Genomic DNA, 56963 nt, shown 5'->3' on the forward strand with positions numbered 1-56963 from the left:
CACGGTGCGGATGCCCAGCGGGTTGATGATCTTGCCAAAGTTGGTCAGGCGACGGGCGTAGCCCTTGTCGTGGGTCAGGTATTCGAAGAAGTCCTGGCCGTGGCCCTGGGTGAAGTCGGTACCGATACCGATGGCGTCTTCACCGACGATGTTCATGGTGTACTCGATGGCTTCGGCGTAGTCGTCGATGGTCGAGTCGATGCCTTTGGCCAGGAACGGCGCGAACATGGTCACGCCAACGAAGCCGCCGTGGTCGGCGATGAATTTCAGTTCTTCGTCCGACTTGTTGCGCGGGTGCTCTTTCAGGCCCGACGGCAGGCAGTGTGAGTAGCACACCGGTTTTTTCGATTCGAGGATGACTTCTTCGGAGGTTTTGGAGCCGACGTGGGACAGGTCGCACATGATGCCGACGCGGTTCATTTCCGCCACGATCTCGCGGCCGAAGCCCGACAGGCCGCCGTCACGCTCGTAGCAGCCGGTGCCCACCAGGTTCTGGGTGTTGTAGCACATCTGCACGATGCCCACGCCCAGCTGCTTGAACACGTCCACGTAGGCAATCTGGTCTTCGAACGCATGGGCGTTCTGGAAGCCGAAGAGGATGCCGGTCTTGCCCAGTTCCTTGGCCTTGCGGATGTCGGCGGTGGTGCGCACCGGCATTACCAGGTCGCTATTGTCGCGAATCAGCTTCTGGCTGGCGGCGATCTGGTCGACGGTTGCCTTGAAGCCTTCCCAGACCGACACCGTGCAGTTGGCCGCAGTCAGCCCGCCTTTGCGCATGTCCTCGAACAGCTCGCGGTTCCATTTGGCAATGATCAGGCCGTCGATGACGATGCTGTCGGCGTGAAGTTCGGCTGGGCTCATCAGGCTGTCCCCTTTTATTGAATAGTTGGCGCCAAACCTTGTGCCGGCGCTTTGGGGCCAGCATATGCCTGTGCCCAAAGGCGCCCCGATGCAAAAACGACAGGGGGTTTGCCGAAAGCGTCAATGCGCGACAACACGCCCTCTGGCACGCCGCCTGGCGATGAGAGACAGTCTCGATAACGACCTTTCTGGCTGCTTTATGAACATTTCGTCAGGGAGCTACCGCCTGGCCCTCGGCTGAGCGAGAATCCCTGCGATTCGTCAGCCTGTTGAGGAGAAAAGGGATGAAATCATTGGCATGGCTGGTACTGCTGGCTGTCGTATCCGGCGCCCAGGCCGGCGAGGAGGAAAGCACCCCGTGCGACAACGTCGAGACCGACCAGCAGACCTACGCGTGTGCGGCTTTCAACAAGCAAACTGCCGAGCGTGAGCTGAAAGCGGCGTATGACGACCTGATCCAGCGTATCCGCGATCAATATGCCGATGAAGGCGACCAGGCCACCGCGCTGGTCGGTCGTATGGATGCGGCCGAGAAGCTGTGGACGCAACTGCGCGATGCCGATTGCAAGGTCGAGACCTATGCCGAGAAGCCGGGGAGCAAAGCGTTCCAGGCGGCGTGGGATACCTGCGTGGCGCAGCGCAGTGATGACCGCTCGGAGTATTTGCAGTCGATTGGCCAGCAGTAATACAGGACCGGCCTCTTCGCGGGCACGCCCGCTCCCACAGGATTACCACAGGCCTGAGGAATGTGGGGTACCTGTGGGAGCGGGCGTGCCCGCGAAGAGGCCGGCGCAGGCAAATCTCACACCGCCCTGGCCAACCTGTCCTCCCGCGGGCAACGCTGGTACCGTGCCCGATAGCACCGGGTAAAGTACGAAGCCGACTCAAACCCACAAGCCACCCCCACCTCCAGCACACTCATGTCGGTCTGGCGCAACAACTGCCGCGCCTTGTCTAGCCGCAGCCGCAAATAGAACCCACTGGGCGTGTCGTCCAGGTGCAAACGAAACAGCCGCTCCAACTGACGCCGGGTTACCTGCACCGCTTCGGCCAGCACCTGAGTATTGAGCGGCTGCTCGGTGTTGCGCTCCATTTCGCCAATCACCTTCACCAGTTTCTTGTTGCTGATGCCATAGCGGCTGGCGATCTGCATGCGCTGGTGGTCCTGTCGCTGACGGATACGCCCAAGCACGAACTGCTCCGACACTTGCACCGCAAGCTCGCTGCCATGGGCTTGTGCAATCAGGTCGAGCATCAGGTCGATCGATGCCGTGCCACCAGCACAGGTGATGCGCCGCCGGTCGATTTCGAACAACTCCTGGGTCGCCTGCAGGCTCGGGTAGTTTTCCTTGAACGCCTCCAGCGCCTCCCAGTGCACAGTGGCGCGGTGGCCGTCGAGCAAGCCGGCCTCGGCCAGCACCACCGCGCCGGTATCGATGCCGCCCAGAATTACCCCGTCATGGTCCAGCCGTCGTAGCGCCTGCTGCAACGCCGGCCCATAACAGGCTAGCGGGTCGAAGCCGGCTACGATCAGCAGGATGCCGCCCGGTTCAGCCGCCGCCAGCGCCGCATCGGCGTTCACCGACATGCCATTGCTGGCCTGCACCGCGCCGCCGTCCAGGCTCAGCACCTGCCAGCGGTACGACGGGCCTTTGAAGCGGTTGGCCACCCGCAGGGGCTCCAGGGCACTGATGAATCCTATGGCCGAAAAGCCGGGCAACAACAGGAAATGGATGATTTGCGGCATTGCATGCTCCACGGCAAAGGTGGTCGCCTCCGTGCAAGTGTTGGTCGCCAGGGTGCGATTTTTCACCCTGCCAGCAGCGTAGCGTGTTCACACGGCCCAGAGAGGTCGGAACCCATAACAATATGCACTGCCGATGGAGAGCCACCATGCACAGCTTGATCCGCCGCAGCCTGTTGACCCTTGCCCTGAGTAGCATCGCCACTTCCCCGCTTTTCGCCGCAGAGCCTGCGGCCTGCAAAAACGTCCGCCTGGGCGTGGTCAACTGGACCGACGTCATCGCCACCAGCGCCATGGCCCAGGTGCTGCTCGATGGCCTGGGCTATCAGACCAAACAGACCAGCGCCTCGCAGCAGATCATCTTCGCCGGCATCCGCGACAAACGCCTGGACATGTTCCTGGGTTACTGGAACCCGATCATGACCCAGACCATTACCCCGTTCGTCGATGCCAACCAGGTCAAAGTGCTGGACAAGCCAAGCCTGGAAGATGCCCGCGCCACCCTGGCCGTGCCGAAATACCTTTACGACAAGGGTTTGAAGACCTTCGCCGACATCCACAAGTTCGAGAAAGAGCTGGGCGGCAAGATCTACGGTATCGAACCGGGCTCCGGCGCCAACACCCAGATCAAGGCGATGATCACCAAGAACCAGTTCGACCTGGGCAAGTTCCAACTGGTCGAGTCCAGCGAGGCCGGCATGCTGGCCGCCGTCGACCGCGCCGTGCGGCGCAAGGAGGCGGTGGTGTTCTTCGGCTGGGCGCCGCACCCGATGAACGTGAACATCGACATGGCCTACCTGGGTGACAGCCAGGATGCGCTCGGCCCTGACGAAGGCCGTGCGACGGTATGGACGGTGACTGCGCCGGACTACGCCGAACGCTGCCCCAACGCCCACCGCCTGCTGGCCAACCTGAACTTCAGCGCCGAGGACGAGAGCCGCATGATGCAGCCGCTGCTCGACCACAAGGATGCGCTGGAGTCGGCCCGCCAGTGGCTGAAAGACCACCCCGAGGACAAGGCCCGCTGGCTTGAAGGTGTGACCACCTTCGATGGCAAGCCGGCTGCGGACAACCTCAAGCTTACCGCCAACTGATCCGGCCCTATCGCGAGCAAGCTCGCTCCTACAGGTTTGACGCATGCCAGGGGCCATCAGGTCCCCTGTAGGAGCGAGCTTGCTCGCGATAAGGCCCCGAAGACCACACAAGGAATACGCCATGAACCACGACGTCATCATCACCTGCGCCCTCACCGGCGCCGGCGACACCGCCTCGAAAAGCCACCTGGTCCCGGTCACCCCCAAGCAGATCGCCGAATCCGCCGTCGAAGCCGCCAAGGCCGGCGCCACCGTGGTCCACTGCCACGTCCGCGATCCGCAAACCGGCCGTTTCAGCCGCGACGTGGCGCTGTACCGCGAAGTCATGGAACGCATCCGCGAAGCCGATGTGGACATCATCGTCAACCTCACCGCCGGCATGGGCGGCGACCTGGAAATCGGCCCGGGCGAAACGCCATTGGAGTTCGGCCCAGGCACCGACCTGATCGGCCCGCTGGAGCGCCTGGCCCACGTCGAAGCCCTGCTACCAGAAATCTGCACCCTCGACTGCGGCACACTCAACTTCGGTGACGGTAATTCGATCTACGTTTCAACCCCCGCACAACTGCGCGCCGGGGCCAAGCGCATCACCGAACTGGGAGTGAAGGCCGAGCTGGAAATCTTCGACACCGGCCACCTGTGGTTCGCCAAGCAGATGATGAAGGAAGGCCTGCTCGAAGACCCGCTGTTCCAGCTTTGCCTGGGCATCCCGTGGGGCGCACCGGCCGACACCACCACCATGAAAGCCATGGTCGACAACCTGCCAGCCAACGTCACCTGGGCTGGCTTCGGCATCGGCCGTATGCAAATGCCAATGGCAGCACAAGCGGTGCTGTTGGGCGGCAACGTGCGGGTCGGCCTGGAAGACAACCTGTACCTGGACCGCGGCGTGTTGGCCAGCAACGGCCAACTGGTGGAACGCGCTGCCGAGATCATCACCCGCATGGGTGGCCGTGTACTCAGCCCGGCAGAAGGCCGGGAAAAAATGAACCTCAAGCGCCGCTGATTTCTTCAGGAGACTGATATGCCCTTCATCACCGAGATCAAGACCTTCGCCGCCCTGGGTAGCGGCGTGATCGGCAGTGGCTGGGTCGCCCGCGCCCTCGCCCATGGCCTGGACGTGGTCGCCTGGGACCCGGCCCCCGGCGCCGAACAGGCCCTGCGCAAACGTATCGCCAATGCCTGGCCGGCGCTTGAAAAAGCTGGCCTGGCACCTGGCGCATCACCAGACCGCCTTAAGTTCGTCAGCACCATCGACGAGTGCGTGCGCGACGCCGACTTCATCCAGGAAAGCGCACCAGAGCGGTTGGACCTCAAGCTCGACCTGCACGCGAAGATAAGCGCTGCGGCCAAGCCTGACGCCATCATCGGCTCAAGCACTTCGGGCTTGTTGCCCAGCGAGTTCTACGAATCGTCCACTCACCCTGAGCGCTGCGTGGTCGGTCACCCGTTCAACCCGGTTTACTTGCTACCTCTGGTAGAAATCGTCGGCGGCAACCGCACTTCGCCTGAAGCCATCGAAGCGGCAAGAACCATCTACACCGCCCTCGGCATGCGCCCGCTGCATGTGCGCAAGGAAGTGCCGGGGTTCATCGCCGACCGCCTGCTCGAAGCACTGTGGCGCGAGGCGCTGCACCTGGTCAACGATGGTGTGGCGACGACCGGCGAGATCGACGATGCGATCCGCTTCGGCGCCGGCCTGCGCTGGTCGTTCATGGGCACGTTCCTCACCTACACCCTGGCCGGTGGCGATGCCGGCATGCGCCACTTCATGTCGCAGTTCGGCCCGGCGCTGAAGCTGCCCTGGACCTACCTGCCGGCACCGGAGCTGACCGACAAGCTGATCGACGATGTGGTCGACGGCACATCCGAACAACTGGGCGAACGCAGCATCGCCGCGCTGGAGCGCTATCGTGATGACACGCTGCTGGCCGTGCTGGAAGCGGTGAAAACCAGCAAGGCCAAACACGGCATGGCTTTCGGCGACTGAGGACCACGCAATGCCCGCATTGATCACTTACCGCACCCCAGTCCAGGAGGACTGGGTCGACTACAACGGGCATCTGCGCGATGCCTTCTATCTGCTGATCTTCAGCTACGCCACCGATGCGCTGATGGAGCGCATCGGCCTGGATGCCGACAGCCGAGGGCAAAGTGGCAATTCGCTGTTCACCCTGGAAGCGCACATCAATTACCTGCATGAAGTGAAGCTGGGCACCGAGGTGTGGGTGCAGACGCAGATCATCGGTTTCGATCGCAAGCGCCTGCATGTCTACCACAGCCTGCACCGGGCCGGGTTCGACCAGGTGCTGGCGGCCAGTGAGCAGATGCTGCTGCATGTGGACCTGGCGGGGCCAAAGGCGGCGCCGTTCAGTGAGCAGAGTGCCGGGTTATTGCAAGGGTTGCTGGAACAGCAGCAGGATCTGCCACCGGCCGAGTTCGTGGGCCGGGTGATATCGCTGCCTGCAGCACGGTAAGAAAAAAATGGCCCCGGAAAGCCGTGAGCATCCGGGGCCAAGCGCGAGCAACATCCACTGTGCATGAGTGAGGGTGACCAAACCCTCGGTTGCTGTAGATGGCTTGAGTGTGCGCAGTTCCCGCCAAGTGGATTTAGCCGTAAACGACCTGTTCTTAGCCAAAGCAGCCATGCCGGCATTCTGTTGTTGCGGGTATGTCGCGGCCGTCACAGAATCGGTCGTAAATCACAGCAGCACTCTCTTAGCGATAAAAGGGACAACAGCCATGATGCATGCGGATTTGATTGATCAGGACGACCTGGCAGGCCACCTGCGCGCGCGGGGTTTCGATATTCCCGCAGGGGCGAGTGCCGAGCAGGCCTGCGAGGCGGTGGTGCGTGGGCTGACCGAGCCCAACGCACGGGCACTGAAGGGGATGGTGGAGCAGATGTATACCGGCAGTGCGACGATTTTGCCGGCGGTGCGCCAGGCCATCGACAAGCAACTGTTGCCGGCATTGGCGCAGTTCAACAAGCGCGCCTGACTGGTTTTCCTGCACCGGCCTCTTCGCGGGCAAGCCCGCTCCCACAGGGTACTGCACCCGTTTCGGATGCAGTGCAGTACTTGTGGGAGCGGGCTTGCCCGCGAAGAGGCCGGTGCTGTTTCAGAGCCTTACACTGGCAAACGTCGATTCGTTGCGTGCCTGGCTCAGCGCCGCCATCGGCCCGCTGTGCGGCGACAGGGTCATGGCCTGCGGGATCGGCATCATCGCCACTTGCTGTGCCGTGTTGGAGCCCACACGCTCGTCACGCGGCGGAATGCCGAAGTATTCGCGGTAGCACTTGGAGAAGTGCGGGGTCGACACGAAACCACACACCGACGCCACTTCGATGATCGACATCGGCGTCTGCTTGAGCAGTTGCCGCGCGCGGATCAGCCGCAGCTTCAGGTAGTAACGCGACGGCGAGCAGTGCAGGTACTTCTGGAACAACCGCTCGAGCTGGCGTCGCGACACCGACACGTACACCGCCAGTTCGTCCAGGTCGATCGGCTCTTCGAGGTTGGCCTCCATCAGCGCGACGATTTCCTGCAGCTTCGGCTGGTTGGTGCCGAGCATGTGCTTGAGCGGTACACGCTGGTGATCCTGCTCGTTGCGAATACGCTCGTAGACGAACATTTCGGAGATCGCCGCCGACAGCTCGCGACCATGATCGCGGCTGATCAGGTGCAGCATCATGTCCAGCGGCGCGGTGCCACCGGAACTGGTGAAGCGGTTACGGTCGAGGGTGAACAGGCGGGTGCTCATGTTCACCCGTGGGAAGGCCTCCTGCATCGCGGCCAGGCATTCCCAGTGCACGCTGCAATCGAAGCCGTCGAGCAGGCCGGCGCAGGCCAGCGCCCAGCTGCCGGTACACACCGCGCCCAGCCTGCGCGACTGGCGGGCCTGGGCCTGCAGCCAGGTGACGTGTTCCCGCGTGACCGAACGCTGGATACCAACCCCACCGCAGACAATCACGGTATCGATGGGCGGTGCATTGTTGATTGCAGCATCCGGGGTGATCTGCAGGCCATCACTGGCCCACACCTGGCCACCATCGACCGTCAGCGTATGCCAACGATACAGCTCGCGACCGGAAAGCTGGTTGGCCATGCGCAGCGGTTCGACGGCCGATGCCAGGGAAATGAGGGTGAAGTTGTCCAAAAGAAGAAACCCGATGGACTGGGGTGCTGTGCGGTTCTGGGTTGGGTTCCCGGAGGTGTACGACGTCATCGCGATTTCTCCTCACACAAATGCAGGGTGTGCCTCAGGCGGGCACTGATTTCTTGTTATTGCCCTGGTTCATGTGCCAGGGCTTGGTGCCAATCTCAACGCAAACGCCGTGCCTGAAATTGAACGGCTATCCAAAAAAACCTGAAAACGACGCCTTTGTTCGGCAAATCAGGTGCTTTGATCGAGTTGGCCTGGTGTTCGCAAACGGGCGTGCTAGGCGCCATGCGTGTAACGGCTGAGCAATTTGGTGACACGCGCAGTGTAGGTTGCCCAGAAACGACACTCTTGAGTGTCACCGACAACGCTAGTGCTGATAACGACACCCGACGATCGGTAGGCGTCGTTTGCACCATAAAGAAGCATGGGGTGATTGTGCTGCACCTGCATCAACCTCAAGGGCCTCTTCGCGGGCACGCCCGCTCCCACAGGAACGAATTGCACGGTTCCTGTGGGAGCGGGCGTGCCCGCGAAGAGGCCCTTGAGATCAGGTCAAGCCATCAACATTCGATGGCGCTGACCGCCAGGCCACCGCGCGAGGTCTCTTTGTACTTGTCGTGCATGTCGGCCCCGGTATCGCGCATGGTACGGATGACCTGGTCGAGGGAAATGAAGTGCTCACCGTCACCGCGCAAGGCCATCTGCACCGCGTTGATGGCTTTTACCGCGGCAATCGCGTTGCGCTCGATGCACGGCACCTGCACCAACCCGCCAACCGGGTCGCAGGTCAGGCCGAGGTTGTGTTCCAGGGCAATTTCCGCCGCGTTTTCCACCTGTGGCGGGGTGGCCCCGAGCACTTCAGCAAGGCCCGCCGCGGCCATGGCGCAGGCCGAGCCGACTTCGCCCTGGCAACCCACTTCGGCACCGGAAATCGACGCATTCTTCTTGCACAGGATGCCCACCGCGGCAGCACCGAGGAAGAAGTCGACCACACTGGACTCGTCCACTGCATCGCTGAAACGCATGTAGTAGTGCAGCACCGCCGGGATGATGCCGGCCGCGCCATTGGTGGGCGCGGTGACCATGCGCCCGCCGGCGGCGTTTTCTTCGTTGACCGCCAGGGCGAACAAGTTGACCCATTCCATGGCGCTCATGGTCGAGCCGATCACGTTGGGCTTGCCGATTTCCTGCAGGCTGCGGTGCAGCTTGGCGGCGCGGCGGCGCACGTTCAGGCCGCCAGGCAGAGTGCCTTCGTATTTGAGGCCGTTGTTGACGCATTCCTGCATGGCTTGCCAGAGCTTGTGCAAGCCGGCGCGGATCTCTTCCTCGCTGCGCCAGACCTTCTCGTTGGCCATCATCAATTGCGACACGCTGAGGTCGTTTTGCTTGCACAAGCGCAGCAGCTCGGCGGCGCTGTTGAAGTCGTACGGCAGCTCCGTCTGATCGGCATCCAGCACACCACTGGCGGCCTGGGCGGCATCGACCACGAACCCACCTCCCACCGAATAGTAGGTGTCGCGGTGCAGTTCGCCCTGCTCGCCTTCGGCAATCAGGGTCATGGCATTGGGGTGGTACGGCAGGTTCTCGTCCAGCAGCAGCATGTCGCGGGCCCAGACGAACTCGATGGGCAGGCGGCTATCGAGCAACAGGGTGTCTGTTTCACGCAGGTCAGCGATGCGCGGCACGATCTGGGTCGGGTCAATGGCGTCAGGCCATTCGCCCATCAGGCCCATGATGGTGGCGTTGTCGGTACCGTGGCCGATGCCGGTGGCCGACAGCGAACCATACAGGCGCACTTCGATGCGTATCACACGCTCCAGCTCGCCGCGTTCGCGCAGGCCCTGGACGAACAGGGCGCCAGCACGCATGGGGCCGACGGTGTGGGAGCTGGAGGGCCCGACACCGATTTTGAACAGGTCGAACACGCTGATGGCCATTGTCGAATCACCTCTTGCTGGGCTTGTCTCTGCGCGCCATGCGCAGGGCGGGGCAGCTGCTAGGCTGAAACAGCGGGCCGCCTTGAATGCCAGCATCATCGGGCTTTTACCGCCCCCCTCGCCGTCTGCAACCGACGTACTTTTGTCCAGCAGCGCCGCGCTGTTCGTTGCCTTCTCCACGCCGTTTTCCGGCGGCCTGGTGACGCAAAAATGCGGCCGAAGGGGTGGAAAAATCCATAAGCGACATCGCCCGTACTGGATACGACCCGTTCCGTACTGGATACGACCCTACCAGTAGGCGATTGCCCGGCGCTGGAGGATTATCGAAAGCGACTCGTAAAGCACGGCCACGCATCCTGCCCTCTGCAGGCCTGGTCGACCGGACCTTCAGAAAGCCCGGCGACCCACGCGAACCCGAAGACAAAATCACAGGAGTCCATCCATGAAAGGTTCACCCTCGCTGTTGCTGGTTGCGTTGCTGTCCACGCCATTGCTGGCCCAGGCCGCAGAACCCGAGCAGTGTCAGACGGTACGTTTCTCCGATGTCGGCTGGACCGACATCACAGTCACGACCGCGACCACCAGCGTTGTGCTCGAAGCCCTGGGTTACAAGACCCACACCACCATGATCTCGGTACCGGTGACCTACAAGTCGCTGGCCACCGGCAAGGACCTGGACGTGTTTCTCGGCAACTGGATGCCGACCATGGAGAACGACATCAAGCAGTACCGCGACGCCGGCACGGTAGAAACCGTGCGCGCCAACCTGGAGAACGCCAAGTACACCCTGGCCGTGCCCCAGGCGCTGTATGACAAGGGCCTGAAGGATTTCAGCGACATTCCCAAGTTCAAGAAAGAACTCGACAGCAAGATCTACGGCATCGAGCCCGGCAACGATGGCAACCGCACCATCCAGAGCATGATCGACAAGAACGCCTTCGGCCTGAAGGACGCCGGTTTCAAGATCGTGCAATCGAGCGAGGCCGGCATGCTGTCGCAGGTCGACCGCGCGCAGAAACGCGGCGAGGCGCTGGTGTTCCTGGGCTGGGAACCGCACCCGATGAACACCCGCTTCAAGATGCAGTACCTCACCGGTGGGGACGAGTTCTTCGGCCCCGACTTCGGCAAGGCCACCGTGCTGACCAACACCCGCAAGGGCTACGTGCAGGAATGCAGCAACGTCGGTCAGCTGTTGAAGAACCTGTCGTTCGAGCTCAAGGATGAAAGCACCATGATGGGCTATGTCCTGGACGACAAGATGAAGCCCGAAGCCGCCGCCAAGAAATGGATCAAGGACAACCCAGGCAAACTGGATGCCTGGCTGGCCGGCGTGACCACCGTGGACGGCAAACCTGGCCTGGAGGCGGCCAAGGCCAAGCTCACGCAATAACGAACCACGCAATAGCGCTACCTCGGGGCAGGACCGTGCCTGCCCCGGGTTGATTTCAATCTATGCAGGTGGAAGCTCGCTATCATGCTTATCGATCAGAAAATACCCCTGGGCCAGTACATCGCGTCGTTCGTCGAATGGCTGACCCAGAACGGCGCGAATTACTTCGACGCCATCGCGCAAGGCCTGGAGTTCATGATCCATGGCGTCACCAGTGCCCTGACCTGGTTCAACCCTTTCGTGCTCATCGCCCTGTTCGCCGCCCTGGCGCACCTGATCCAGCGCAAGTGGGCGCTGACCGTGTTCGTCGCCCTGTCGTTCCTGCTGATCCTCAACCTGGGCTACTGGCAGGAAACCATGGAAACCCTGGCGCAGGTCACCTTCGCCACGGTGGTGTGCGTGGTGATCGGCGTGCCACTGGGCATCCTCGCCGCGCACAAGCCGATGTTCTATACCGCCATGCGCCCGGTGCTCGACCTGATGCAGACGGTGCCCACCTTCGTCTACCTGATCCCTACCCTGACCCTGTTCGGCCTGGGCGTGGTGCCGGGGCTGATCTCCACCGTGGTGTTCGCCATCGCCGCGCCCATCCGCCTGACCTACCTGGGCATCTGCGACGTGCCGCAAGAGTTGATGGACGCCGGCAAGGCCTTCGGCTGCTCGCGTCGCCAGCTGCTTACCCGTATCGAACTGCCGCATGCGATGCCCAGCATCGCCGCCGGCGTCACCCAGTGCATCATGCTGTCGCTGTCGATGGTGGTGATTGCCGCCTTGGTCGGCGCTGACGGCCTGGGTAAACCTGTGGTCAACGCACTGAACACCGCCGATATCTCCCTGGGCTTCGAAGCGGGCCTGGCGATCGTGCTGCTGGCGATCATGCTCGACCGTATCTGCAAGCAACCGGAACTGCCGGTAAGGGGTGAGGCATGAGCATCATTCGTTTCGAAGACGTCGACGTCATTTTCTCCAACAAGCCGCGCGAAGCGCTGTCGTTGCTGGACCAGGGCCAGACCCGCGAGCAGATCCTCAAGCAGACAGGCCTGGTGGTTGGCGTGGAAAAGGCCAACCTGGACATCAACAAAGGCGAGATCTGCGTGCTGATGGGTTTGTCCGGCTCGGGCAAGTCGAGCCTGCTGCGCTGCATCAACGGCCTGAACACCGTCAGCCGCGGCAAGCTGTTCGTCGAGCACGAAGGCAAGCACATCGACATTGCCCACTGCACCCCGGCCGAGCTGAAGATGATGCGCACCAAGCGCATTGCCATGGTGTTCCAGAAGTTCGCCCTGATGCCCTGGCTGACGGTGCGCGAGAACATCAGCTTTGGCCTGGAAATGCAGGGTCGCCCGGAGAAGGAACGGCGCAAGCTGGTGGACGAGAAGCTTGAACTGGTGGGCCTGACCCAATGGCGCAACAAGAAGCCGGACGAGCTGTCTGGCGGCATGCAGCAGCGCGTGGGCCTGGCCCGGGCGCTGGCGATGGATGCCGATATCCTGCTGATGGACGAACCGTTTTCGGCGCTCGACCCGCTGATCCGCCAGGGCTTGCAGGATGAGCTGCTGGGCTTGCAGGCCAAGCTGAGCAAAACCATCGTGTTCGTCAGCCACGACCTGGACGAGGCGCTGAAGCTGGGTAGCCGCATTGCGATCATGAAGGACGGGCGGATCATTCAGTACAGCAAGCCGGAGGAAATCGTGCTCAACCCGGCCGACGAGTACGTGCGTACCTTCGTCGCTCACACCAACCCGCTGAACGTGCTGTGCGGCCGCAGCCTGATGCGCAGCCTGGACAACTGCAAGCGGGTCAATGGCTCGGTGTGCCTGGACCCAGGCATCGATTCGTGGCTGGACCTGGGCGAAGGTGGCGCGCTCAAGCGTGCACGCCAGGGCCAGAACGGGCTGGACATGCAGAACTGGGCACCGGGGCAGGACGTGGAGCTGCTGGAACGCAGGCCGACTGTGGTGCACGCCGATATCGGCATGCGCGAGGCGCTGCAGATTCGTTATCAGACCGGTAACAAGCTGGTGTTGCAGGATAACGACAGGGTGGTGGGGATTCTTGGGGATACCGAGCTTTATCACGCGTTGCTCGGCAAGAACCACGGGTGAAGGCAGGGCCCGCTTTGCGGGCCATTAGCAGCACAAGGCTGCTCCTACAGGGATACGCATTCCCCTGTAGGAGCAGCCTTGTGCTGCGAATGGAGGGCAAAGCCCTCCCATCACTCCATCAGCGAACGACGATCCCGCGCGAAGCCATGTAGGCCTTGGCCTCCGGCACCGTGTACTCGCCAAAGTGGAAGATACTGGCCGCCAGCACCGCGCTGGCATGCCCTTCCAGAATGCCGTCAGCCAGGTGCTGCAGGTTGCCCACACCACCGGAGGCAATCACCGGAATGCCCAGCGCATCGCTGATGGCACGGGTAACGCCCAGGTCGAAGCCGTTCTTCATGCCGTCCTGGTCCATGCTGGTCAGCAGGATCTCGCCAGCCCCCAGGCCTTCCATCTTCTTCGCCCACTCAACCGCATCCAGCCCGGTCGGCTTGCGCCCACCGTGGGTGAAGATCTCCCAGCGCGGCGTTTCACCCGGCCCGGACACCTTCTTCGCATCGATGGCGACAACGATGCACTGCGAACCGAAACGGTCCGCCGCCTCGCCGACGAACTCCGGGTTGAACACCGCTGCCGTGTTGATCGACACCTTGTCGGCACCGGCATTGAGCAGGTTGCGGATGTCCTGCACGGTACGCACGCCACCCCCCACGGTCAGCGGGATGAACACCTGGCTGGCCATGCGCTCGACGGTATGCAGCGTGGTGTCGCGGCCATCGACGCTGGCGGTGATGTCGAGGAAGGTGATTTCGTCGGCACCCTGCTCGTCGTAGCGACGGGCGATTTCCACCGGGTCACCGGCGTCACGGATGTTCTCGAACTTGACGCCCTTGACCACCCGGCCGTTGTCCACGTCCAGGCAAGGGATGATGCGCTTGGCCAGTGCCATGGTTCAGTCCTCAGCCTTGGTAGTTGTCGCAGAAGGCCTGAGCCTCGGCGACATCGAGGGTGCCTTCGTAGATGGCACGGCCGGTGATGGCGCCGATGATGCCCGGGGCCTTGGCGTCCAACAGGGCCTTGATGTCGCCCAGGTTGTGGATGCCGCCCGAAGCGATCACCGGGATGCGGGTGGCTTCGGCCAGTGCCTTGGTGAACGGCACGTTGCAGCCCTGCATCATGCCGTCCTTGGCGATGTCGGTGTAGACGATCGAAGACACGCCATCGGCCTCGAAACGCTTGGCCAGGTCAATGACCTGCACCGCGCTGACTTCGGCCCAGCCATCGGTGGCGACGAAGCCATCCTTGGCGTCCAGGCCAACGATGACCTTGCCCGGGAAGGCCTTGCACGCTTCAGCCACGAACTCAGGCTCTTTGACCGCCTTGGTACCGATGATCACGTAGCTGACGCCAGCCTTGACGTAGTGCTCGATGGTTTCCAGCGAACGGATGCCGCCGCCGATCTGGATCGGCAGGGTCGGGTAGCGCTTGGCGATGGCGGTGACCACTTCACCGTTGACTGGCTGGCCTTCGAAAGCACCGTTTAGGTCGACCAGGTGCAGGCGGCGGCAGCCACCCTCGACCCACTTGGCGGCCATGCTCACCGGGTCGTCGGAAAATACCGTGGAGTCTTCCATGCGGCCCTGGCGCAGGCGCACGCAGGCACCGTCCTTCAGATCGATAGCGGGGATAATCAGCATCTTGGGAACCTGTCTGTTCTTAGGGTTTCAGGGCTTTTCGAGCGCCCACAGATCGCTTTCGATGCTCTCGAACCGCTCCTTGAGGTGCAGCTGAACATCGGCAATCGCCCTGTTGTAGTAAAGGGGTGCAATTTCTTTGCTGAACAGCTCGAGGACCTCGGCCACCTCGAACGACCCCAACTGCAGCTCGAAACGGTCTTCGAGGAAGCGCTTGAGCGTGTCGAGCGCGTCGCGCTCCTGCTCGGGGGCCAGGGTAAGGACCGGGGCCTTGGTCTTCGACCTGCTCATTTACCAGCGCCCGTCCCAGGCGACGAAGTTCTGCAGCAGTTGCAGGCCATGGGTATGGCTCTTCTCCGGGTGGAACTGCACGGCAAAGCGCGAACCATCAGCCAGCGCGGCGGCGAAGTCGACGCCATAGTGGCCGCGACCGACCACTTGGCCCGGCTTGCCGGCATTGATGTAGTAGCTGTGCACGAAGTAGAAACGCGCACGGTCAGGGATGTCGTGCCACAGCGGGTGGTCGATGGTCTGGCCGACTTCGTTCCAGCCCATGTGCGGCACCTTCAGGTGCTCGCCGTCTTCTTTCAGGTCTTTGCCGAAGAAACGCACCTGGCCGGGGAACAGGCCGATGCAGTCGACACCGTCGTTTTCTTCGCTGTGCTCCAGCAGTGCCTGCATGCCGACGCAGATACCGAGGAAAGGACGGTCCTGGCTGACTTCACGCACCAGGCTATCGAAGCCCAGGCGGCGGATTTCGGCCATGCAATCGCGGATCGCGCCCACACCGGGGAACACCACGCGGTCGGCTTCACGAATGACTGCAGCGTCGCTGGTGACCAGCACCTTGCCAGCGCCAACATACTCAAGCGCCTTGGCCACCGAGTGCAGGTTGCCCATGCCATAGTCGATTACGGCTACCGTCTGCATTTACAGGCACCCTTTGGTAGATGGCATCTGCCCGGCCATGCGCTCGTCGAGGGTGATGGCCATGCGCAGGGCGCGGCCGAAAGCCTTGAACACGGTTTCGATCTGGTGGTGGGTGTTGTGGCCACGCAGGTTGTCGATGTGCAGGGTGACCAGGGCGTGGTTGACGAAGCCTTGGAAGAACTCCTGGAACAGGTCGACATCGAAGCCACCGACGCTGGCGCGGGTGTAGGGCACGTGCATCTGCAGGCCTGGGCGACCGGAGAAGTCGATGACCACGCGCGACAGCGCTTCGTCCAGCGGCACGTAGGCGTGGCCGTAGCGGAAGATGCCCTTCTTGTCACCGATGGCCTGGGCGAATGCCATGCCCAGGGTGATACCGACGTCTTCGACGGTATGGTGATCGTCGATATGCGTGTCACCCTTGCACTCGATATCCAGATCGATCAGCCCATGGCGGGCGATCTGGTCCAGCATGTGTTCAAGGAAAGGCACGCCGATATCGAATCGGGCCTTGCCACTGCCATCGAGGTTGATCGAGCACTTGACCTGGGTTTCCAGGGTATTGCGCTCGACGGAAGCCTTACGTTCGACCATCACCAGCTCCGCAAAATCATTGGGCGAAAAGGGCTCCATTATAGGCCCAGAACGCGCCAGCTTGAAACGCGGATGACATATGGCAAAGCGAGGAATTACGCGGGCTGGATGCCGCTACAGGTCTATACAACCGGGTAATTGGGGCTGCCTTGCAGCCCCAACGGCGTGGATCAGTGGAACAGCACCGCCGTCTTCTGCAAGGTTACCCACACCCCCCAGGCCAACGGCACCACCACCACGGCCCAGGCCAACAGCACCAGCGGCAGGCTGCCCGGGGCCGCTTTCCATTCCAGCGAACGCGCTCCGTCGGCGCCCTTGTCATGGCTCAGCGCCCGCTCGGCCGCCAGTTCGGCATCCGTCATGAAGTGCTTGTCGGCCACAGGGCGCACCAGCATGTTGCAGATGAACCCCAGCACCAGCAGGCCGGCGAGGATGTACAAGGTCATGTCGTAGGCCGCTGCCCGCTCCACCCCCGCAGCCAACTGAGACTCGCGCAGGTAGGTGATCAACACCGGCCCCAATACCCCCGCTGCCGCCCAGGCGGTCAGCAGGCGGCCATGGATGGCACCCACCATCTGCGTGCCGAACAGGTCGGCCAGGTACGCCGGCACGGTCGCGAAACCGCCGCCGTACATGGACAGGATGATGCAGAACGCGGCCACGAACAGTGCCACGTTACCCAGGTGCCCCATGTTCGGCACCAGGCTGTACAAGCCAACGCCCAAGGCGAAGAAAGCGAAGTAGGTGTTCTTGCGGCCGATGTAGTCGGAGAACGACGCCCAGAAGAACCGCCCGCCGATGTTGAACAGGCTCAGCAGGCCGGTGAAGCCCGCGGCGATCGCGGCAATCTGCGCCAACTGCGCAGTGTTCAGCTGGCTGAAGGTCAGTTCGTTGCCCAGCAGCTTGCCGGCGAACACTTCCTGCAGCAGCGGCGAGGCCATGCCGAGAATGCCGATGCCGGCCGACACGTTCAGGCACAGTACCAGCCAGATCAGCACGAACTGTGGGGTTTTCCAGGCCACACTGACATGCACGTGGCGGTCGGTGACCATGGCGTTAGCGGCTTTCTTCACCGGGGCAGTCCAGCCTTCAGGCTTCCAGCCAGTCGGCGGCACACGATACGCCAGGGCGCCAGCGGTCATGAACACGAAGTAGATCGCCGCCATGGCGACGAAGCTTTGCCACACCCCAACTTCGTGCTCATTGCCAAAATGCCCCATCAGCGCGGCGGCCAACGGTGCACCCACCATGGCCCCGCCACCGAAGCCCATGATCGCCATGCCGGTGGCCATGCCGCGTTTATCCGGGAACCACTTGATCAGGGTCGACACTGGCGAGATATAGCCCAGCCCCAGGCCGATACCGCCAATCACCCCGGAGCCCAGCCACATCAGCCACAGCTGGTGGGTTTTCACGCCGATTGCCGAAAGCAGCATGCCGCCGCACCAGCACAGGGCCGAAACCAGGCCGGCCTTGCGCGGGCCGGCGTGCTCCAGCCAGCCGCCCAGCACCGCCGCCGAGCAGCCGAGGAAGACGAAGAACAGGGTGTAGATCCAGCTCAGCATCGAGATCGGCCAGTCGCATTCGGCGCTGAACATCCGGGCCATGAAGCTCATGTCTGCGGCACAGGCGACGGGGGCGGTGATGCCGAGGGCTTGCGACAATGGCAGCCAGAACACCGAGAAGCCATAGGCCATGCCGATGCACAGGTGAATGGCCAGGGCGGCTGGCGGCACCAACCAGCGGTTGAAGCCCGGGCGGGCGATAATGCGCTCCTTCGACAGGAAGCCTGGCGCACCGGCCGAGGTGCCCGTCGCGACGGTACTGGTCATGGATCTGATCCTTGTTATAGGGAGGGGGCTCGCAAAGCGGCGCAAGGTTAGCAGAGCCAAATGGCGTGAAAGCAATCTGATATCGTTATTTTTTGCCGGGTAGAAAGGGTCCTGTGGCGCCCCCTTCGGGGCCCCGCCCGCCCCCACAGGCTTGTGCAGAACCTGTGGGAGCGGGCGTGCCCGCGAAGAGGCCGCCACAGGCGAACATCTACCCGCCAAAAGCCGTACCCTCTGCTGAAAACCTAGGATATGCCCTGTATCTCTGGTCGAATACGCAGGGACAACCACCACGGCGTTATACTCTGCCGCCTGAATTTCACTAACGGACTACAAGGACTCGCCCATGAAAGCGTTCGGCAAAATCCTGGGACTTGGGCTTCTCGGGTTGCTGCTGATCATCGTGGCGCTGGGCTTCGCCCTGACCCACCTGTTTGATCCCAACGACTACAAAGACGAGATTCGCCAGTTGGCACGCGACAAGGCTCACGTCGAACTGACCCTCAACGGCGACATCGGCTGGAGCCTGTTCCCGTGGCTGGGCCTGGAGCTGCACGAAGCCAGCATCGCCACCTTGGCCAAACCCAAGGAACCGTTCGCCGACCTGCAAATGCTCGGCCTTTCGGTCCGTGTGCTGCCGCTGCTGCGCCGCGAAGTGCAAATGAGCGACGTTCGCGTCGAAGGCCTGAACCTGACCCTGGCGCGTGACGAACAGGGCCATGGCAACTGGGAAGACATCGGCAAGCCGCTACCCGCGCAAAACGGCGCGACCGCCGCTGCGCCAGCGCAGCCAACCGCCGAGCAGAAGCCTGCGCCAGCCGACAACAACGACCGCGCCGTCAAGCTGGACATCGACAGCCTGACCGTGAACAACGCCCGCGTGCAGTACACCGATGCCAAGACCGGCCAAAGCTACAGCGCCGAAAGCATCCAGCTGAGCACCGGCCCGGTCCATGAAGGCGCCAATATCCCGCTCAAGGCTAGTGCCTTCATCAGCGCCAGCCAACCGAGCATCAAGGCCCGCACCGAGCTGGCCGGCGAACTGCGCTTCGACCGCATGCTCAAGCGCTACAACTTCGAAGACATGCGCCTGTCGGGCGAAACCTCGGGTGAGCCTACCGCTGGCAAGACCGTGACCTTCGCCGCCCAAGGCCAGTTGCTGGTCGACCTGGCGGCCAATGTCGCCTCGTGGAACGGCTTGAAAGTCTCGGCCAACCAACTGCGCGCCCTCGGTGAACTGAACCTGCGCGACCTGGACAAGGCACCACAGCTGAGCGGCGGCCTGTCCATCGCCCAGTTCAACCTGCGCACCTTCCTCGACAGCATCGGCCGCCCGCTACCGGCCACCAACGACCCGGCCGCCTTCGCCAAGCTGGAGCTGGTCACGCGCCTGCAGGGCACGCCCAACAGCCTGGCCCTGGAAGACCTGGCGGTGAAGCTGGACGACAGCACCTTCAGTGGCCGCGTGGCCGTCGAAGACTTCGCCAAGCAAGCCCTGCGCCTGCAGCTCAAAGGCGACACCTTCGACGCCGACCGTTACCTGCCCGCCAAGAGCGAAGAAGCCAAGGGTGCCACCGCTGCGCGCCAGGCCGAGGTCAAGCAACAGGAGGCCAGCGCCGTGGCCGGTGCCGGCACCACGCCGCTGCCTAATGCCCCGACGCAGGTGGCCTGGAGCGACGACAAACTGCTGCCGGTAGACCGCCTGCGCGCCCTCGACCTGCAGGCCGACGTGGCCTTCGGCTCACTGACCCTGGACAAGCTGCCGATCGAAGACGCCCAGCTCAAGGCCATTGGCCAGGGCGGCCTGCTGACCCTGCAAACCCTGCGCGGCGAGCTGTACAACGGCACCTTCGAAGCCAAGGGCACGGTCGATGTGCGCCCTGCCGTGCCACAACTGGGTGTGAATACCAACATCCAACGGGTGCCGGTGGAGCACTTCATCAAGACCGAAGGCAAGGAGCAGACGCCACCGGTCAAGGGCCTGCTGACCCTGACCAGTGATCTGACCGCCACCGGTAACAGCCAGAAGGCACTGGTCGACACGCTGAACGGCAGCGCAAACTTCACCATCAACGACGGTGTGCTGGTCAATGCCAACCTTGAACAGCAGCTGTGCCAGGCCATCGCCACGCTCAATCGCAAAACCTTGAGCGGCGAACCACGCGGCAAGGACACCCCGTTCCAGGAGCTGCGCGGCAGCCTGGTGGTACGCAATGGCGTCGCCAGCAACCCAGACCTCAAGGCCCGCATTCCAGGCCTGACCGTCAACGGCCATGGTGACCTCGACCTGCGCGTGCTGGGCATGGACTACAACGTGGGCGTGATCGTCGAAGGCGACCAGCGCGCCATGCCGGACCCGGCCTGCCAGGTCAACGAACGCTATGTGGGCGTTGAAGTGCCGCTGCGCTGCCGTGGCCCGCTGGAGCTCGGCGCCAAGGCCTGCCGCCTGGACCAGAACGGCCTGGGCAAGGTAGCGGCCAAGCTGGCCGGCAACCGCCTGCAAGACAAGATCGATGAAAAGCTCGATGAAAAACTTGGAGACAAAGTGAGCCCGGAAGTGAAAGACGCGCTCAAGGGGCTGTTCAAGCGATGAGCCCCGAGCAGTTCTCAAGCGCTGTGCTGGATTGGTATGACGAGCACGGCCGGCACGACCTGCCCTGGCAACAGGGTATCACCCCGTACCGGGTGTGGGTGTCGGAAATCATGTTGCAGCAGACCCAGGTCAGCACCGTGCTCAACTACTTCGACCGCTTCATGCAGGCCCTGCCGACCGTGCAGGCCCTGGCCGAGGCGCCGGAGGACGAAGTGCTGCACCTGTGGACGGGCCTGGGCTACTACACCCGCGCACGCAACCTGCAAAAGGCCGCGAAAATCGTCGTCGAGCAACATGGCGGCGAATTCCCGCGCAGTGTCGAGCAGCTTACCGAACTGCCCGGCATCGGCCGCTCCACGGCCGGCGCCATCGCCAGCATCAGCATGGGCATCCGCGCGCCGATCCTCGACGGCAACGTCAAGCGCGTCCTGGCCCGCTACAGCGCCCAGGCGGGTTACCCCGGCGAGCCCAAGGTGGCCAACCAGCTGTGGGCCACAGCCGAGCGCTTCACCCCACAATTGCGCGCCAACCACTACACCCAGGCAATGATGGACATGGGCGCCACGCTGTGCACGCGCAGCAAGCCCAGTTGCCTGATCTGCCCGCTGCAGCGCGGCTGCGAAGCGCACCTGCACGGCGAAGAAACCCGCTACCCCGAGCCCAAGCCGCGCAAAGCGCTGCCGCAACGGCGCACGCTGATGCCACTGCTGACCAACCCCGAAGGCGCCATCCTGCTTTATCGCCGCCCGTCCAGCGGGCTGTGGGGTGGCTTGTGGAGCCTGCCGGAGCTGGAAGACATAGCCCAGCTCGACGACCTGGCCTACCAGCACGGCCTGCGCCTGGCTGGCAGCCGCGCCATGGACGGCCTGACCCACACCTTCAGCCACTTCCAGCTGGCGATCGAGCCTTGGCTGGTGCGCGTCGACCCGGTCGGCGAGCACGTGGCCGAGGCCGACTGGCTCTGGTATAACCTCGCCACCCCGCCGCGCCTGGGCCTCGCCGCCCCGGTGAAAAAGCTGCTTGAACGCGCGGCCGACGAACTGATTGCAGGAGACGCCCGATGACCCGCACCGTGATGTGCCGCAAGTACCAAGAAGAACTTCCAGGCCTGGAACGCCCGCCCTACCCAGGTGCCAAGGGCCAGGACATCTTCGAACACATCTCGCAGAAAGCCTGGGCCGACTGGCAGAAGCACCAGACCATGCTGATCAACGAAAAACGCCTGAACATGATGAACGCCGAGGACCGCAAATTCCTCCAGGCCGAGATGGACAAGTTTTTCGCCGGCGAAGAATACGCCCAGGCCGAAGGCTACGTTCCACCGGCCGAATGACCCCAAAAATCGTAAGCGACGGAATTAATTTAAAATTTTTTCAAAAAGTCGTTGACGAGCGGTCCGGAAATCTATTTAATTCACCTCGTCGCCCAGATAGCTCAGTCGGTAGAGCAGAGGATTGAAAATCCTCGTGTCGGCGGTTCGACTCCGTCTCTGGGCACCACCTTCAAGCTTCTGGTGGTTGCAAAGTTACCCGAAGCGACAACAAGAAACCCGCCTAGTGCGGGTTTTTTGTTGCCTGTTATTTTTGTTGAAGGCCAACCTCCCAGTTAGCCTGGCTGGATTAGAAGTTGGCCATGGCGCTGCAATAATCAGCTTTGCGCCTGGCCACATCCTCAGTTTTATCCAGGCGCTTGAGCGTACCGCCACACGTGCTAAAGCCGTGCACCACCAGTTCGTAGTCAGCGCCTTTCTCCGGCACGAACGAGAACATGCCCAGGCAGTTCTGAACGCTGTTATAGCCCGCTGGGCGACCATTATCGAGAAAGTGCAAGGTGAACGGCTTGCCGGCAGGTACCCGCACTTCACTGACAGCGTCGCCAGGCTGGGCAGCCGCACCGGCAGGCATGCCCAGGGTCTCACCGTTGCGGTCGGCAAAACCTTTGGTTGGCACAGCAATCACCCCAGCACCAGGGCTGTACCAGTCCACACAGTCCTTTTCCGGTACGGCACGCACCATGCCGTCGGCGATCACCCGCAGGCGTGCGGTGTCGCCAGTACTGGGTGAACCGTAAGGTGTATTGAAGGATTTGACTGCGGCGATGTTGCCACAGCCGGCCAGAGCGGCGGCCAGCAGGCCGAGCAAGAGGGGTGCTTTCATCCGTGAATGTCCTGTGTGCGAAGGCCGAATGTCCGGCAGCCTGACTCAGACCCGCCAATGCCGCTTGGGTTTCACTGCCATCTGCGATTCAATACGCACTTTTCCAGCGCCACCCAAGGACTCCAGCCCCATGGCCACCCCTACCAAGCAACAGAAACGCGCCAAGCGCGCCGCCAGCAAGGCCAAGCAGAACCGCATGGTACGCAGCGGCCAGGCGGTCAAGGCCAGTGCCGGTGACAGCGCCAGTGTCGAGCAGGTGTACAACAAGGCCATGGAATCGGGCAGCTACGACGCCATGTTCAAGAAAATGAAGGAAGCCCAGGAAGGCGGCCTGGTGCCGATGATCTCGGTATTCCTGGTGGACCCATTGCTGGCCCTGGTGCTTAAGGGGCACAAGGAAGAGCACGCCACCGACTACATCGTGCTGGTGTTCAACGCCTACCGCAAATGGCTGGACGGCGCTGACGAAGAAGCCACCATGGCCTGGCTGGAGAGCGATGAGTTCCAGGAGGCCTATATCGCCGCTTCCGAACTGGTGGCCAAGCAGCAGCAACAGCAGAAGCAGTTTGGCTGATCGAGCCATGTAACCTGTCCCGGCCTCTTCGCGGGCACGCCCGCTCCCACAGGCTTGCCACAAGCCCGACAGCGGTGCCGTCCCAGTAGGAGCAGCCTTGTGCTGCGAAGAGGCCCGAACAGGCAACAAAAAAGGGCCCGCCCCCCCCAGGGGCCGCCCCCTTTTCATTTCAGCCAGCGCGGATCAGTTATCCAGCGCTACCCTTCCAGCAGCTTCACGCTTGCGGTGCACCAGCAAGCCAGCCGCCACCACACCAATGCTCAGCAGCGCAGTCGCGATGATTTCGGCGCGGTGATCTTCACGCAGCGCCATTACCACCAGAATGGCAACGATGAAGGCAATGGTCGCCCAGGTCAGGCCCGGGAACAGCCACATCTTGAAGGTGATTTTCTCGCCGCGGGCCTCACGCTGAGCACGCATGCGCAGCTGCGACACGGCAATCACCAGGTACACCAGCAGCGCAATGGCACCCGAACTGGCCAGCAGGAACTCGAACACCTGGGCCGGGGCCACGAAGTTGGCGAACACGCAAAGGAACGCCGCTGCCGTGGACAGCAAAACCGCCACATGCGGGGTAGCCGCCTTGGTGGTGCGCTGAGCGATGGCCGGGGCGTCGCCACGCTTGCTCAGCGAGAACAGCATGCGCGAAGAGGTGTACAGCGCCGAGTTCAGGCAGCTGGTCACCGCGATCAGGACGACGATGTCGACGATCAGCTTGGCATTCGGCACGCCGATACGGCTCAGCACGGTCTGGTAGGAGCCGGTTTCGGCCAGCGCTGGATCGTTCCACGGCACCAGGGCCACGACCAGGAAGATCGACACCAGGTAGAACAGGCAGATGCGCCAGATCACCGAGTTGGTGGCACGGCTGATCTGTTTGCCCGGGTCCTTCGACTCGGCAGCGGCGATGGTGACGATTTCAGTGCCCATGAACGAGAACATGGTGGTCAGCATCGCGGCCAGCACGGCGCCCAGACCGTTAGGCATGAAGCCTTGGGTATCGAACAGGTGGCTGGCACCGCTCACCTGGCTGTTTGGCACAAAGCCGAACAAGGCAGCACAGCCCACGGCGATGAAGCCGATGATCGCCAACACCTTGAGCAGGGCGAACCAGAACTCGAACTCACCGTAGTTCTTCACGCTGCACAGGTTGGTCAGGGTGAGTGCCAGGGTAATGATGAGGGAGAAGGCCCACAGGTCGACCGCCGGGAACCAGGCATGCAGGATGGCGGCGGCGGCGTTGGCCTCCAGCGGAATCACCAGCACCCAGAACCACCAGTACAGCCAGCCAATGGTGAAGCCGGCCCAGCGCCCGATAGCGCGGTCGGCATACGTAGAGAATGAACCGGTGTCAGGCGAGGCGACCGCCATTTCACCCAGCATGCGCATCACCAGCACAACCAGCGTACCGGCGGCGGCATAAGCCAGCAGCACGGCCGGGCCGGCAGCTGCGATGGCGTGGCCGGAGCCTACGAACAGGCCGGCACCGATGACGCCAGCAATGGACAGCATGGTGACATGCCGTTGTTTGAGCCCCTGAGCGAGGTCATTGGAATTGTTACCGCTCATTGAAACTACCTTTGTAAGGAGTGGACCACTCCGACTGCGGGTACGGAGCGCGCCCGGGGTTGACCTAGGCGTCGCTGCAATCGGCGGTTTCCTACTGGCAATAAGCGCGCCATGTGCTGAATGCATTCGTCAGAAAATTCTGCAGGCCTTTTAGGACAAGGTTTGGAGGGCTTTCGGCCATACCTTGACCGAAAGGGCGCCAAATCATCGGATTACTGAAATACCCACTTACAAACGCAGCAAAGGTGCTCCCCGGTAACACCTGTGCACCACCGCAAAGCAATAAAGTGCAACCCGCAGGTACAACCCCCAGGCTCACTGCTACCTTCCTGGGTAAACCCGCACCTGGCTGGATCGTATGGCCTGTAGGAGCGGGTTTACCCGCGAATGGGGCAAAACCGCTTCCATGAGCTGGCCAAAGCTGGCACCATCGCGCCTTTTTTCATCAAGGCTCTGGTGCTGGGCGACACCTTCGCGGACATCTGCGCGACGTTACGCTGTAGCGATGCGACAAACTGCCCCACCATTGCCCACAGTCCCCGGCGACCCTGTTGGCCGTCATAATGCCGCTATGCTAGCTTGGCGCACGCCAGGAAGGCCGCCAATAGCTGGGAACGCACCCGAACACATGAGGACCGCACATGGCTCAGGCCACGCCCGCGCTGGAAATCCGCAATCTGCACAAACGCTACGGCGAGCAGGAAATTCTCAAGGGCATTTCGCTGACCGCACGCGACGGTGACGTGATCTCCATCCTGGGGTCGTCCGGCTCCGGCAAGTCCACCCTGCTGCGCTGCATCAACCTGCTCGAAAACCCGCACCAGGGCGAAATCCTGGTCGCTGGCGAAGCCCTCAAGCTCAAGGCCGCCAAGAATGGCGACCTGATCGCAGCCGACAACCGCCAGATCAACCGCCTGCGCAGCGAAATCGGCTTTGTCTTCCAGAACTTCAACCTGTGGCCGCACATGTCGATCCTCGACAACATCATCGAGGCGCCACGCCGCGTACTCGGCCAAAGCAAGGCCGAGGCCATCGAAGCCGCCGAAGCGCTGCTGAACAAGGTCGGCATCTACGACAAACGCCACAGCTACCCCGCCCAGCTTTCCGGTGGCCAGCAACAGCGCGCCGCCATTGCCCGTACCCTGGCCATGAAGCCCAAGGTCATCCTGTTCGACGAGCCAACTTCGGCGCTCGACCCGGAAATGGTCCAGGAAGTGCTTAACGTTATCCGCGCATTGGCCGAAGAAGGCCGTACCATGCTGCTGGTAACGCACGAGATGAGCTTTGCCCGGCATGTGTCCAGTGAAGTCGTCTTCCTGCACCAGGGCCTGGTCGAAGAGCAGGGATCGCCGCAACAGGTCTTCGAAAACCCGACCTCGGCGCGTTGCAAGCAATTCATGTCCAGCCACCGCTAACGGAGCAATACATGCACACTTACAAGAAGTTCCTCCTGGCAGCTGCTGCCACGCTGGTGATGTCGGCAAACGCCATGGCCGCAGAAAAACTGCGCATGGGCATCGAAGCCGCCTACCCACCGTTCAACAACAAGGATGCCAGCGGTAACGTGGTTGGTTTCGACAAAGACATCGGCGACGCCCTGTGCGCCAAGATGAAAGTCGAGTGCTCGGTCGTCACCTCCGACTGGGACGGCATCATCCCGGCCCTGAACGCCAAGAAATTCGACTTCCTGGTGTCTTCGCTGTCGATCACCGACGAGCGCAAGCAGGCTGTCGACTTCACCGACCCCTACTACTCCAACAAGCTGCAGTTCATCGCGCCGAAAAACGTCGACTTCAAGACCGACAAGGCTTACCTCAAAGGCAAGACCATCGGCACCCAGCGCGCCACCCTGGCCGGTACCTGGCTGGAAGACAACTACGGCGGCGACCTGGACATCAAGCTGTACGACACCCAGGAAAACGCCTACCTGGACCTGGTGTCCGGCCGTATTGATGGCATCCTGGCCGACAAGTACGTGCAGTACGAGTGGCTGAAGAGCAAAGACGGCTCCAACTTCGAGTTCAAAGGCGAGCCCGTGGTCGACAGCGACAAGATCGGCATTGCAGTGCGCAAAGGCGACCCGCTGCGCGAGAAGCTGAACGCCGCCCTGGCAGAAATCAAAGCCGACGGCACGTACAAGAAGATCAACGACAAGTACTTCCCGTTCAGCATCGAATGACCCGCCCTGACCGGCGCGCCCTCGTGGCGCGCCAGTCCCTAAAATGACCTGCCCATGAATATCGACCTGCACGGATTCGGTCCGGCCATGATGGCCGGCACCCTGATGACCGTAAAACTGGCGCTTTGCGCCTTGCTGCTGGGGCTGGTGCTGGGCCTGCTCGGCGCCCTGGCCAAAACCTCCTCGATCAAGCCGCTGCAGTGGCTTGGCGGCTTCTACTCGACCCTGGTTCGCGGCGTGCCCGAACTGCTGTGGGTTCTGCTTATCTATTTCGGCACCGTCGGGTTGATGAACGCCCTCGGCGAGGCCCTGAACATGCCGGGCCTGGAACTGAGTGCCTTCGCGGCGGGCGTAATCGCCCTCGGCCTGTGCTTCGGCGCCTACGCCACCGAAGTGTTCCGTGGCGCCATCCTGGCGATTCCCAAGGGCCACCGCGAAGCCGGCATGGCGCTGGGCCTGTCCAAGGGCCGCATCCTGTCGCGGATCATCTTGCCGCAGATGTGGCGCATCGCCCTGCCTGGCCTTGGCAACCTGTTCATGATCCTGATGAAGGACACCGCGCTGGTGTCGGTGATCGGCCTGGAAGAAATCATGCGTCACGCACAGATCGGCGTGACCGTGACCAAAGAGCCGTTCACCTTCTACATGGTGGCGGCCTGCATCTACCTGAGCCTGACCATCATCGCCATGACCGGCATGCACTTCATGGAAAAACGCGCCGCTCGCGGCTTTGCGAGGGCTGCATAATGAACTGGGAAGTCATCATCAAATGGCTGCCACGCCTGGCCCAGGGCGCGACCCTGACCCTGGAGCTGGTGGCCATCGCCGTGGTTGCCGGGTTGATCCTGGCCATCCCGCTGGGCATCGCCCGCTCCTCGCGCCATTGGTACGTGCGCGCCTTGCCGTTCAGCTACATCTTCTTCTTCCGCGGCACACCGCTGCTGGTGCAGCTGTTCCTGGTCTACTACGGCCTGGCGCAGTTCGATGCCGTGCGCGCCAGCTCGCTGTGGCCGTACCTGCGCGACCCGTTCTGGTGCACGGTGCTGACCATGACCCTGCACACCGCCGCGTACATCGCCGAGATCCTGCGCGGCGCGCTGCAGGCGATCCCCAAGGGTGAGATCGAGGCGGCACGGGCGCTGGGCATGTCGCGGGGCAAGGCGCTGTTCTACATCATGCTGCCACGCGCTGCGCGCATCGGCCTGCCGGCGTACAGCAACGAAGTGATCCTGATGCTCAAGGCCAGTGCCCTGGCCAGTACCGTAACCCTGCTGGAGCTGACCGGCATGGCCCGAACCATCATTGCGCGGACCTACCTGCCGGTGGAGATCTTCTTCGCGGCCGGGGTGTTCTACCTGGTGATCTCGTTCTTGCTGGTGCAGGGTTTCAAGCTGCTGGAGCGCTGGTTGCGGGTAGATGCCTGCCAAGGGCGCTGAGACCTCCTAGCCTTCTTCGCGGGCACGCCCGCTCCCACAAGTACTGCACAATACTTACCCTGTGCACTATAACTGTGGGAGCGGGCGTGCCCGCGAAGAGGCCCTGAAAACCACCACACACCTCCCATGCCCAACCACCTCCACAGCCACCACCTAAGCACCCGCTTCCAGGCCCTCGACCAGTTCCTGATCGAGCACCAGCCACTGTGGAAACCCCGCCCATTCACTACCCTGCAGCTGGACTGGGAAACCACCCACCCCGAGCTGGCCGGCCATCTGCGCCAATGCTCCCTGGTAGACGCCGAAGCCGATAGCGCCACTGACCGCTTGCCCGCCCCATTCCCGCAACTGGCCGAACAAGCCCGCCAACTCGCCGCCCTCGGTAGCCTTCCGCAGACCGATCTGCCCCCCGCTGCCCACCGGCTGGACGTGGCCGTCCCCGGTCGTAAATGGCAGCAGATCGAGGCCTTCGCCAGCCACCTGGCCTTCCACCAGCAACCCCGTCACTGGCTGGACTGGTGCTCCGGCAAAGGCCATCTCGGCCGCCGCCTGTTGCAACCCGGCCAGCAGCTGACCTGCCTGGAATACGACGCCGAGCTGGTCGCCGCCGGCCAGGCCCTGAGCGCGCACCATCATTTGCCAGCGCAGCATGTGCATCAGGATGTGATGGCCAACGACAGCGCCCGCCATCTGGCTGACGACAAAAGCGTGGTCGCCCTGCACGCCTGTGGCGACCTGCATGTACGCCTGATGCAACTGGCCAGCCAGCATGGGTGCCGGCAACTGGCCGTGGCCCCCTGCTGCTATAACCGCATCGCTGCGCAGCAATACCAGGCGTTATCCACAGCCGCGCAAGCGTCCAACCTGCAGCTGTCGTTGGACGACCTGGGCCTGCCGTTGAGCGAAACCGTCACCGCCGGCGCCCGCGTGCGGCGTCAGCGCGACACCTCGATGGCCCGGCGCCTGGGCTTCGACCTGCTGCAACGCCAGCAGCGCCAGAGCGACGCCTATCTGCCAACCCCATCGCTGCCGGTAGCCTGGCTGGAAAAGCCCTTTGAGCAGTACTGCCGCGACCTGGCCGAGCTCAAGGAACTGCCCTTGAACGGCAACCCGGATTGGGCCGCACTGGAAGCCGCCGGCTGGCAACGCCTGGCTGAGGTACGCAACCTGGAGCGCGTGCGCAACCTGTTCCGCCGGCCATTGGAGCTGTGGCTGGTGCTCGATCGCGCGCTGTTTCTCGAAGAACAAGGCTACGACGTGCGCCTGGGTCTGTTCTGCGATTACCCGCTAACCCCGCGCAACCTGCTCATCCTCGCGGAACGCGACCGTTAGCCGCTGCACAACCTGTGGATAAGTCTGTGAACAAGCTTGTGATTACCTGTTGGATCCAAGCGCTATTTCAAGCGTTCGGCTTATTCCGCCTTACGCGTCAAGCCCAGTAAAAACAGGCGTTTGCGCAAAGACCAGCGGTGTATGGACCCGGCATGCCTTTCGCGCAAGTCGCCAATGCCACTTGTGCATAAACATTTCTTGTGGTTGGCATAAGAGCCCGCACACGATCCCTGTAGGAGCAGCCTTGTGCTGCGAATGGGCTGCATCGCAGCCCCCGGCCATCTCACATTTTCAATGGGATTTATTCTTGGCGATCTCGATATCGTTCATCAGCGCCTTGGCCATATCGCACAGGTAATCAGCGGCCCCCAGGAATTTGTGGTCATCCTCCATATCCCCCTCGCGCACCAGGTGCTTGATGTAGCCCATCAGAATCGAGACATGCTCATAGGCAGCATCGACCGGGACGCCGGGCTCTACGCGTAGCAGGTTGAGGGATGGGTTACCGGCTGCGAGAAAGGTTTCTACGCCTGCGGTGGTGATTGGCTTTTGGCTGTTGCCAGACGGATCTGCATCAATCGTTTTCAAGTTTCAAACTCCTACGTTCAAAGGAGTTGCCATGTTCATTCTTTCTCACGGAATAAAGGCGGCAACCGTGCACGAGGTGAGAAACCGGGTGAACATAGGAAGCCCGGCCAGACCAAGGTCTGCCCGCGCACGGTCGCCATTACGCAGTCGATACGTTCAAAATCGGGTTCTCACACCCGGTCGCCAGAGCGACCCGGAAACGGTATCCGTGAGGCACTTCCCCGACAACAGCGATACTTCGGCGGCGCGCGTAGGATACTTCCGAAGCATCCGAGCCCTGAAGCTTTAGCCCCCTGGTTCAGAACTTTCATACAGCTGCTGGCCTCTTCGCGGGCTCGCCCGCTCCCACATTTACTGCACCGTTTTCAAGACCGTCGCCAATCCTGTGGGAGCGGGCAAGCCCGCGAAGAGGCCCTGACCAACAACACAAGGCTAATGCCCAACCGCCGTAACGGTGTATTATCCGCCCCCAAATCATTAAAAAGTGACGTCGCGCGCTGCCCGCCAGCCTCGTGACCTTCTGGCGTTGCGCCAGAACCGACAATGGACCAACGGACTTGACCATCGTGACCCGAGCCACCTCCCTCGCCCTGTTGACCTTCGCCCTGGCCCTGACCGGCTGCGCCAGCGGCACCGCGCCCCACTCCAACAGCAACCTGGGCTGGAACCACCCCGGCATGCAGTTGGGCGGCGACAACGGCCTGCCCCTGCGCACCGAAAGCCCATGCCGCAAGCGCGGCTGCGACAATGACAAGCTGTTCTTCAACCCAGGCAAAAGCGAGCCAAGCGTCAATACCATCCACCGCGGCTGGTAGGAAAAATCTCCTTTTGGGCCGGTAACTTAGGTCTTTTGCGAACAATCGCAACGAAGTGGTTTACAGGCGCCAAACGATCGCTATAATGACGCCCCATTGCCGGTATAGCTCAGATGGTAGAGCAACTGACTTGTAATCAGTAGGTCCCGGGTTCGATTCCTGGTGCCGGCACCATTCAAGGTTCCATAGAAAGCTTTCAAAATCTCTGGAACCCCCGAAAAACCCGCCTTCTGGCGGGTTTTTTCGTTTTGGCGTTCCGTCGGATTCCGAGGGTAGCCAGCGCTAATAAGGGTAGTTTTAAGGATAGAGGTCCGTTTCGATATCGGAGACTACCCTTATGGCCCGCACCACTGCCCCGCTTACAGACACCGCCTGTCGCACGGCAAAGCCCAGAGAGCGCGAGTACAAGCTCTTCGACGGCGACGGTCTCTACCTCCTTGTGCAACCCAACGGCCGCAAAGGCTGGCGACTCAGGTACGTGAAACCCGATGGCCGCGAAGGCCTGACCGCCCTCGGCAGCTATCCGGTGGTCGGGCTTGGCGACGCACGCCGCAAGCGCTTCGAGATCAAGCAGCAGCTCGCCAACGGCATAGATCCCATCCAGTACAAGCAACAAGCCAAGACCCAGGCCGTGATCAACGGCCGGACCTTCGAAAGCGTTGCGCTCGACTGGCATGCGAGCATGGTGCCGAAGTGGGCGCCCGGCCACGCCAAGACTGTACTTAGCCGGTTGAAGACTCACGTATTCCCTTTGATCGGTCCCAGAGCAATCGTTGAGTTAGACACCCACGACCTCATGCAGCCACTAGAAGCCGTGACGAAGCGCGGCACCATCGACGTGGCGCTCAGGATCAAGAACTACCTGCAAAGCATCATGCGTGAAGCCAAACGGCTGCGGCTGATTACGGCGAACCCGGCTCACGACCTCGATGGCTCGATCAAGACTCCACGGGTGACTCACCGACCCGCACTACCCCTATCGCGACTCCCAGAGCTACTGGCATGCATCGAGGACTACAGAGGTCGCCCGCTCACGCGCCTCACGGTGATGCTGTCGTTGCATGTATTCGTACGCTCCAGTGAACTGCGCTTCGCCCGTTGGAATGAGTTCGACCTCAAGCGCGGCATCTGGGAGATCCCCGACACCCGCCCGGCGCTGGACGGAGTGCCCTTCTCCACAAGGGGTACGAAGATGGCCGGAGACATCCACGTTGTACCCTTATCGCCACAGGCTGTGGCCTTGCTTGAGCAGATCCACGCGATCACCGGCAAGTTCGATCTGGTGTTCGCGGGGGATGCCAAGCCGTGGAAACCGATGTCCGAGAACACGGTGAATGCCGCGCTAAGGACGATGGGCTATGACACCAAGGTGGATATCTGCGGCCACGGGTTCCGAGCCATGGCGTGCAGTGCACTGGTCGAGTCCGGGCTGTGGTCAGAGATAGCGATCGAGCGCCAGATGAGCCACAAGGAACGCAACAACGTGCGCGCCGCCTATACCCACAAGGCCGAGTTCCTTGAAGAGCGCCGGATGATCATGACCTGGTGGAGCCGGTTTCTGGAGGCGAACCGCGAGGACCATGTGACGCCGCATGAATTTGCCAAGCAGACGGGCGAGAACGTCACGCGCCTTCGCAGTGCCAAGAGGACCGAGTAACCCGCCGCACCACCACCTCAACTAGCTGTGAAGTTACCCACAGCACCGCATGAAGCTCCTCCGCGCGGGTCCTTTCAAACGGGGCTGCAAAGCCGCCCCGTTTGAAAGGACCATACCTAAGAAAAAAAACCGCTGGCACAGCGTACGTCTGTGGAAAACCACAGATGTCCACCGGGGGATAGTTTTATCCACAGGCGCTAAATCCCTGAAATCGCTTTGCTTGACGAACATTGTCCACAGGCGTAGACCGGGAGTTGCAAGCGCTGTCGATGACAGCACCCTAGGTGACCCGAACCCTAAAGGTCACGCCGCTCCCGCGGTGGTTCTCCCCAAAGGCGATTCGCATCCGGCAGCTCGCCCGGTCACTACCCATGTGATGGATGCTCTTACACATAAAGCGCTCGTGCGCCAGATGCTCCGTACCTCGCTGCCCTGCAGCAACCTATCCGCTTGGCCGAATACTGCGCCAACCTGTGCCCGTCTCTTTTCTTGAAAAGAGACGGGCACTTCTACCACTGCTGCAGCCCTGATCGCACATGGCTTTGCGGCATTCCCCCTCGTGACAATCGGCGTGACAAACGCTGATGTCACCAGCAACAGCGCTGTAGATGATGGTGCCGCAGACCAAGGAATGGACTGCACCTGACTGACAGTCAGGTATGCCCCGGTCATCGCATTGCTGCTTGCACATGGCTCAGGATCTTCAGGCGCTGGTCTCGTCAGCCAGTGCTGCCTCCACCCGCCCACCGGTAACGGTGTTCAGGAGGCCAGATCATGAGATGCCCTTGCTCCCGGACGTAAGGAGCCGCCAGTCCCGCGTTAGAGGACACCCCCACAGGTCGCAGGGGCCTTGATCCCTGATAACACTCAACATTCTTGGCGGGATGACGTGGGGCGAGGATCGGAGAACGGTAGATGAGGTGACTGACATGGCATTGGTGGGTAGACGCAATGGCCGCAACTTTGGCTACGGTAGGCAACTGAGCTATGCAGGACCGCAGGCACTGAAAGACATGTTCGGCGGTGGCCACTACGGCACGGTCAAGGCGCACAGTGATCGATGGTTGGCATTCGTGAGGTGGTGCCGCTCCGAACAGGGGCCCGGCATCAATGATGCGCGGCAGATTGATAGAAAGGTGTTGGCCGACTACGCGGATTATCTTCGCGAGGTAGTTAGGCGCGGTGACCTCGCCATCAGCACCGCGCAAAATCGTCTATCCAGCGTTAACAGAACCATGGCGGCGCTTCGCGGTGATCAGTACGTGAAATTGCCCAGCCCGAGCAAGGCGTTGGGTATGCAGCGCACCGGGGTTCGCCACTCGGTGCCGCAGGGCCAAGACCGCGAACAGGTTAAGCAGATCGTTGATGCTCTTTGCGACCAACAACAACTACGGGCCGCCGCGATTGTTCTGTTGGCGCGAGCCACCGGCATGCGCTTGCGTGAGGCCATCTTGGCTGACCTGCCACGGTTAAGCCGTGAGGCTAGCAATCTAGGTAGGATTAACATTCAGGATGGCACCAAAGGCGGTCGCGCCGGTGCGTCGGCGCCGCGTTGGATTGCTGTGGACGGCCATATTCGAGATGCACTTAAGTTTGCAAGGCAGATTTCGCCTGCGGGTAGCCGCAACCTGATTGCGCCACACGAAAGCTATCTGACTACTCTGCAAGCAATCATCCGTCCTGCACGGGACGTCTTGCATGCACACAACCTCAAGGGCTTCCATGAGCTCCGAGCGGCGTACGCATGTGAGCGCTACGAGCAGATCACCCAACACACCGCGCCAATCAACGGCGGCCAATGTTGCCAGGTAGATAAGAACCTTGATCGTGAGGCCCGGTGGCAAATCAGCTTCGAGCTGGGGCACGGGCGGATCGACGTGGTCGCTGCTTACATTGGTGGGCGGGCATGAGTAAGCAATTCGACATGGAGCTGTTCTTGACCGGAGTGCTAACCGGCTCGCACGCGACCCGGCAACGCCATCTGCGACAGGCGAAAATCATCCAGGCTGAAATTACTGAGCGCTGGCAGCGAGAAACGCCCTGGTCTTGGCAGCGAAAACATGTGATTTGGTTTCTCGAGCATTGCCTAAATAAGCATAGTAGAGCGACACGATATTACTATCTACTAACTGTGCAGTTACTCGCTCATCGTTTAGGAAAATCATGGGTATTCATCGCTGAGTGAGGCCTATCTCTGATAATCAGGACCTTCAAGACGTGGCCTATGGTATCCGACGGATTCATCGAAGAAATCATATATACGAATTTCACGTCTCAACACACTGAAAACCTCTTGGTCGCTAGGGCATACGTTTTCCACCAGAGCTGACCAAGATTTTCCACCTTCTTTGGCGGTTGCCTTTCAGGTGGCAGGGAAATTCAGGTGCAAGGTGACTGTAGGCCGTTCCCTAGCCTATAGAGTTTTAGGAGCCTACCCCTGGAATACGGAGGGGGGTTAACCGTCCGAAAAAAATCGTGACAGCATCATTTGGCCATCATATATTATATAAAAATACCAACCTAAGCATTTAGGACAGACATGGAAAGTGACGCACTAAAGACAGACGATAAAGGACTGACGGCTGAATCAGTTAACTCTGCAATTTTTGAGCTAGAGCTAGAATTAAGCCGACTCGGAAGCGATATAAACTGTAGCAGCACTTACGAGCACGCTCGAACGCTCCTAGTTGGCGCATTGACGCAAACTTGCCAAATCTCAGGAGTTTACACTGGACAGAATTTAGAGCGTGTTCTTGGAAAAATAGAATCTGCAACAATTGGGCATCGAACAGCGTCAATTATTCTCATCCGCTGCATGGCAGTTGAAGGTTTGCTCCCTTTAGACGAACAGCCAAATGTTATAAATAGAAAGCTGCTATCGATAATAGAGAGCCATGTTCCAGATCTACTGAAATTCCTACGCCTAGAAAAGCAAATGCAAACGTATGAAAAAATAAACATCATACGCGCATTCCATGGCAACGCTTGCACTAATTACACGCCACTCAATCAAGTTTCTGGCTCTATATCAGAGATAGCCACTCAAAAAGCCATACTCTCAAAAGCACTCAAACACAAACAATTTCAAAGCTATCTACAGCCTTTTAATTACGTCCAAATTAAAACCAAGCTAGAAGGACTGCTAGAGGGCATAGATGGACTAGCCTCTTGCAATGGCTCCGAATATAAACAGCGGCTAGACGAAATAGAGCTTACTCTAGAAGAAGCGCAATCTATAGTTGAAAGCTGCCACTCCTTCTTTACAACCCAATTTGCCCAACCGTTTCTGGAAACTGTAAGAAACGCAATTGGGACAATAAAAAATACGTCTTCCGAAAGGTTATCATCCCATATTGAGCCGCTTAGAAAACCTCCAGGCTCAGCAGAGAAAAAATACCCTCTGCACCAGAGTGAGCGCTATATAAACATTCTCATTCCACTCATCAATAGAGGACCAGGAACTGCACTTAATGTTTCAGTCGAAGTTGATTGCGGCGATGAATCCGACATAATTCTGGAAAACGAAAATGTGAGCCTTGGAGATGTTTCTCCAGGGAACTTCGCAGTATACTTAAGAGCCTGCATTGTCAATCCATGCAAAAAAGCAGGAATGACCATTGAAATAACTTGGGCTGAAATTTTTGGCGAAACAAAAAGCCAGATATTTGATATCACGATTGAGGGACAGAATGAAAAAGTAGATTGGGCCTCGCTTGAAGCTCTAGAGCCATACAGTCTCGAGGTGGCTGAAGGTGATATGTTTGTTGGACGTGGAGCTAAGGTTAAAGCAATTGCCAACAAGCTATTGAAACGCCCGATGACCTCGACATATATTACTGGCCAGAAGCGAATAGGTAAAACTTCGCTTGCAAAAGCAGTGGTCGATTACTTGGAACGAGAGCATAAAGACTTTCACAGCTTATATTTAGAGTATGGTGAATATTGCTCAGCAACCCCGGAAAAAACACTAAAGTCTCTTGGCGAAAATATCTTTCACTTTCTAAGTGAGTATTTTTCAGCTACTGATGCCTTTACACCTGACTTCAGTGAGTCCATTGCCGACCTTAATTTGGCCGCAAAAAAATTAGAAACAAAGAGCCCGACAAAAAAATTTATTATAATTCTAGATGAGTTTGACGAAATTCATCCAGAACTTTATCGCTCCGGGCCTCTTGCCGAAACCTTCTTTGCCAACCTTAGAACACTTGCAGCACGAAAGAACCTAGCATTTATATTGGTTGGCGGTGAGAAAATGCCGTTTATCATAGGCGCACAAGGAGACCAACTAAATAAATTCTCACGACAGACTGTAGATTACTTCTCACGCAGCGAGGAATGGGTTGAGTACCTTGAGCTTATTACAAAGCCAGTTGAAGGAAAATTAAACTGGAACGAAGCATCTATAAATGAAATTTTCAAAATAACCCACGGCCATCCCTATTACACGAAACTCGTGTGTTCAAAAATCGTAAGCTCTACCGTAAGCGAACGCGACACAGAAATCACCGAGTCAAATATAACCTCTGAGCTTCCCGCACTACTATCGGAACTTGATACCAACGCTTTTGCGCATCTATGGAAGGATGGTATCAGCTTCGAGCGCGAGCAAGCTGAAGTAGCAGAACTTAAACGCCTCAGACTACTAGTTGGCATAGGCCGCTCTTTCAGAGAAAACAAAAGACTTGAAGATGATGCTAAGCGTCGTGCTGTCTGCGCTCAACTTCAGGAACATGAGATAACACCACTAATAGACGATTTCAAACGACGCGAAATTCTAAGCGAGCGTGAAGGGGAGCTCTATTTTACAGTGCCGTTATTTGAGCTTTGGCTCAAGGATTTTGGGTTAAATAAACTAATAACTAGCACATTGGGCGATGATTACGAAGATGCTATCAGAGCTGCAGAAGACAAAGCCCATGTCTCGGCCCAAGAAATCCAAAATCTCGTAAACCGCTGGCCATCTTATCGCGCACAAAAGGTAAATGGCGAGCAAATTAGGGCATGGCTAGACCAAGTTCCAGACATTTTAGATCAACGAATGCTTTTCAAAATCCTTGACAATATTAGATTTTTAACCCCTACGGAAATTGATGATTATCTAAAGATCGCTCATAGCAAAGCCGTTCACCCCTCAGTTGGCGCATCTACAGTAACTAGAAGAACTGATCGTCGGAATGATATTTGGGTGACATTTGCTGATGGCATAGGAAAAAGCGGGCTTCAATATGCTCGCATGTATGCTAAATCAAATGCGATTACCACCACTTGCATTTTTGATCCAGCGACGATAACAAGAAAACTATCCAACCTTAAAGACGAAATACCTCCCAAGGCTGTTGTCTTAATAGATGATGTCGTTGGCAGTGGAGACACCCTATCTTCAGGAATATTGAATTTTGGAGAAGAGTTTTCTGAAGCGCTTCTTAAGCTGGACATCCCCCTTATTGCTATCGCATTGATTTCAACAGAGGAAGGTGAGCGTAAAGTTAACTCGGCGCTATCCAAACTTTCTATAAAAAGCGAACTTCATATTTGCGAGATAATCCCTTCATCTGGTTTTGCATTCCTCGACGAAGAAATCAGCTTCTGGAACGATATAAGCGAAATGCACAGAGCAAAAGCACTGTGCAGAAATTTAGGATCTAAACTCTACAAAAATCCGTTAGGCTTTAAAGGACAAGGCTTACTATTAGTCCTTCCTGAAACCTGCCCAAATAATTCTCTCCCTATTCTTTACAGAACAAAAAAAGAGGAACCTTCTTGGACTGCTTTGTTCCCAAGGCCCGTTTCGTAACGTCTCTCAACCAAACGCAATTTTAAGTGCACTGCACGCGAGACGCATACACCATTTAATCTTGCATCTAAATGTGAACGATCATTTTCCTCCCTTATCAACTGACTGGGGAGGAAAGTGAATCAATCAGTGTTTCTGTAAACCCGAAAGCCTGAGTTTTTCCGACAGCAGAATTTGGCGAATGATCTCGTTATGTATTTTTGCACTACCGGCACGACTCTATATCAATGGACCACAGTGAGCCACACCTACTCATTCTTCCTTCGACTCAAACTCCCACGCAGTTACAGACTGAATAAAACCATTTAAAATATCTGCAATGCAAGAATGCAGAGCTACAGTCTTATCATTGATTATCTTGGCAAGCTCCATTTTTTCAACACTTGTAGTTTGATCAAAGTTCAAACCCTCTCCTCCGCCAACAAGAACTGCTCCATCCGCTCGAATATTTAAAGTGCCAGCGGGAACGAACTCAAAATGCGCTATACGGTCCCTTATTGATGGTGCGCCGCCTTCGGACATTACAAATTCGAAGGCCGATATGTATTTGTTGTGCGCACCTGCGATAGCTTCCACAACTTCTAGCGGGCGTTTGCGAGCAAGTTTTTTAGGCAGAGTTCTAAAAGAGCTAATACGTTCTTTGAAGAAAGCACTAATGGCTGTGGAAAGTTGGTCCAGACAGCGACGATATGCCATTACATACGCTTGGTATTCAAAATCCAGAATCTGCGTCCCACCTATTCCAAGCGTTGAGTTTCTCGAGAGGGCAGGGATTTCGCCAAGTGATGCCAACCTCCTCATTAATTCGGCCTCCACATCGAGCAATCTACCTTGGTGGTACAGCACACACAAGAATGATTGCTGTACGTTTCCAAGAATCCCATTCACGAGTTGGTGATACCAGTAATCTCCTTTGTTTGCATTATTTCGGAGTCGAGTAATGAAATCAGGCTGAGGATTTGTCACATATTGATGAAAATCTAAAAACGGTTTTTTTAGATTAACCTCCATTTCAAAACCAGCGACATCTTGCACGACTTTGAAGCACGCTTGGGTCTCAGCTGAAAAAATAGCTCGAAGTATGTCAACGTGTTCAGGCGTCACACTTTCCCCAAGAGTTGCTATTGCATCTCTTAGCGCGTCATTCAATATTGCGTCCTGGTGTTTTTCCACTTACCCTATCCCAAATTATTTATAATCAGTCGATTCTACACTTTCGAAAGACGAAAGGCACCTGCAATAAACAAATTGAAATTCATTTAACTCTATTGGTTCGTAGAAAATTCACGATTACTGGGTTCAGACCAAAAATCGCCAAGCGATAGTCCGCGCCTGTCTGCTTACCAATTTTATTAATCGCAGTGCTAGGATGGATGCTCTCACGCACCATAGCAGTAGGTACTTTTCCAATTATTATAAATTAGAGGTGTGCCGCAGCCGAATGAGAAACCGTCCCTAGCTTGATGTTAATTACACCTAGGAAAGACAAGCCTAATGCAAAGGATAGTTTTAGGGATAGAGGTCAAAATGATCATAAATAAAAACACTACAAATCATTGAATTAGGGATATTTTTGACTCCTGGTGCCTCCTTTGCGTTCCACCGAATGCCGTGGAAGCCCCTAAGACCGCCCTTTAACGGGTTTTTCGTTATGACGTTTTACCTACCACTCGCTCTGCCGCCTTGCGATAAGCCTGTTCCCGCTCGCGCTTATCTACAGCTACCACAAAAACTACAACCTCCTGATCGATCACCTGGTAGACCAATCGGTAGCCGCTACTGCGCAGCTTGATCTTGTAGCAGTCCGGGAAGCTATGCAGCCGGTTCGCCTCAACCCTCGGATTCAGCAAAACCGAGGCGAGTTTTTTCTTGAGTTGCTGCCGGACCGTATCCCCTAGCTTTTGCCATTCCTTTAGCGCTCGCGCATCGAACTCAAGGCTATAGGTCATCCAGCGAAACCTTCACTCGCTGAGGGTCGGCAAGGCGCTCGCGAACGGTCGCTAGCAGCGCCTCATCTTCATCAGTCATGAGCACAGGTTTAAAAGGCAACTGCCCGCGCTCGGCGACGTACTGCAAGGCTTGGCGCATGAGCTCGGAGGGCGTAACACCCAACCGCTCAAGCTCACGATAGGCTCGGATTTTTAGATCGTCGTCGATACGAACATTGATGGATGCCATGATGGCTTGCTCACTGTAATGACAATGGTCTTTACAGTGGCGCAATTCTGGGCAGCAGACAAGTGGCTTATGAGCACAAACCGACGAAGGACAAAGCCGTTGCACGCCGATTCGATTCCACGAATAGCCATAATAAGAGTGGTGCTCGATGTTGATTCAGAATGCGAGCACCGCTCGGGATTCGTTCCCAAGGTTGATCTCAATCAAACCTGAAACGGCCACGCAGCTTAGCCTGAGATCAGTCACCACTTGAGGGACGGGCAGCATGGCCAAGAAATTCCCCACAAACCCTAGCCATCCCGAGCGCATCTGCTGGGGGTGCGACTTGTACTGCCCTGCCAAGGCGCTAGCCTGCGGCAACGGCGCAGATCGGACCATGCACCCGGCAGAGCTGTTTGGTGAGGATTGGGAGCGTTTCGAGGGCCGCCTGGAAAAGCCGATTGACCAAGGACGAAACGCTGAGCCCAGATGACGGGGGATGGCACCGGCTGCGCCGGTGTTCGCGGCTAAAGCCGCTCCCACAGTGAGTGACTGCCCCCAAGAAGTTGGACACCAATCCAGTGATCGCGCCAACTTTTAGATGCTCCCCCCTGTGGGAGCTTGGTTTGCCGGCGATGGGCCGCAAGGCAGCCCCACGCAGTGTTGGTCAGAACGCCGTGCTAACCGTCAGCGACAGGTTACGCGGGTCGCCATAGATCGCCCCGGCATAGAACCCGTACTGGGTGTAGTAATGCTTGTCGAACAGGTTGTTGGCGTTGAGGCTGACGCTGGTGTCATCGGTCAGCTGATACTTGGCCATGGCATTCCAGATGGCATAGCCGGACCAGTTCACATCCGTAGCCCCATTGCTCACGCCATTGGTGGGCTGGCCAGCCGGGCTGGAGATGGCGCGGATGTTGGTTTGCGCGGTTACGCCGGCACCCAGGGTCAGGCGGTCGAACGGGCCGCTCAGGCGGTAGGTGGTGGAGGCTTTGAACAGGTGCGACGGATCGCTGCGGCCGTCGCTGTCCACGCGGCGAAAGTGCAGGTAGGTGTACCCAGCGTAGACGTTCCAGTTAGGGGTAAGAGCGCCCGCGAGTTCCAAGTCGATACCGTCGGTTTCCTGCCCGGAACCGGCCTTGTAGGCATTGCCACCGGTTGGGGTCGTCAGGTCGCCATCCAGCACCGCCTTGTTTTCCTGCTTGGTGCGGAAGTACGCCGCCGAGGCGTTCAGGCGGCCATCGAACCACTCGCCCTTGATACCGGTCTCGTAGCTTTGCCCACGAATCGGCTCCACTTTGCTGCCGCTGCTGGTTTCAGATGTTTGCGGCGTGAAGATATCGGTGTAGCTGGCATACACCGAGTAGTGGTCGTTGAGGTCGTACACCGCGCCCAGGTACGGGGTGACGATGCCGTTCTCTTCCTGGCTGCTGCGCGCCCCGGCCACACTGCGGGTGACGGACGAGTAGTTGCTGGTGCGCACGCCCACGATCACCGACAGCGGGTCGGTGATGCTCAGGCGGGTGGCGGCGTACATGCCCTGCAGGCGGGTAGTGGTCTTGCTGTGGCGGCCAGTGCGCGAGGCGATGATGTCGTAGTCGTCGTCCACGCCATTGCGCCAGTCGGTCAGCGCGAAGCCGTTGTTGGCGCGGAACTGGCAGCCCAGTGCAGGCGCGCTGGCCATACCGTCGCCAACCATGGTGCAGGTGTATTCCGGCGACCAGCCCACGGTGCGGCTGTCGTTGTAGCCGACCATGGCCTGGTGCGTGCGCCCGAACAGCTGGAACGGGCCGGACAGGTCGATCTGCGCCGACTGCTGGGTGGTGTCGCTGGAGCTGTGCAGGCCATTGAGCACAGCACCGCTGCCATCCTGGTCCCAGTAGCCACCATAGGTGCCGCGCCCGGCCGAGTTCACCTTGGCCAGGCCGCGGTGGTTCAGGGCTTCGGTGGTGGCCTGGGCGCCTTTCAGGTCCAGGATCCAGTCGTTGTCGAAGCGGTGTTCGAGCGAACCGAACGCAGTGCGGGTGGTGTACTCGCCAAAGCTCCAGCTAGGCACCACGTTGGTGCTGCGCGGCAGGTCGGTCTTGCTGCCGTCGCGGTACCAGAGCGGAATGTTCGCCCCCCAACCGCCGCCGACAACTTTGTTGTATTCGTACTGGTAGCCGGCACCCAGGGTAGTCGCGTCATCCAGGTCGAACTCGAAATTGGCCAACGCGGCGCGGGAGCGCTCGGACTGGTTATCGCGGAACGAGTTGGCGTCCTGCTGGGTCATCACGAAGCGCGAGCGCAGGCGGCCATCCTCGAACAAGGGCAGGTTCAGGTCAGCCCCCAGGCGACGCTTGTCCCAGCTGCCGTAAGAGGCATAGGCGCTGCCGCCAAAGGTCTTGGTCGGTGCCTTGCGGATCAGGTTGACGGTGGCCGACGGGTCGCCGGTGCCGCCCAACAGGCCATTGGCGCCGCGCACGATATCGATACGCTCGTACAGGTCCATGTTCAGCGCGTTGCCGCTGCCGCTGAAATCGGAACCGCCCTGAGTCTGCAAGCCATCGACCTTCCAGTTGCTGATCGAGTAACCACGGGCACGGTAGTCGGTACGCCCACCCACCTCGGACTTGTTGGCCGTTACGCCTGGCGTGGTTTGCAGCGCCTGCTCGATGGTGTGGATGTCGCGGTCATCCATCTGCTGACGGGTGATGGTGGTGACCGATTGTGGCGTCTGCCGCGGCGTCAGATCGAGGCCGGTGGAACTGCGAGTGCGCTCGACCGTGTAGCCCAACTGGCCGGCATCGTCGGCTGGCAGCAACGCGCTGTCTTCGATCTGCGTGGCATCCAGCTCCAGGGGTTTACCGTCGGCAGCCATGGCGCCACCGCTGATGGCAACGGCAACGAAGAAGGCCAGCGGCTTGAGACGACTGCCACTTTGGCTGATGGGGGTGAAGACTTTCGAGGTGCTCATAGGATTCATTTGGGAAGGCTTCGTATTTGCAGATGATTTTTTGTTAGGATTCTAGGGATCGGCCCTCCAGGCTCCAGACCCGACATGTACGGGCATGTAATTGAACGTAACGAGCGCCAACGGCCCTCACCGAACAGGTGTTTTTCCGCATGAGCACGACCCTGCTGGTTGTCGACGATGACGACGAGATCCGCGAACTTCTTTGTGATTACCTGACAGATGCCGGCTATAACGTGCTAGCCGCAGCCGACGGCGAACAGATGCGCGAACAGCTGGCCCGGCAAAAAGTGGAGCTGGTGGTGCTCGACCTGATGCTGCCTGGCGAGGACGGCCTGAGCCTATGCCGTCAGTTGCAGGCCACACCAGGGTTGGCCGTGATCATGCTGTCGGCCAAGGGCAGCACGCTGGACCGCATCATTGGCCTGGAAGTGGGTGCCGACGACTACCTGGCCAAGCCCTTCGAGCCACGCGAGCTGATCGCCCGAATCAAGGCTGTGCTGCGTCGCCCACAACGCCTGGACGCACCTGCCGAAGAGCCCGCCGTGGTGGATGCCCAGCTGTTCGCGGGCTTTCGCCTGGAACACGTAAAGCGCCTGCTCACCCGCCCCGATGGCGAGACGCTGACCCTGCCGCGCTCCGACTACCGCGTGCTGCGCGAACTGCTGGAAGCCAACAACCGCGTAGTCTCCCGCGACCAGCTGACGCGCAGTGCATTCGGCCGCGACCACCTGCCCGACGACCGTTCGGTGGACATGTGCGTCAGCCGCCTGCGCCAGCACCTGCGCCGCGCGCCGGCGGGGGCCGCGCAGATCCTTACCATCCGCAACGAAGGCTACCTGCTGAGCATCGCCAACCACGAGGCCGATGCCTGACATGCGCTGGCTTCGCCGGCTGTGGCCGCGCACCTTGTTTGGTCAATTGCTGCTGATCATGGTCAGCGGCACGCTGGTGATCCAGTTGATGTCGAGCAGCATCTGGTTCGATGTGCGTTTCGCCCAGGTGCTCGAGGCCCCCGTGCGGCTGATCGCTGCGCGCAGTGCTGCGCTGATTGCCCAGGCCGACTGCCACGGCAGCACCCTGCCGGCGCCAGCCCATTACCAGTTACGCTGTGCCGAAAGCCTGCCCACGCCGGAGCATGACGAGCGCCGTGGGCGCAGGCGCGTCGAGCTGTTGCTGCAACAGGCCCTCACGTATGAGTTGGGGCATGCTCAGGACGTGCGCCTGATGAAGGTGCAACTGACCGATGAACTCGGCCAGCCGATCGTCTGGCGCAGCCTGTTCGGCCTGCGCACGGCCCAGGCGCATATCCAGTTCGCGGTGCCATTGGCCGATGGTCACTGGCTGACCATCGATGGCCAGGAACTGCAGGGTTGGAGTGGCGAGTCAGCCTGGGTGCTGATCAGCGACTACCTGCTGCGGGTGTATGCACTCAGGATCGTCGCAGTGTTACTGGTATGCCTGATTGCCGTGCGCCTGTGCCTGCGCCCGCTGCGCCGCCTGGCCGATGCCGCGCGCGGCCTGGGCGCTAACCTCGAACAGCCGCCCTTGGCGCTGGATGGCCCGGAGGAAGTACGCCAGGCAGCGCAGGCGTTCAATGCCATGCAGCAGCGGCTGATTGCCATGGTCAACGACAAGGCCTACTTCCTGGCCGCCGTGTCCCACGACCTGCGCACCCCGCTGACCCGTATGCGCCTGCGCCTGGAGCGCCTGCCCGACGACGAGCACCGCCAGCGCTTGCGACAGAACATCACGCAGATGGACGACATGATCGGCCAGGTGCTCGATTACCTGCGTGCCGGGGAGCAGCAGAATTTGCAGCAAGTGGACCTGGACCGGCTGGTGGCACGCCAGTGTGCAGACCTGGCCACTGCCGAGGAACCGCTGCCGGTGCACGGCCAGGTGGGCAGCTTGCGGGTAGATGCCCTGTTGCTGCAGCGCTGCCTGCAGAACTTGTTGGTGAATGCGTTGCGCTACGCCAAGGATATTTCGGTCACGCTGGAGCGGGTGACCGCAGGCGTATTCATCCATATCGACGACCGTGGGCCGGGGATTGCACCGGACCTGCTGGCAACCATTGCCGACCCGTTCGTGCGCGGTGAGGGGTCGCGTAACCAGGCATCCGGGGGCTATGGGCTGGGGTTGAGCATTGCCCAGCGGATTGCCACCAGCCATGGCGGTGAGCTGACGCTGTCGAACCGTGAAGGCGGTGGCTTGCGGGTCAGCATACTGCTCCTACAACGGTCGGCTTGCCTGCCTGTTGTACCGCGCAACCCACAATCGAGTAACAGTCTTTTACCGATTACCCAGGTTTTCCCTGCCCCGTCTTTGCCTATCCTATGCCCGGTCATCCTGCCTGCGATGGACCCATGAAACACTCTCTACCCAGCCGCTACGCCTGCCTCGCACTTTGCCTTGTCTTCACCTTCGCCAGCCTACCGCTGCTCGCCCAGCATGCCTGGCTGTGGCCGGTAACGCTGATCACCGCATTGCTTAGCCTGGTCGGCCTGAACGACCTGCGCCAAAGCCACCATGCGGTGCGCCGCAACTACCCGATCCTCGGCAACATCCGCTACCTGATCGAAACCATCCGCCCGGAAATTCGCCAGTACCTGATCGAGGGTGACGACGACAAGCTGCCGTTCTCCCGCTCGCAGCGCTCGCTGGTGTACGCCCGCGCCAAGAACGAAAGCGCAGAGAAGGCGTTCGGTACCCTCAACGACGCCTACAAGCCTGGCTTCGAGTTCATCAGCCATTCCATGCTGCCGGTGGCTACGCCAGACCCGGCATCGTTCCGCATCGCCATCGGCGGGCCGCAATGCCGCCTGCCCTACTCGGCCTCGATCTTCAATATTTCGGCCATGAGTTTTGGCGCCCTCAGTGCCAACGCCATCGCCGCACTCAACCGCGGCGCACGCATGGGCCGGTTTGCCCATGACACCGGCGAAGGCAGCATCAGCCCTTACCACCGCGAACACGGCGGCGACTTGATCTGGGAAATCGGCAGCGGCTACTTCGGCTGCCGCACCGAGGACGGCCGTTTCGACCCGCACCGCTTCGCCGAGCAGGCCCGCTCGCCACAGGTGAAGATGATCGAAATCAAACTCAGCCAGGGCGCCAAACCAGGCCATGGTGGCATCTTGCCGGGGCACAAGGTCAGCCCTGAAATTGCCCAGACCCGTGGCGTGCGCGTAGGCGAGGACTGCATCTCGCCGGCGGCGCACAGCGCCTTCCGCACGCCGGTCGAATTGCTCCAGTTCGTGGCCAACCTGCGCGAGCTGTCGGGCGGCAAACCCGTGGGTTTCAAGTTCTGCCTGGGCCATCCGTGGGAATTCATGGGCATTGCCAAGGCCATGCTCGCCACCGGCATCACCCCGGACTTCATCGTCGTCGATGGCAAGGAAGGCGGCACCGGCGCGGCACCACGCGAGTTCAGCGACAACATGGGCGTGCCAATGCGCGAAGGCCTGATGTTCGTGCACAACACCCTGGTCGGCCTGAACCTGCGCGCCGGCATTCGCATTGGCGCGGCGGGCAAGATCGTCAGTGCCTTCGATATCGCCAGCGTACTGGCCATCGGCGCTGACTGGGTCAACTCGGCACGCGGCTTCATGTTCGCCATTGGCTGCATTCAGTCGCAAAGCTGCCACACCAACAAGTGCCCGACCGGCGTGGCCACCCAAGACCCGCTGCGCCAGCGCGCCCTGGTGGTGCCGGACAAGGCCGAGCGGGTGGCCAGCTTCCACCGCAACACCCTGCACACCCTGGCCGAGATGCTGGCTGCCGCAGGCCTGGAGCACCCTTCGGAGCTCAAGCCCAAGCACCTGGCGCGGCGTATCAGCCCCAGCGAGATCGGGTTGTTTTCGGACTTGCACACCTTCCTCAAGCCAGGCGAATTGCTCAGCGGCTCGATCGAAAGCGAGTTTTATGCGCGGATGTGGCGAATGGCGCGTAGCGACAGTTTTGCGCCGGAAACCGCGGATGCGGCACCGACTTCGGCAATGGCCGCACGCCGAAAAGAAACAGCCCCGGCATAAGCCAGGGCTGTTGGGTACATCAGGTCAGGATCAGAAGATGCTGATCGGGTACTCGACGAATACGCGGACTTCGTTGCCGTCGTCGTTGTAACCGTTTTGCTGCACGGCGTTGTTGGTACGCACGAACGAGCTACGCAGTTTGATCGACAGGTCCTTGGCCGGGCCGTCCTGCACCACGTAACGGATCTGGTTGAAGATCTCGCGCTCTTTACCTTCGCCGAAGCCCTGCGGGTTGGCGACGTTGCGGGTGTTGATGTTGTCACCCACCACGTAGGCCAGCTTGTAGGTCAGGCCAGGGATGCCGTAGGCACCGAAGTCCAGGCCGTAGCCCAGCTGCCAGGAGCGCTCGTCTTCGGCGTTGAAGTCGGACCAGTACGAGTTGGCCAGGTAGATGGTCGAACCACCGTCACCCACGCCACCGGCGTTCTGGTAGAAGCCGTAGTTGTAGCCAGTGCTGCCGGTGCTGCGCTGGTGGGCGATGGTGAACGAGTGCGCACCGTAGGCGTAGGTAGCGGCCAGGCTCCAGATGGTGTTGGAGTCGCCGTTCAGGCCGGCAGCCTGCACGTACTGCTTGTCGATGTCCGACTTGTAGCCGTTGAAGTCCAGGGTCAGGGACTGGTCGCTGGCGATCGGGAAGACGTAGTTCAAGCCCAGGTAGTGCTTCTTCATCACGTCTTCGTTGTCGGCGGTGTACAGCGAAGCGGTGAAGTTGTCGGTGAACTTGTAGCTACCACCGAAGACGTTGATCGACTTCAGGCCACCACCGTCACGACGCTCGGCACTTTTGCGCGCTTCCTGGGTGAAGCGGCCGGCGTTCAGTTCCAGGCCCTGGATCTCTTTCGAGGTGATCAGGGTGCCGGTGAAGCTTTCTGGCAGCAGACGTGCATCGTCGTACTGCAGCACAGGCAGTGCTGGCATCTGGTCACCGTACTTCAGCACGGTGTTGGAGATGCGGAATTTCACGGCAGCGCCACCACGGGCCAGGTTGTGCGGCGAGCTGGCGTTGCCTTCGGCGTTGGTGGTTTCGTGCGGCTTGAAGAAGTCGACGCCGCCACCACCGTTGTGGCCTTTGCCGCCATCGAGGCGCACGGCGTACAGGCCGAATGCGTCGACGCCGACGCCGACGGTGCCCTGGGTGAAGCCGGAGGAGAAGTTGGCGATGAACGCCTGGCCCCATTCGATCTGGTCGTCGGTGCCGTGCTTCTTGTCACGGTTGATGTAGGCGTTGCGCAGAAGGACGTTGGCGTGGCTGTCCTCGATGAAGCCCTTGCTGTCGGCCTGCTCATTGGCCTGTGCCTGGGTCGCGGCGATCATCGCCAGGGCGACCAGGCTGATCCTGGTTTTCAACATGTTGTTTTCCTTATTTCTTAATCAAAAACGCTCTGCAATATGACGCCAGGAACCAACGCCCCTTCGTAGGTTCGACGCTATGCGGATCCAGCCAGGCGGGCCAACCGGTAAGTACACGGCGGCCCTTGGCAGCAGCTTGGCCAAAATCATGGCCAGCAGGCGTTGGCCGAATCCTAGCCGTGTGCGATTACGAATGTCAAAAAATCGTGAAATGCAGGTTGATATAACCAAAATCACCAGCGTGTCTAGTGCATTTCCATGCAGGTTTGCGCTATCAGCGGGCATTTTATCTTGCGTGGGAAATTGCCTTTTGATCGAACGGACAAATTCCCATGGGGGCGATTTCGCAGAGGTAGGCTGTTACAAACAGACACATATGTAAAGACAAGCCTTTACAAATACCCAAGCAAGAGTAAATAGCAAGCATTACCATTCGCGCCTTCTTTTTCACCTGCCCGGTTCGGATGTGTCCATGCTTGTACCCTGCCGCCTTTCCCCCCTGACGCTCGGCCTGTCGCTGCTGTTCAGCGCCAGCCTGGCCAGTGCCGCCACCACCACGCTGCCAGAGTCGTCGATTACCGCCGACAGCGAACGCGAGAAGGACAACCCACGGGTCAAGGAGGTGAACACCGCCACCCGCACCTCGACGCCAGTGCGTTATGTACCCCAGGCCATCGACACGGTGAAAACCGCCAATGTGCTGGATTACGGCAGCAACACGCTGGGCAAGGCACTGGAGGGCATCCCCAACGTCAGCAGCGGCGCCGACACCCGCTTCGACAGCGTACGCATCCGTGGTTTCGAGGCCAGCAACGACTTCTACCTGGATGGCATACGCGACGACAGCCAGTACATCCGCGACCTGCACAACATCGAGCGGGTCGAGGTGTTGAAGGGGCCTGCGGCGGTGCTATATGGCCGTGGCAGCCAGGGTGGCATCGTCAACCGGGTCAGCAAGGCACCCGAGCAGGGCCGCCGCTCGACCATCGAGGCGCAGGCCGGCAGCGAAGACCTGCGCAGCCTGTATGCCGACCTCAGCGCCGCCCCCAGCGACACTGTCAGCCTGCGCCTGAACATGGGTAACCAGGACAACAACAGCTTCCGCGATGACATCGACGGCAGCCGCCAACTGTTCGCCCCGTCGATCAGCTGGCAGATCACCCCTGACCTGAACTGGTTGGTGCAATACGAATACAGCCGCTACAACCGTACGCCGGACCGGGGCATCCCCGGGGTCAACGGTCGCCCGGCCGACGTCAGCCGTGGCACCACCTACGGCGACCCGCGCGACTACATCGATGACCGCGCCCAGTCCCTGCGCTCGCGCCTTAACTATCAGCTGAACGAAACCTGGCAGCTGCGCCATACCCTGGGCCTGTTCAAGCTCGACAGTGAGTTCGACAACACCTACGTGGTCGGCTACAACGCCGGTTCCAACACCGTGACCCGCCAGCGTTGGCAGCAGGACCTGAACACCCGCAACCTGTTCAACAACCTGGAGGCCGAGGGCGACTTCGACACGATGGGCCTGGAGCACAAGCTGCTTGTAGGCCTGGAATTCGGCAACCAACGCCGCGACCCTCTGCTGTACACCACCTTGCCTGTTGCCAAGGGCGGCCAGTCGGTTCCGAGCCTGGACCTGAACAACCCCGACCGCAGCCAGCAGCACACCGGCCCGATGACCGTGTCCAGTGACAACCACACCGTAGTCGATAGCCGCGGCCTTTATCTGCAGGACCAAATCCGCCTGAATGATCAGTGGCAAATTCTGGCTGGCGTGCGCTTCGACCAGTTCGAAGTGGAAACCACCAACAAGGATGGCCTGCGCGAACCGCAGGACAGCAACAGCACCAGCCCGCGCCTGGGCGTGGTCTACACGCCATGGCGCGACCATTCGTTCTACGCCTCGTGGAGCAAGACCTTCTCGCCGGTGGGCGGCGGCCTGATCGGCATCACCCCAGGTGCACCGGGCAACGCCAACGACGCCAAACCGGAAGAAACCCGCCAGAAGGAAATTGGCGTGAAGAGCGACTGGCTGGACCAGCGCCTGACCACCACCTTGGCCATCTACGAGCTGGAGCTGTACAACCGCCGCACCCGCGACCCGCTGATCCCGGAAAACATCTTGCTCAGCGGCTTGCAGCGCTCGCGCGGCATCGAGCTGACGGCCACCGGCAATATCGTTGGCAACTGGTATGTACGCGGCGGCATCGGCCTGCAGGACGCCATCATCGTCAAGGACAACAATGGCCAGGAAGGCAACCGCATCAATGACGTGGCCAAGCGCAACGCCAGCCTGTTCGTGACCTGGAAACCTGAGCTGGGCTGGTACGCCGAAACCGGCCTGACGCTGGTGGGGGAACGTTACGCGGACAACCAGAACACCACGGTATTGCCGGGGTATGGCCGTTGGGATGCGCTGGCGGGGTATCGCACCCATGACTGGGATGTAAGGGCGGCGTTGAGCAACATTGCCGACAAGACCTATTACAGCTCGGCGACCAGTGCGGCGCAGATCCAGGTGGGGGACCCGCGTAGCCTGGTGGTGACGGGTAGCTACAGCTTCTGATCTTTGTTGGCTGTGCGGGCCTCTTCGCAGCGCAAGGCTGCTCCTACAGGGATCGTGCGCCACCTGTAGGAGCAGCCTTGTGCTGCGAAGGGGCCAGCGATTCGATCAGTGCCACACCGCCATCAGCGCCTGCATCTCTGCTTCGCTGATCAGCCCTTGGGGGTATCGCCCGGCAAGCAGACGTCGTGGGTCGGTCGTCCTGACCCTGATGCTTCCATGGTGTCTCAACCACTTCGCCACAACCCTGAGCGATTGGTGATTCACTGCCGATGGGCGCAAAGCCGACTCACTTGCTGCGTTCATGTCCACACGTACTCCCTGGCCCGTGAGCGGCTAACTTACGTAAGTATTGTTACAGATCCGAGAGCGCGGCATGGCCGAGCTATCTGTTTGAAAAACAATACAAAACCTATGCCAGCGCGGGCCTCCGAACGTCGCCCGAAAAAAAGGCCCGTCACATGACGGGCCTCTTCATTCACGCCGCGCTCAGCGCTTGACCGGGGCCGGTTGCTGCTGGGTCAGGCAGTGGATGTTGCCGCCACCCAAGAGCAACTCGCGGCCCGGGATCATCACCACCTCATGGTCGGGGAAAATCTTGGCCAGGATCGCTCTGGCTTCGGCATCTGCCGGGTCGTCGAAGCTTGGCGCAATGATGCCGCCGTTGACGATCAGGAAGTTCACGTACGAACCGGCCAGGCGCACCGATGGGTCACGCTCCTGGCTGCCAGCCACCTGGTCGACACCGGCACATTCTTCGGCAGTGGCGAACAGCGGGCCCGGAATCGGCATCTTGTGCACGATGAACTCACGGCCCTTGGCGTCGCGGGTGTTCTTCAACACCTCCATGGCTGCGTGGCAGCGCGCATAGTTGGGGTCGTTGGAATCATCGGTCCAGGCCAGTAACACTTCGCCCGGGCGCACGTAACAGCAGAAGTTGTCGACATGGCCGTCGGTTTCGTCGTTGTACAAGCCATCCGGCAGCCACACCACGGTATCCACCGCCAGCTGATCGCGCAGCACCGCTTCGATCTGCTCGCGGTTCAGATGCGGGTTGCGGTTGCGATTGAGCAGGCATTCTTCGGTGGTGATCACGGTGCCCTCACCGTCCACATGGATCGAACCCCCTTCAAGCACGAAGCCTTCGGTCTGGTAGCGCTGGCAGCGCTCCATCTCCAGCACCTTGGCGGCCAGCTCCTCGTCGCGGTTCCACGGCGCGTACAGGCCACCATCGAAGCCGCCCCAAGCATTGAAGCCCCAGTCCACACCGCGCACTTCGCCATGGTCGTTGATGACGAAGGTTGGGCCGGTGTCACGCACCCAGGCGTCGTCGTTGCTGATTTCAACCACACGAATGTTCGGCTGGTCGAGCTGGCGACGGGCGTTTTCGTACTGGCCGGCGGAAGCCGCGACGGTCACAGGTTCGAAGCGAGCAATGGCCTTGGCCAGGGTCACATGGGCAGCCTGCGCCGGCTTGCCGCCCAGGCGCCAGTTGTCCGGGCGCTCCGGCCAGACCATCCACACCTGAGTTTGCGGTGCCCACTCGGCGGGCATGTGGAAACCATCGGCACGGGGCGTGGAGTTGAGGGTTTTCATGGGTAACCTCTGTGATGGCCCTGAGCCTGGATGCGCTGGGGCGACTGTCAATTTATAACCGATATATATCGATATTTAAAGCCAATAGATCGGTGCCAGCCTACCATTCGGCGCATTTTAATCGATAACAATCGACACATTTTTGGCTTGGTCTGGTGAAAGAAACCGCCTGCCGTCTACCATAGCCATACCTTATGCATCCTGTTACAGCTGCGCGCGGAAATTTCCGACAAGGCCAACTAGGGTCAATACGTGAACAACGGGCCAGCGAGCCGCTATGAACATCATCCCTACCGCAATCCCTGAAGTACTGATCATCGAACCCAAAGTGTTCGGTGACAGCCGTGGTTTTTTCTTCGAGGCATTCAACGCCCGTGAGTTCGCACGGCAAACCGGTGTTAACGCGGCGTTCGTCCAGGACAACCATTCGCGCTCCATCAAGGGCGTGCTGCGTGGGTTGCACTACCAGGTGGAAAACACCCAGGGCAAACTGGTGCGTGTGGTACAGGGTGAGATCCGCGACGTCGCCGTGGATGTACGCAAAAGCTCGCCAACCTTTGGCCAATGGGTCGCCGTGCACCTGTCGGCCGACAACCACCGTCAACTGTGGATTCCACCTGGCTTCGCCCACGGCTTTGCAGTGATGAGCGAATCAGTCGAGTTCCTCTACAAGACCACCGACTACTACAACCCGGGCGCCGACCGCTGCATCCGCTGGGACGACCCGCAACTGGGCATCGACTGGGGCCTGCAGGGGCCACCGGTGCTGTCGGACAAAGACAAGGTCGGCCTGCCACTGGCAGAGGCGGAACTGCTGCCATAACTAGCGCATAATTGCGCCAGACTTTTCTGGCGCATTTACGTGATGATCGCAAAACCCACGCCCCCACGCCGTCCCCGCTGGCGCAGCCTGGCCTTGCTGGCCCTGTGCCTGGCCCCGTTGCTGTGGCCACTGCATCATCTGGCCGAACGCTACTACCAGCAAGAGCTGGCCTCGCAGAACCGCCAGACCCTCGACCTGTACGTCGCCAACCTGCTCGGCACCCTGCACCGCTACGAGACCCTGCCACAGATCCTCGGCGACCTGCCGGCGCTGCGTGGCGTACTGGCCGACCCGTTCCGCCTGGAAGCGGTGACCAATGCCAACCGCCTGCTCAAGGACATTGTCCAGCAGACCGGTGCCGAGGTGATGTACCTGATGGACGTCAGCGGCAACACCCTGGCCGCCTCCAACTGGGACAAGCACGACAGCTTCGTCGGCCGCAATTTTGCCTTCCGTCCCTACTTCAACGAGGCCATGGCCGGCCATCTGGGCCGTTTCTTCGGCCAGGGCACCACGTCGGCCAAGCGTGGCTACTTCTTTGCCGCAGCGGTGCGGGACCGCGAGCGGACCGTGGGCGTGCTGGTGGTAAAGGTCGACCTCGACCACACCGAAACCCTGTGGGGGCGTACCCCCGAGCAGCTGTTGCTGACCGATCACAATGGCGTGGTCATCCTTACCTCCCGGCCCGACTGGCGCTTCCGTGCCACGCGGGTGCTGAGCGAAGCCGAACGCCAGGCCATCATCGCCATCCAGCCCTACCCGACCCAAGCCCCGCAACCGCTGGTGCTCAGCCCGGATGCCTGGATCAGCCAAACCCGCGATATCAAGGAAACCGGTTGGCAGGTCAGTATTCTCGCCCCACGCATACTGGTCGACCGCTCGGTGCAGACGGTGATGGCCATCGGCGCAGGCACCCTGCTGGTGGTGATGCTGTTGGCCGGGCTGGTGATGCAGCGACGGCGCCATTACATCGACCGCATCGACTTCGAGGCCCGTGGCCGCCAGGAGCTGGAAAAGCGCGTGGCCGAGCGCACCGCCGACCTCGAAGGCCTGAACACCCGCCTGAAAAGCGCTGTGCTGGAGCGCGAAAACGCTCAGCAGGAGGCGGTGCGCGCCCAGGACGAACTGGTGCAGGCCGGCAAGCTGTCGGTGCTCGGCACCATGTCGGCGAGCATCAGCCATGAGTTGAACCAGCCGCTGGCAGCCATCCGCAGCTACGCGGAAAACGCCGAGATCCTGCTCGACCACCAACGTACCGAAGACGCCCGCGGCAACCTCAAGTTGATCGGCGAACTGACTGGGCGCATGGCCTCGATCATCGCCCACTTGCGCGCCTTTGCCCGCCGTGACCGCCATGCCCCCGAGAGCGTGGCGCTGCAGCCGGCCCTGGACGATGCCTTGGCGTTGCTGGCCAAGCGCCGTCGGGCGATGGCCGTAGAGCTGATTCGCGATCTACCGGAAGCCACCTTGTGGGTACAGGCCGGCGAAACCCGCCTGCGCCAGGTGCTGGGCAACCTGCTGGCCAATGCCCTCGACGCCCTGACCGAAAAAGCCAACCCGCGCCGCCTGTGGCTAAGTGCCGAGCAGCGGGAAGACTGCGTCTATCTGTACATCCGCGACAACGGCCCCGGTTTCAGCCGCCAGGCCCTGGAGCACGCCAAGGAGCCGTTCTTCACCACCAAGACCCGCACCCAGGGCCTGGGCCTGGGCCTGGCCATCTGCGAAAGCCTGATGCGCGCCCTGGGCGGTGAACTGCTGCTGGCCAACCACCCGGAAGGTGGCGCACTGCTGACCCTGCAGCTGCGCATGGCCGCGCCTGGCGCTACTTTGCCCAATTCGGAGGACCCCTCGGCATGACCACCGAGACACTGATCGACAGCCGAGCCCAGGTCATCCTGGTCGACGATGACCCCCACCTGCGTCAGGCCCTGAGCCAGACCCTGGACCTGGCCGGGCTCAAGGTGGTCGCCCTGGCCGACGCCCAAGGCCTGGCCGAGCGCATCGAGGCCGACTGGCCCGGCGTGGTGGTCAGCGACATCCGCATGCCCGGCATCGATGGCCTGCAATTGCTGGAACAGCTGCACGGCCGCGACAGCGAGCTGCCGGTACTGCTGATTACCGGCCACGGCGATGTGCCGCTGGCGGTACAGGCGATGCGCGCCGGGGCTTACGACTTCCTGGAAAAACCCTTCGCCACGGACGCCCTGCTCGACAGCGTGCGCCGTGCCCTGGCCCTGCGCCGCCTGGTGCTGGACAACCGCAGCCTGCGCTTGGCGCTGAGCGACCGCCAGCAACTGGCCACCCGCCTGGTGGGCCAATCACCGGCCATGCAGCGCTTGCGCGAGCAGATCGGTGCGTTGGCCGGCACCCGCGCCGATGTGCTGATCCTGGGCGAGACTGGCGCAGGCAAAGAGGTGGTGGCCCGCGCCCTGCACGATCTGTCCAGCCGCCGCGATGGCCCGTTCGTGGCGATCAATGCGGGCGCACTGGCCGAGTCGGTGGTCGA

Annotated in this window: 50 protein-coding genes, 2 tRNA genes and 1 pseudogene (2 of these 53 cut by a window edge); 33 read left to right on the forward strand and 20 right to left on the reverse strand. The window is 60.4% G+C overall.

Translation table 11 applies throughout. The features are described 5' to 3' along the window. Positions 1–861, reverse strand: partial view of a dipeptidase gene (locus tag ACNFBR_RS19030; RefSeq protein ID WP_016497618.1) — the 5' portion only. 117 nt of this gene lie to the left of the window's left edge; 861 of the gene's 978 nt are visible here — the first part of the coding sequence; the start codon lies at positions 859–861; the stop codon falls past the left edge of the window. A gap of 284 nt (positions 862–1145) precedes the next feature. Between ACNFBR_RS19030 and ACNFBR_RS19035 the strand changes: the two genes are divergently transcribed. Next, the gene (locus tag ACNFBR_RS19035) at positions 1146–1547 is read left to right on the forward strand and encodes a lysozyme inhibitor LprI family protein (protein ID WP_104833586.1); all 402 of its coding nucleotides are present in this window, start codon (positions 1146–1148) and stop codon (positions 1545–1547) included. A gap of 116 nt (positions 1548–1663) precedes the next feature. On the opposite strand, the gene ACNFBR_RS19040 is transcribed toward ACNFBR_RS19035, so the two are convergent. Beyond that, positions 1664–2608 carry a GlxA family transcriptional regulator gene (locus ACNFBR_RS19040; RefSeq protein WP_416736304.1) on the reverse strand — a complete coding sequence of 315 codons (945 nt, stop codon included), beginning with the start codon at positions 2606–2608 and terminating at the stop codon, positions 1664–1666. Positions 2609–2754: 146 nt separating this feature from the next. Here ACNFBR_RS19040 and choX point away from each other — a divergent pair, with 146 nt between their 5' ends. The 5 genes from choX (at position 2755) to ACNFBR_RS19065 (ending at position 6699) form a co-directional block, all read left to right on the forward strand. Next, entirely contained in the window at positions 2755–3699 is a 945-nt protein-coding gene (gene choX / locus ACNFBR_RS19045; RefSeq protein ID WP_416736305.1) for a choline ABC transporter substrate-binding protein, read from the forward strand. Between the two features lie 121 nt (positions 3700–3820). Further along, complete coding sequence (locus tag ACNFBR_RS19050; RefSeq protein ID WP_012270103.1) at positions 3821–4705, forward strand: 3-keto-5-aminohexanoate cleavage protein; 885 nt, start codon at positions 3821–3823, stop codon at positions 4703–4705. Positions 4706–4723: 18 nt separating this feature from the next. Continuing rightward, the gene (locus ACNFBR_RS19055; RefSeq protein WP_416736306.1) at positions 4724–5689 is read left to right on the forward strand and encodes an L-carnitine dehydrogenase; all 966 of its coding nucleotides are present in this window, start codon (positions 4724–4726) and stop codon (positions 5687–5689) included. 10 nt (positions 5690–5699) lie between these two features. Continuing rightward, positions 5700–6176, forward strand: a complete 477-nt coding sequence (locus ACNFBR_RS19060; protein WP_012270101.1) for a thioesterase family protein — start codon at positions 5700–5702, stop codon at positions 6174–6176. A gap of 265 nt (positions 6177–6441) precedes the next feature. Further along, positions 6442–6699, forward strand: coding sequence for a hypothetical protein (locus ACNFBR_RS19065; RefSeq protein WP_003255717.1), 258 nt, complete (start codon positions 6442–6444; stop codon positions 6697–6699). Positions 6700–6819: 120 nt separating this feature from the next. Here the strand turns inward: ACNFBR_RS19065 and ACNFBR_RS19070 are convergent, their stop codons facing one another. Both ACNFBR_RS19070 and ACNFBR_RS19075 read right to left on the reverse strand, forming a co-directional pair. Further along, a complete protein-coding gene (locus ACNFBR_RS19070) occupies positions 6820–7926 on the reverse strand; it encodes a GlxA family transcriptional regulator (RefSeq protein ID WP_416736307.1) in 1107 nt (368 codons plus the stop codon). Positions 7927–8423: 497 nt separating this feature from the next. Next, positions 8424–9800, reverse strand: a complete 1377-nt coding sequence (locus ACNFBR_RS19075) for an L-serine ammonia-lyase (protein ID WP_416736308.1) — start codon at positions 9798–9800, stop codon at positions 8424–8426. 442 nt (positions 9801–10242) lie between these two features. Here ACNFBR_RS19075 and ACNFBR_RS19080 point away from each other — a divergent pair, with 442 nt between their 5' ends. The 3 genes from ACNFBR_RS19080 to choV all read left to right on the forward strand — a co-directional run bounded on the left by ACNFBR_RS19080 (position 10243) and on the right by choV (position 13295). Further along, the gene (locus ACNFBR_RS19080; protein ID WP_416736309.1) at positions 10243–11190 is read left to right on the forward strand and encodes a choline ABC transporter substrate-binding protein; all 948 of its coding nucleotides are present in this window, start codon (positions 10243–10245) and stop codon (positions 11188–11190) included. Positions 11191–11271: 81 nt separating this feature from the next. Beyond that, entirely contained in the window at positions 11272–12120 is an 849-nt protein-coding gene (gene choW / locus ACNFBR_RS19085; protein ID WP_174244689.1) for a choline ABC transporter permease subunit, read from the forward strand. Further along, positions 12117–13295, forward strand: coding sequence for a choline ABC transporter ATP-binding protein (choV, locus tag ACNFBR_RS19090; protein ID WP_416736310.1), 1179 nt, complete (start codon positions 12117–12119; stop codon positions 13293–13295). The genes choW and choV overlap by 4 nt, the downstream gene beginning before the upstream one ends. Before the next feature lie 118 nt (positions 13296–13413). Here choV and hisF read toward each other — a convergent pair whose 3' ends face one another. From hisF to ACNFBR_RS19120, 6 genes are all read right to left on the reverse strand, one after another. Then, positions 13414–14184 (reverse strand): imidazole glycerol phosphate synthase subunit HisF, encoded by a 771-nt coding sequence (gene hisF, locus ACNFBR_RS19095; protein WP_023629858.1) that lies wholly within the window; start codon positions 14182–14184, stop codon positions 13414–13416. Between the two features lie 10 nt (positions 14185–14194). After that, positions 14195–14932: a 1-(5-phosphoribosyl)-5-[(5-phosphoribosylamino)methylideneamino]imidazole-4-carboxamide isomerase gene (gene hisA, locus ACNFBR_RS19100; RefSeq protein ID WP_016714501.1), complete on the reverse strand. Its 738-nt coding sequence runs from the start codon at positions 14930–14932 to the stop codon at positions 14195–14197. A 27-nt stretch (positions 14933–14959) separates the two neighbouring features. Beyond that, complete coding sequence (locus ACNFBR_RS19105; protein WP_416736311.1) at positions 14960–15220, reverse strand: DUF2164 domain-containing protein; 261 nt, start codon at positions 15218–15220, stop codon at positions 14960–14962. Then, positions 15221–15859: an imidazole glycerol phosphate synthase subunit HisH gene (gene hisH / locus ACNFBR_RS19110; RefSeq protein ID WP_416736312.1), complete on the reverse strand. Its 639-nt coding sequence runs from the start codon at positions 15857–15859 to the stop codon at positions 15221–15223. Continuing rightward, positions 15860–16453, reverse strand: a complete 594-nt coding sequence (hisB, locus tag ACNFBR_RS19115) for an imidazoleglycerol-phosphate dehydratase HisB (protein ID WP_003255736.1) — start codon at positions 16451–16453, stop codon at positions 15860–15862. A gap of 170 nt (positions 16454–16623) precedes the next feature. Next, entirely contained in the window at positions 16624–18285 is a 1662-nt protein-coding gene (locus ACNFBR_RS19120) for an OFA family MFS transporter (RefSeq protein WP_416736313.1), read from the reverse strand. A gap of 343 nt (positions 18286–18628) precedes the next feature. Here ACNFBR_RS19120 and ACNFBR_RS19125 point away from each other — a divergent pair, with 343 nt between their 5' ends. The 4 genes from ACNFBR_RS19125 to ACNFBR_RS19140 all read left to right on the forward strand — a co-directional run bounded on the left by ACNFBR_RS19125 (position 18629) and on the right by ACNFBR_RS19140 (position 22374). Continuing rightward, positions 18629–20875, forward strand: a complete 2247-nt coding sequence (locus ACNFBR_RS19125; RefSeq protein WP_416736314.1) for an AsmA family protein — start codon at positions 18629–18631, stop codon at positions 20873–20875. Next, the gene (gene mutY, locus ACNFBR_RS19130; protein ID WP_416736315.1) at positions 20872–21939 is read left to right on the forward strand and encodes an A/G-specific adenine glycosylase; all 1068 of its coding nucleotides are present in this window, start codon (positions 20872–20874) and stop codon (positions 21937–21939) included. The genes ACNFBR_RS19125 and mutY overlap by 4 nt, the downstream gene beginning before the upstream one ends. Further along, the gene (locus ACNFBR_RS19135) at positions 21936–22208 is read left to right on the forward strand and encodes an oxidative damage protection protein (protein WP_003255742.1); all 273 of its coding nucleotides are present in this window, start codon (positions 21936–21938) and stop codon (positions 22206–22208) included. Before mutY ends, ACNFBR_RS19135 begins: the two co-directional genes overlap by 4 nt. A 90-nt stretch (positions 22209–22298) precedes the next feature. Next, positions 22299–22374, forward strand: a tRNA-Phe gene (locus tag ACNFBR_RS19140). A gap of 120 nt (positions 22375–22494) precedes the next feature. Here ACNFBR_RS19140 and ACNFBR_RS19145 read toward each other — a convergent pair. Beyond that, positions 22495–23031 carry a hypothetical protein gene (locus tag ACNFBR_RS19145; RefSeq protein WP_416736316.1) on the reverse strand — a complete coding sequence of 179 codons (537 nt, stop codon included), beginning with the start codon at positions 23029–23031 and terminating at the stop codon, positions 22495–22497. A gap of 130 nt (positions 23032–23161) precedes the next feature. Here ACNFBR_RS19145 and ACNFBR_RS19150 point away from each other — a divergent pair, with 130 nt between their 5' ends. After that, positions 23162–23605 (forward strand): hypothetical protein, encoded by a 444-nt coding sequence (locus ACNFBR_RS19150; RefSeq protein ID WP_286112008.1) that lies wholly within the window; start codon positions 23162–23164, stop codon positions 23603–23605. A 183-nt stretch (positions 23606–23788) separates the two neighbouring features. Here the strand turns inward: ACNFBR_RS19150 and gabP are convergent, their stop codons facing one another. Then, positions 23789–25174 (reverse strand): GABA permease, encoded by a 1386-nt coding sequence (gene gabP / locus ACNFBR_RS19155; RefSeq protein WP_012270085.1) that lies wholly within the window; start codon positions 25172–25174, stop codon positions 23789–23791. Positions 25175–25815: 641 nt separating this feature from the next. Here gabP and ACNFBR_RS19160 point away from each other — a divergent pair. The 5 genes from ACNFBR_RS19160 (at position 25816) to ACNFBR_RS19180 (ending at position 30121) form a co-directional block, all read left to right on the forward strand. Beyond that, a complete protein-coding gene (locus ACNFBR_RS19160) occupies positions 25816–26589 on the forward strand; it encodes an ABC transporter ATP-binding protein (protein ID WP_003255746.1) in 774 nt (257 codons plus the stop codon). 11 nt (positions 26590–26600) lie between these two features. Beyond that, positions 26601–27353, forward strand: coding sequence for an ABC transporter substrate-binding protein (locus tag ACNFBR_RS19165; protein WP_416736317.1), 753 nt, complete (start codon positions 26601–26603; stop codon positions 27351–27353). A 54-nt stretch (positions 27354–27407) separates the two neighbouring features. Then, on the forward strand, positions 27408–28100 hold the full coding sequence (locus ACNFBR_RS19170; protein ID WP_416736318.1) for an ABC transporter permease: 693 nt from the start codon (positions 27408–27410) through the stop codon (positions 28098–28100). Continuing rightward, positions 28100–28789 (forward strand): ABC transporter permease, encoded by a 690-nt coding sequence (locus tag ACNFBR_RS19175; protein ID WP_416736319.1) that lies wholly within the window; start codon positions 28100–28102, stop codon positions 28787–28789. Before ACNFBR_RS19170 ends, ACNFBR_RS19175 begins: the two co-directional genes overlap by 1 nt. Before the next feature lie 126 nt (positions 28790–28915). Next, entirely contained in the window at positions 28916–30121 is a 1206-nt protein-coding gene (locus tag ACNFBR_RS19180) for a methyltransferase (protein WP_416736320.1), read from the forward strand. 291 nt (positions 30122–30412) lie between these two features. Here ACNFBR_RS19180 and ACNFBR_RS19185 read toward each other — a convergent pair whose 3' ends face one another. Continuing rightward, entirely contained in the window at positions 30413–30709 is a 297-nt protein-coding gene (locus tag ACNFBR_RS19185) for a DUF3077 domain-containing protein (protein WP_416736321.1), read from the reverse strand. Positions 30710–31275: 566 nt separating this feature from the next. Between ACNFBR_RS19185 and ACNFBR_RS19190 the strand changes: the two genes are divergently transcribed. The 6 genes from ACNFBR_RS19190 to ACNFBR_RS19215 all read left to right on the forward strand — a co-directional run bounded on the left by ACNFBR_RS19190 (position 31276) and on the right by ACNFBR_RS19215 (position 38975). Beyond that, positions 31276–31524 carry a hypothetical protein gene (locus tag ACNFBR_RS19190; RefSeq protein ID WP_416736416.1) on the forward strand — a complete coding sequence of 83 codons (249 nt, stop codon included), beginning with the start codon at positions 31276–31278 and terminating at the stop codon, positions 31522–31524. 98 nt (positions 31525–31622) lie between these two features. Next, positions 31623–31698: transfer RNA gene (locus tag ACNFBR_RS19195), tRNA-Thr, on the forward strand. Between the two features lie 163 nt (positions 31699–31861). Continuing rightward, positions 31862–33181, forward strand: coding sequence for a tyrosine-type recombinase/integrase (locus ACNFBR_RS19200; protein ID WP_416736322.1), 1320 nt, complete (start codon positions 31862–31864; stop codon positions 33179–33181). Positions 33182–34110: 929 nt separating this feature from the next. Then, positions 34111–35091, forward strand: a complete 981-nt coding sequence (locus tag ACNFBR_RS19205) for an integrase domain-containing protein (protein ID WP_416736323.1) — start codon at positions 34111–34113, stop codon at positions 35089–35091. Next, positions 35088–35366: a hypothetical protein gene (locus ACNFBR_RS19210; protein WP_416736324.1), complete on the forward strand. Its 279-nt coding sequence runs from the start codon at positions 35088–35090 to the stop codon at positions 35364–35366. Before ACNFBR_RS19205 ends, ACNFBR_RS19210 begins: the two co-directional genes overlap by 4 nt. Before the next feature lie 354 nt (positions 35367–35720). Next, a complete protein-coding gene (locus ACNFBR_RS19215; RefSeq protein WP_367394426.1) occupies positions 35721–38975 on the forward strand; it encodes an ATP-binding protein in 3255 nt (1084 codons plus the stop codon). A gap of 252 nt (positions 38976–39227) precedes the next feature. Here ACNFBR_RS19215 and ACNFBR_RS19220 read toward each other — a convergent pair whose 3' ends face one another. The 3 genes from ACNFBR_RS19220 to ACNFBR_RS19230 all read right to left on the reverse strand — a co-directional run bounded on the left by ACNFBR_RS19220 (position 39228) and on the right by ACNFBR_RS19230 (position 41153). Continuing rightward, the gene (locus ACNFBR_RS19220; RefSeq protein ID WP_416736325.1) at positions 39228–40148 is read right to left on the reverse strand and encodes a hypothetical protein; all 921 of its coding nucleotides are present in this window, start codon (positions 40146–40148) and stop codon (positions 39228–39230) included. Positions 40149–40624: 476 nt separating this feature from the next. Further along, positions 40625–40924, reverse strand: a complete 300-nt coding sequence (locus tag ACNFBR_RS19225) for a type II toxin-antitoxin system RelE family toxin (protein WP_416736326.1) — start codon at positions 40922–40924, stop codon at positions 40625–40627. After that, positions 40914–41153 carry a type II toxin-antitoxin system RelB/DinJ family antitoxin gene (locus tag ACNFBR_RS19230; protein ID WP_060478286.1) on the reverse strand — a complete coding sequence of 80 codons (240 nt, stop codon included), beginning with the start codon at positions 41151–41153 and terminating at the stop codon, positions 40914–40916. The genes ACNFBR_RS19225 and ACNFBR_RS19230 overlap by 11 nt, the downstream gene beginning before the upstream one ends. Before the next feature lie 265 nt (positions 41154–41418). Here ACNFBR_RS19230 and ACNFBR_RS19235 point away from each other — a divergent pair, with 265 nt between their 5' ends. Then, the gene (locus tag ACNFBR_RS19235; RefSeq protein ID WP_416736327.1) at positions 41419–41625 is read left to right on the forward strand and encodes a DUF3079 domain-containing protein; all 207 of its coding nucleotides are present in this window, start codon (positions 41419–41421) and stop codon (positions 41623–41625) included. A 174-nt stretch (positions 41626–41799) separates the two neighbouring features. Here ACNFBR_RS19235 and ACNFBR_RS19240 read toward each other — a convergent pair whose 3' ends face one another. Further along, the gene (locus tag ACNFBR_RS19240; protein ID WP_416736328.1) at positions 41800–44097 is read right to left on the reverse strand and encodes a TonB-dependent siderophore receptor; all 2298 of its coding nucleotides are present in this window, start codon (positions 44095–44097) and stop codon (positions 41800–41802) included. Between the two features lie 140 nt (positions 44098–44237). Between ACNFBR_RS19240 and ACNFBR_RS19245 the strand changes: the two genes are divergently transcribed. From ACNFBR_RS19245 to ACNFBR_RS19255, 3 genes and pseudogenes are all read left to right on the forward strand, one after another. Further along, a complete protein-coding gene (locus ACNFBR_RS19245; RefSeq protein WP_416736329.1) occupies positions 44238–44960 on the forward strand; it encodes a response regulator in 723 nt (240 codons plus the stop codon). Between the two features lies 1 nt (position 44961). After that, positions 44962–46320, forward strand: a pseudogene (locus ACNFBR_RS19250) (ATP-binding protein); the annotation flags it as partial. Between the two features lie 134 nt (positions 46321–46454). Beyond that, positions 46455–48122: an FMN-binding glutamate synthase family protein gene (locus ACNFBR_RS19255; protein ID WP_416736330.1), complete on the forward strand. Its 1668-nt coding sequence runs from the start codon at positions 46455–46457 to the stop codon at positions 48120–48122. A 30-nt stretch (positions 48123–48152) separates the two neighbouring features. Here the strand turns inward: ACNFBR_RS19255 and ACNFBR_RS19260 are convergent, their stop codons facing one another. After that, the gene (locus tag ACNFBR_RS19260) at positions 48153–49472 is read right to left on the reverse strand and encodes an OprD family porin (protein ID WP_416736331.1); all 1320 of its coding nucleotides are present in this window, start codon (positions 49470–49472) and stop codon (positions 48153–48155) included. Between the two features lie 472 nt (positions 49473–49944). On the opposite strand from ACNFBR_RS19260, the gene ACNFBR_RS19265 reads away from it, so the two are divergent. After that, the gene (locus ACNFBR_RS19265) at positions 49945–52041 is read left to right on the forward strand and encodes a TonB-dependent receptor (RefSeq protein WP_416736332.1); all 2097 of its coding nucleotides are present in this window, start codon (positions 49945–49947) and stop codon (positions 52039–52041) included. A 105-nt stretch (positions 52042–52146) separates the two neighbouring features. Here the strand turns inward: ACNFBR_RS19265 and ACNFBR_RS19270 are convergent, their stop codons facing one another. After that, on the reverse strand, positions 52147–52344 hold the full coding sequence (locus tag ACNFBR_RS19270) for a hypothetical protein (protein WP_416736333.1): 198 nt from the start codon (positions 52342–52344) through the stop codon (positions 52147–52149). A gap of 183 nt (positions 52345–52527) precedes the next feature. Beyond that, on the reverse strand, positions 52528–53634 hold the full coding sequence (gene aguA / locus ACNFBR_RS19275; protein WP_416736334.1) for an agmatine deiminase: 1107 nt from the start codon (positions 53632–53634) through the stop codon (positions 52528–52530). 277 nt (positions 53635–53911) lie between these two features. Between aguA and rfbC the strand changes: the two genes are divergently transcribed. The 3 genes in view from rfbC to ACNFBR_RS19290 are tightly spaced (at most 42 nt apart) and all read left to right on the forward strand, a layout consistent with a single transcriptional unit that may run on beyond the window. Then, positions 53912–54457 (forward strand): dTDP-4-dehydrorhamnose 3,5-epimerase, encoded by a 546-nt coding sequence (gene rfbC, locus ACNFBR_RS19280; protein WP_416736335.1) that lies wholly within the window; start codon positions 53912–53914, stop codon positions 54455–54457. Positions 54458–54499: 42 nt separating this feature from the next. After that, a complete protein-coding gene (locus ACNFBR_RS19285; protein WP_416736336.1) occupies positions 54500–56314 on the forward strand; it encodes a sensor histidine kinase in 1815 nt (604 codons plus the stop codon). Next, positions 56311–56963 carry the 5' portion of a sigma-54-dependent transcriptional regulator gene (locus tag ACNFBR_RS19290; RefSeq protein ID WP_416736337.1) on the forward strand. It continues 754 nt past the right edge of the window, so the window shows 653 of its 1407 coding nt (coding positions 1–653); the start codon lies at positions 56311–56313; its stop codon lies off the right edge, out of view. Before ACNFBR_RS19285 ends, ACNFBR_RS19290 begins: the two co-directional genes overlap by 4 nt.

The sequence above is a fragment of the Pseudomonas sp. NY11955 genome, from assembly GCF_048068035.1.
In the GTDB taxonomy this organism is placed as follows: domain Bacteria; phylum Pseudomonadota; class Gammaproteobacteria; order Pseudomonadales; family Pseudomonadaceae; genus Aquipseudomonas.

Excerpts from the sequence above, each read along its gene's own strand:
- ACNFBR_RS19035 (WP_104833586.1), top strand. The coding sequence starts at position 1,146 with ATGAAATCATTGGCATGGCTGGTACTGCTGGCTGTCGTATCCGGCGCC.
- ACNFBR_RS19040 (WP_416736304.1), bottom strand. The coding sequence starts at position 2,608 with ATGCCGCAAATCATCCATTTCCTGTTGTTGCCCGGCTTTTCGGCCATA.
- choX (WP_416736305.1), top strand. The coding sequence starts at position 2,755 with ATGCACAGCTTGATCCGCCGCAGCCTGTTGACCCTTGCCCTGAGTAGC.
- ACNFBR_RS19050 (WP_012270103.1), top strand. The coding sequence starts at position 3,821 with ATGAACCACGACGTCATCATCACCTGCGCCCTCACCGGCGCCGGCGAC.
- ACNFBR_RS19055 (WP_416736306.1), top strand. The coding sequence starts at position 4,724 with ATGCCCTTCATCACCGAGATCAAGACCTTCGCCGCCCTGGGTAGCGGC.
- ACNFBR_RS19060 (WP_012270101.1), top strand. The coding sequence starts at position 5,700 with ATGCCCGCATTGATCACTTACCGCACCCCAGTCCAGGAGGACTGGGTC.
- ACNFBR_RS19065 (WP_003255717.1), top strand. The coding sequence starts at position 6,442 with ATGATGCATGCGGATTTGATTGATCAGGACGACCTGGCAGGCCACCTG.
- ACNFBR_RS19070 (WP_416736307.1), bottom strand. The coding sequence starts at position 7,926 with ATGACGTCGTACACCTCCGGGAACCCAACCCAGAACCGCACAGCACCC.
- ACNFBR_RS19075 (WP_416736308.1), bottom strand. The coding sequence starts at position 9,800 with ATGGCCATCAGCGTGTTCGACCTGTTCAAAATCGGTGTCGGGCCCTCC.
- ACNFBR_RS19080 (WP_416736309.1), top strand. The coding sequence starts at position 10,243 with ATGAAAGGTTCACCCTCGCTGTTGCTGGTTGCGTTGCTGTCCACGCCA.
- choV (WP_416736310.1), top strand. The coding sequence starts at position 12,117 with ATGAGCATCATTCGTTTCGAAGACGTCGACGTCATTTTCTCCAACAAG.
- hisF (WP_023629858.1), bottom strand. The coding sequence starts at position 14,184 with ATGGCACTGGCCAAGCGCATCATCCCTTGCCTGGACGTGGACAACGGC.
- hisA (WP_016714501.1), bottom strand. The coding sequence starts at position 14,932 with ATGCTGATTATCCCCGCTATCGATCTGAAGGACGGTGCCTGCGTGCGC.
- ACNFBR_RS19105 (WP_416736311.1), bottom strand. The coding sequence starts at position 15,220 with ATGAGCAGGTCGAAGACCAAGGCCCCGGTCCTTACCCTGGCCCCCGAG.
- hisH (WP_416736312.1), bottom strand. The coding sequence starts at position 15,859 with ATGCAGACGGTAGCCGTAATCGACTATGGCATGGGCAACCTGCACTCG.
- hisB (WP_003255736.1), bottom strand. The coding sequence starts at position 16,453 with ATGGTCGAACGTAAGGCTTCCGTCGAGCGCAATACCCTGGAAACCCAG.
- ACNFBR_RS19120 (WP_416736313.1), bottom strand. The coding sequence starts at position 18,285 with ATGACCAGTACCGTCGCGACGGGCACCTCGGCCGGTGCGCCAGGCTTC.
- ACNFBR_RS19125 (WP_416736314.1), top strand. The coding sequence starts at position 18,629 with ATGAAAGCGTTCGGCAAAATCCTGGGACTTGGGCTTCTCGGGTTGCTG.
- mutY (WP_416736315.1), top strand. The coding sequence starts at position 20,872 with ATGAGCCCCGAGCAGTTCTCAAGCGCTGTGCTGGATTGGTATGACGAG.
- ACNFBR_RS19135 (WP_003255742.1), top strand. The coding sequence starts at position 21,936 with ATGACCCGCACCGTGATGTGCCGCAAGTACCAAGAAGAACTTCCAGGC.
- ACNFBR_RS19145 (WP_416736316.1), bottom strand. The coding sequence starts at position 23,031 with ATGAAAGCACCCCTCTTGCTCGGCCTGCTGGCCGCCGCTCTGGCCGGC.
- ACNFBR_RS19150 (WP_286112008.1), top strand. The coding sequence starts at position 23,162 with ATGGCCACCCCTACCAAGCAACAGAAACGCGCCAAGCGCGCCGCCAGC.
- gabP (WP_012270085.1), bottom strand. The coding sequence starts at position 25,174 with ATGAGCGGTAACAATTCCAATGACCTCGCTCAGGGGCTCAAACAACGG.
- ACNFBR_RS19160 (WP_003255746.1), top strand. The coding sequence starts at position 25,816 with ATGGCTCAGGCCACGCCCGCGCTGGAAATCCGCAATCTGCACAAACGC.
- ACNFBR_RS19165 (WP_416736317.1), top strand. The coding sequence starts at position 26,601 with ATGCACACTTACAAGAAGTTCCTCCTGGCAGCTGCTGCCACGCTGGTG.
- ACNFBR_RS19170 (WP_416736318.1), top strand. The coding sequence starts at position 27,408 with ATGAATATCGACCTGCACGGATTCGGTCCGGCCATGATGGCCGGCACC.
- ACNFBR_RS19175 (WP_416736319.1), top strand. The coding sequence starts at position 28,100 with ATGAACTGGGAAGTCATCATCAAATGGCTGCCACGCCTGGCCCAGGGC.
- ACNFBR_RS19180 (WP_416736320.1), top strand. The coding sequence starts at position 28,916 with ATGCCCAACCACCTCCACAGCCACCACCTAAGCACCCGCTTCCAGGCC.
- ACNFBR_RS19200 (WP_416736322.1), top strand. The coding sequence starts at position 31,862 with ATGGCCCGCACCACTGCCCCGCTTACAGACACCGCCTGTCGCACGGCA.
- ACNFBR_RS19205 (WP_416736323.1), top strand. The coding sequence starts at position 34,111 with ATGGCATTGGTGGGTAGACGCAATGGCCGCAACTTTGGCTACGGTAGG.
- ACNFBR_RS19210 (WP_416736324.1), top strand. The coding sequence starts at position 35,088 with ATGAGTAAGCAATTCGACATGGAGCTGTTCTTGACCGGAGTGCTAACC.
- ACNFBR_RS19215 (WP_367394426.1), top strand. The coding sequence starts at position 35,721 with ATGGAAAGTGACGCACTAAAGACAGACGATAAAGGACTGACGGCTGAA.
- ACNFBR_RS19225 (WP_416736326.1), bottom strand. The coding sequence starts at position 40,924 with ATGACCTATAGCCTTGAGTTCGATGCGCGAGCGCTAAAGGAATGGCAA.
- ACNFBR_RS19230 (WP_060478286.1), bottom strand. The coding sequence starts at position 41,153 with ATGGCATCCATCAATGTTCGTATCGACGACGATCTAAAAATCCGAGCC.
- ACNFBR_RS19235 (WP_416736327.1), top strand. The coding sequence starts at position 41,419 with ATGGCCAAGAAATTCCCCACAAACCCTAGCCATCCCGAGCGCATCTGC.
- ACNFBR_RS19240 (WP_416736328.1), bottom strand. The coding sequence starts at position 44,097 with ATGAATCCTATGAGCACCTCGAAAGTCTTCACCCCCATCAGCCAAAGT.
- ACNFBR_RS19245 (WP_416736329.1), top strand. The coding sequence starts at position 44,238 with ATGAGCACGACCCTGCTGGTTGTCGACGATGACGACGAGATCCGCGAA.
- ACNFBR_RS19255 (WP_416736330.1), top strand. The coding sequence starts at position 46,455 with ATGAAACACTCTCTACCCAGCCGCTACGCCTGCCTCGCACTTTGCCTT.
- ACNFBR_RS19260 (WP_416736331.1), bottom strand. The coding sequence starts at position 49,472 with ATGTTGAAAACCAGGATCAGCCTGGTCGCCCTGGCGATGATCGCCGCG.
- ACNFBR_RS19265 (WP_416736332.1), top strand. The coding sequence starts at position 49,945 with ATGCTTGTACCCTGCCGCCTTTCCCCCCTGACGCTCGGCCTGTCGCTG.
- ACNFBR_RS19270 (WP_416736333.1), bottom strand. The coding sequence starts at position 52,344 with ATGAACGCAGCAAGTGAGTCGGCTTTGCGCCCATCGGCAGTGAATCAC.
- aguA (WP_416736334.1), bottom strand. The coding sequence starts at position 53,634 with ATGAAAACCCTCAACTCCACGCCCCGTGCCGATGGTTTCCACATGCCC.
- rfbC (WP_416736335.1), top strand. The coding sequence starts at position 53,912 with ATGAACATCATCCCTACCGCAATCCCTGAAGTACTGATCATCGAACCC.
- ACNFBR_RS19285 (WP_416736336.1), top strand. The coding sequence starts at position 54,500 with ATGATCGCAAAACCCACGCCCCCACGCCGTCCCCGCTGGCGCAGCCTG.